Here is a 57671-nt window from a genome sequence, read left to right on the forward strand (position 1 = left end):
CCGGTACTAATAGGCCGAGGGCTTGTCACCACACTCCTACACTGCACACACAAACAAACAACCAAGACAGGTTGTGGTTGAGCGTGTTCGCGTCCACTGATTGAACAACCAGACACACTCCACGTCTGTACAGCGACTGCTGTGCGGGCGTGGACAGATATGGCCTGGTCAACACCACCCCAGGGGCCCCGACAGGGCCCGAACAAGGGGTGGGGTGTTGATCGATAGAGTTACGGCGGCCATAGCGAGAGGGAAACACCCGGTCCCATCCCGAACCCGGAAGTTAAGCCTCTCAGCGCCGATGGTACTGCAACCGCGAGGCTGTGGGAGAGTAGGACGCCGCCGGACATACCCCAAGCAGGACGCCTGCTGAGTAGAAGCACCAACGAGTGCTCCTCAGCAGGCGCCCTGCATTTTTGCGTTCCTTCTTCGCGTCGTTTTCCAGCCGCGTCCAAGGTGAGTCGTCGGCGGCCGTTGGTCAGAGCTGGCGCATGAGGATGCTCGGGTTCGGCTTCGGCTGGAAGGACGTGGACTTCTCCGGGAGCGGGGCGGCTCCCTCGCTCATGGCGAGCACCCGCTCGAGGGTGAGGGGCGCCAGGAGGAAGGCGACGCCGCTCTCGTCCTGGGCCTGCTGGAGGGCGGGGCCTGCCGCGTGGTGGTGCGTGAGGTCGAGGACGTCCTCGACCAGCTGCGGCAGGAGGCGGTGGTGCAGGACCTGGAGGGGGAGCAGCGCCTCCTCACGGTGCTGCGTGGTCTCGGCGCGTCGAGGCGTGGTCACGATGGTGAGCGTGTCGGTGCCGTCGGTGGCGACGATGGTCTCCGGCCCGAGCCGGGCCAGCCAGGTCCCGTCGTGCCGGTGGGTGGGGTAGCCGAGACCGTCGGCCGCGCGTTGCAGGGCGCCCAGGCTGAGTCCGGCGGCGAACCGGTGGATGGGGCCGAGTGCCAGGGGGGTGTCGTCCTGGTCGATGAGCATGGCGAGTCCGGAGGTGGTCCGTGGCTCGGTGTGCCGGGCCTCCTCGAGGTAGGCCGCGTAGCGGTGGTGGCCGTCGGCGAGGAGCGCACGACCGAGGGCGAGCTGTTCCTGGACGGGGCGGGTCAGATCCTGCGGGACGCGCCACAGGCGGTGGGTCTGGCCGGCACGGTCCAGGCCGTCGGTGATCGGTTCGGCCTCTCGCACGTGGGACAGCAGCGCTCTGAGCTCGGGCGTACCACGATGGACCAGGAGGATCGGTGCGGGTTGGACCCCCGTCTCGCGCATGCGTGCCGCCAGCTCACCCACCTGGTCGGGCTCGACCCCCTCGTGGGGGACGACACTGGCGTCGGTGGGGACGTCCGTGAGGTCGTCCAGGGGCAGCACACCGATGAGCCCGCGCACCAGCAGGTCGGGGGTGCCGTACTCGTGGAGCCAGAGGGCGGGCTGGTCGTCGCGGACGAGGTGACCGCGGCGCTGCCACTGGGCGAGGCGCTCGGCCACCCGTCGGTACGGGCGGGCGAAGGCTCGGGCCGCGGCCGGGTCCGCGACGTGGGCCACGGCCATCCGCGTGGCGACGAAGGGGTCGAGGCGCAGGGGACCGGCCACACCGGGCACGCGGTTCCCGCGTCCGTCGCCGCGGACCGCCGGGGTCGGCTCGGCCGTGGTGGCCGTCCCCGAGGGGGTAGTCCGGTCCTGCATCCGTCCATCGTAGGCTCGCGGCGAGCAGTGTCACCGCCTCCGGCCGGCGATCGTTGCGCCGTGCGGCACGTGACGTCGGCGAACGGTCCTGGCCGCGTGAGTCCCGAGACCTGCTGACACCCCCGTCCACCGAAAGGACCCCCATGCTCGCGAGCACCTCGCGTCCCCTCTGCGAGGAGCACGACCTCGCCATGTTCGACCTGGACGGCGTCATCTACGTGGGCGGGCACGCGGTCGAGCACGCCCCCGAGTCGGTGGCCTCGGCGCGGGAGACCGGGATGCGGGTCGCGTTCGTCACGAACAACGCCTCGCGCCCGCCGAGCACGGTGGCCGACCACCTCACCGACATCGGGGTCCCGGCGCGGGTGGACGACGTCGTGACGTCCTCCCAGGCGGCCGCCCGGGTGCTCCGGGACCGTCTGGGCGCAGGGGCTCGGGTCGTGGCGCTCGGGACCACGGGCCTGCTGGAGGCGCTGGACGCCGAGGGTCTGGTGGCAGTCGGGCCGGACGACGAGGCAGAGGCGCTGGTGACGGGCTATGCGCCCGACCTGCCGTGGAAGGACCTGATGCGGGGGTCCGTCCGCGTCCGGGACGGCCTGTTCTGGGTCGCCACGAACACCGACATGACGATCCCGACCCCGTACGGGGTCGCTCCCGGCCACGGCGTCCTGGTGGAGATGATGCGGCGCTTCACCGGCGTCGAGCCGGTCGTCGGCGGGAAGCCGGCGCCGCCGCTGCTGGAGGAGACCATCCGACGCGTGGGCGGCGAACGTCCCCTCATGGTCGGCGACCGCATCGACACCGACATCGAGGGCGGGATCGCCGTGGGCGTGCCGACGCTCCTCGTGCTCACGGGGGTCTCCGGCCTGGAGGAGCTCGTGGGGACCGCGCCCGAGCACCGACCCAGCTACGTCTCGCCGGACCTCCGCGGGCTGCTCGTCGAGCACCCGGAGGTGTCCGTGGACGGTGGCTCCGCGACGTGCGGCGGCTGGACCGCGTCCCTCGACGAGGAGAACGGTCCCCGCGTCCTGGTCGACGGCTCGGGCGACGCCCAGGCCTGGTGGCGCGCGGTGCTGTCGGTGGCGTGGCGGCACCTGGACGCGACGGGCGAGCCCGTGGGCATCGACGGCCTGAACCCTCCCGAGGCGGACTGAGGCCCTGTCGGTCGTGACGGATAGTCTCCCGTCCATGAGCAGCACGCCCCCGGAGCAGGCCCCGGACGCGGTCGACCTCCCGGAGGCCCCGGTCACGGGCGTCGCGTCGGTCGACGCCGTGCTCGTCGACGTCTCCGCACTGGGGCGCCTGGACCCCGAGACCGGTGAGCTGCCCGACGTCGCGGACCACGTGGGGGTCTTCGAGTCGGCGCACAGCCGACTGCGACGCGCCCTCGACGCCGACCCCGACGCGCCGGTGTGGACGGGGCCGCGTCCCGACGTCACCGCGGCGACGGAGGGCTGATCGCGTGCCTCCTCGTCGTCTCCGGCTCGACGCCGAGCTCGTCCGGCGCCGGCTCGCGCGGTCCCGCGAGCACGCCAGCGAGCTGATTGCCGCGGGCCGCGTCACCGTGCAGGGCGTGCGCGCCACCAAGCCGGCCACGGCCATCACCACCGACGTCGCCATCGTCGTCCGCGAGGACGAGGACCGACCCGACTACGTCTCCCGCGGCGGCCACAAGCTGGCCGGTGCGCTCAGGGCCTTCGCCTCGGGCGGACTCACGGCCCAGGGCCGACGCTGCCTGGACGCCGGTGCCTCGACCGGGGGCTTCACCGACGTCCTCCTGCGCGCCGGCGCCGCCGAGGTCGTGGCCGTGGACGTGGGCTACGGGCAGCTGGCCTGGCAGCTCCAGCAGGACGAGCGCGTGCACGTCCACGACCGGACGAACATCCGCGAGCTCACCACCGAGCTGATCGGCGGACCCGTCGACCTCGTCGTGGGGGACCTCTCCTTCATCTCCCTCACGCTCGTGCTCGACGCGCTGGTCTCCGTCACCCGGCCCGAGGGCGACCTCGCGCTCATGGTGAAGCCGCAGTTCGAGGTCGGCAAGGACAGGGTCGGCAAGGGCGGGGTCGTGCGCGACCCCGACCTGCGCGCGGAGGCCGTGCTCACGGTCGCCGCGGCCGCAGCGTCGCGCGGGTGGGGCACCGTCGGCGCGACCACGAGCCCGCTGCCGGGGCCGTCCGGCAACGTCGAGTTCTTCCTCTGGCTGCGCAGGGACGCCGGCGCGGTCGACGAGGACGCCGTCCACAGGCTCGTCCGGGGGGAGGACCCCTGGGCAGCCGAGGATGAGAGGGTGGAGTCGTGACCGAGCACCCCCTGGAGGACCGACGCGTCCTGCTCCTCACGCACACCGGTCGCGAGGCGGCCTGCGAGGTCGCGCGCGAGGTGATGGCCGGCCTCACCGGCCAGGGCCTCCGCGTACGGGTGCCGGCCTCCGAGGCCGCGGACATGGGGCTCGAGCCCGGCTCGGCCGCGCCGCTGGTCGAGGTGGCCGCGGACGCGTCGCGCGCCGGCGAGGGCTGCGAGCTCGCACTCGTCATCGGCGGCGACGGCACGATCCTGCGGGCGGCCGAGATCGCCCTGCCGACGGGCACCCCGATCCTCGGCGTGAACCTCGGGCACGTCGGCTTCCTGGCCGAGGCCGAGCACGACCACGTCGCCGCGACGCTCCAGGCGGTGGTCGACCGCGCGTACGCGGTCGAGGACCGGATGACCCTCGACGTCCGCGTCTACCAGGACGGGACGCTCGTCCGGTCCACGTTCGCCCTCAACGAGGCGTCCGTGGAGAAGGCCGCCCGCGAGCGGATGCTCGAGGTCGTCGCCGAGGTCGACGGGCGCCCCCTGTCCCGCTGGGGCTGCGACGGGGTCGTGTGCGCGACGCCGACCGGTTCCACCGCCTACAACTTCAGCGCGGGCGGCCCCGTCGTGTGGCCCGACGTCGACGCGCTGCTCATGGTCCCGATCAGCGCGCACGCGCTCTTCGCCCGGCCGCTCGTGGTCTCGCCGGAGTCCGTGCTGGCCGTCGAGGTGCTCCCGGGTGCTCAGTCCGCCGGCGTCCTGTGGGCAGACGGGCGTCGGGCGATCGAGCTGCCGCCGGGTGCCCGCATCGAGGTGCGCCGCGGCCCGAGCCCGGTCCGGCTCGCGCGGCTGCACGAGGCGCCGTTCACCGACCGACTCGTGGCCAAGTTCGGCCTGCCCGTGGAGGGCTGGCGGGGCCGCGCGGAACGACTGCAGCGAGGGGAGCGCTAGGTGATCGAGGAGATCCGCATCGCCGACCTGGGCGTCATCGACTCCTCCACCCTCGAGCTGGGCCCCGGTCTCACGGTGCTCACCGGTGAGACGGGTGCGGGCAAGACGATGGTGGTGACCGCGCTCGGGCTGCTGCTCGGTGCCCGCGGCGACTCCGGCGCGGTCCGTTCCGGCGCGTCCCGGGCCCGGGTCGAGGGGCTCGTCCGGGTGGACGGCCTCGGGGCGGGGGCCGCGTCGTTCGCCCGGGGCGTCGAGGACGCGGGCGGCGAGGTCGAGGACGGCCAGGTCGTGCTCGCCCGCAACATCTCCGCCGAGGGCCGTTCGCGGGCGTTCGTCGGCGGCGCGGCTGTCCCGGCGTCCACCCTGGGCGAGCTCACGGAGCCGCTGGTGGCGGTTCACGGGCAGTCCGACCAGCACCGCCTCCTGCGCCCCCGCGCGCAGCGCGAGGCCCTGGACCGCTTCGGCGGGCCCAAGGTCGCCCGCCTGGCGGCGCGGTGGGCAGAGGACTTCGACGCGCTGCGGGCCACCGAGGAGGAGCTCGTCGAGCTGGTCGAGGCCGCGCGCGAGCGCGCCCGCGAGGCCGACCTGCTGCGCTTCGGGCTCGACGAGATCGAGGCCGTGGACCCGCAGCCGGGGGAGGACGAGCAGCTGGCCGCGGACGAGACGCGGCTCGGCTTCGCCGACACGCTGCGCACCGCGGCCGAGTCGGCGCGCGAGGCGCTCTCCAGCGAGGAGGGCCGCCCGGACGCCCTGGGCGCGGTGGCCGCCGCGCGCACGAGCCTGGAGGGCGTGCGGGAGCACGACCCCGAGGCGGCGGCCCTGGCCGACCGGGTCGCGGAGGTGTCCTACCTGCTCGGCGACGTCGCCGCGGACGTCGCCTCCTACGCCTCCGGGGTCGAGACCGACCCCGCGCGGCTGGCCGGGGTCTCCGAGCGTCGCGCCGCCCTGACCGCCCTCACCCGCAAGTACGGGGAGACCGTCGAGGAGGTGCTCGAGTGGTCCCGCCGGAGCGCCCAGCGGCTCCTGGAGCTCGACGGCACCGACGAGCGCATCGAGGCGCTGCGCGCCGAGCGGGCCCGGCGGCGCGAGGCCCTCGCCGAGACCGGGGCGGCGCTCACCGCGGCCCGCGAGTCCGCCGGCACGCGCCTGGGCAAGGCGGTGACCGCCGAGCTCGGCGGGCTCGCCATGCCGCACGCCCGGCTCACCGTCGCCGTCACGCGGCACGAGGCCGCCGCACCGGCCGACCCCGAGGCCGCCGGGGCCCCGCTGCGCGTGGGGGACGCCTGGTTCCGGTTCGCCCGCTCCGGCCTCGACGAGGTCGAGCTGCTGCTGGCCGCCAACACCGGCAGCGAACCGCGGCCGCTGGGCAAGGGCGCCTCCGGGGGCGAGCTCTCCCGCGTCATGCTCGGGCTCGAGGTGGCTCTGGCCGGCACCAACCCCGTCCCGACCTTCGTCTTCGACGAGGTGGACGCCGGCGTCGGCGGTGCGGCTGCCGTCGAGATCGGCAAGCGCCTGGCCGCCCTGGCCCGCGAGGCCCAGGTCCTCGTCGTCACCCACCTGCCGCAGGTCGCCGCGTTCGCGGACCGGCACGTCGTCGTCCGCAAGGCCCACGACGGCTCGGTGACGAGCTCCGGCCTCACGCTGCTGTCCGAGGACGCGCGCGAGGAGGAGCTGTCGCGGATGATGGCGGGGCTCGAGGGCTCCGACACCGCCCTGGCCCACGCCCGCGAGCTGCTGGAGGTCGCGCGCGCCGAGCGCGCGGGCGCCTGACGCTGCCCTGGCGCTGCCCTGGCCCGGCCCGCCGGCGGCGTGCGGTCACGTCCCCGGCGGGTGTCGACCGGCCCACAGGCTCAGGACACGCGCGGCCGCCTCCCGGGCAGCCGTGGGTCCGTTTGCGACAGTGGGGCGGTCATGAGGATCTCGGCACGTCGACGTCAGCAAGCACTGCCGGGCCTGCGCGGTCAGGCCCGGGTGGAGCGTCGCGCCGGCGACCTCCTCGGCAGGCTCCAGCCGGGGGACGTGGTGGTCGTCGACCACACGGACCTCGACCGGGCCACGGCGGAGGGACTGGTGCGCGCGGGTGCGCTCGCCGTCCTCAACGCCGCGCCGATGATGTCCGGCAGGTACCCCAGCCAGGGGCCGCGCATCCTGGTGGACGCCGGGGTCACGGTGATCGACCGGCTGGGCGACGAGCTCCTCGCGGTCGTCCGCGACGGCTCGCCGCTGCGGCTGCTGGACGGCGTCGTCCACGTCGGCGAGGCGCACGAGCTCACCGGGCGCGTCGTCACCTCCGCGATGCTGGACGAGGAGACGCAGGAGGCCCGGTCCGGGCTCGCGGCCCAGCTCGAGACCCTCACCCACAACGCCGCGGAGTTCCTGCGCCGCGAGGAGGACCTGCTGCTGCACGGCCGCGGGCTCCCGCCGCTGGCGGTGCCGGTGCGCAGGCGGACCGTGGCCGTCGTCGTGGACGGGCCGTCCCTGGCCGACGAGCTCGCCCGCGTCCGCGACTACCTGCGCGAGCAGGAGCCGGTCGTCATCGCCGTCGGAGCCGCCGCGGTGGCCCTGCGAGGAGCCGGGATCAAGCCGGCCGTCATCGTGGTCGACCTGCGCGACGGGGAGGACCCTCCGCCCTCCGCCGTCCTCGACGACGCCAAGCAGGTGGTCGTCCTCGTCCGAGGCCCGGGCGAGCCGACCGACTTCGAGCAGCGGATGGGCCGCCGCTCCAGCCGTGTCGAGACCAGCGCCCAGGCCGAGGACGCCGCCCTCCTCCTCGCGGACGCGGGGGAGGCCGCCCTCGTCGTGGGGGTCGGCGTCCACGCCACGCTGGAGGACTTCCTGGACCGTCAGCGCGGCGGTCTCTCCAGCACCTACCTCACGCGCCTCAAGCTCGGACCCCGCCTGGTCGACGCCGAGGCGGTACCGCGCCTGTACTCCGGACGGGTGCGGCCCTGGCACCTGCTCGTCGTCATGGTCGCCGGGCTCCTCGCCCTCGTCGCGGCCGTCTCCACCACGCCCACGGGCGCGGGCTGGAGCGCCGAGTGGCAGTCGTGGGCCGTCACGGCCTGGGACTGGCTGGTCGACGGCTGGGACGCGGTGTCGTCCTGGGTCGCCTCCCTGACCGGCTGACGCCAGCTCGCCCCGGCCGGCGCCCGCCCGCCCCGCCGCAGCACACCCCCACCAGCTCCACCCCGGAAGGCAGCACCCCTGTGATCACCTACCGCCACCACGTGGTCTCCCTCGTGGCCGTGTTCCTCGCCCTCGCCGTGGGGGTCGTGCTCGGCGGCGGTCCGCTCTCGGAGCCGGCCGACGACGCCGGCAGCAGCAGCGCCACGTCGACGGCGGCCAGCGAGCGTGACGAGGCCGCGGCGACGTACGCGGACACGATGGCCGAGGCCTCCGAGGCGAGACTGCTGGGCAACCGCCTCGATGGGAGCACCGTCGCGATCGTCACCACGCCCGGCGTGGACGAGGACACGGTCAGCGCGCTCACGTCCGAGATCTCCGACCGAGGCGGCTCGGTGACGGCCCGCTACGACCTCCTGGACACCCTGGTGGGCGGCAGCTCGACCTCGCTGGTCGACACGCTGGGCACCCAGCTGGTGACCCAGCTCGACGCGGGCACGGTCGACAAGAACGCCTCCAGCTACGTGCGCATCGGTCAGCTCCTCGGACTCGCGATCGCCACCACGTCCGCGCAGGGCACCGCCGCCGACACCGACACCCGCACGATCCGGGCCAGCCTGTCCGGGGCGGACCTCGCGACGTCCAGCAAGGCCTCGGCGGCCCGCGCCGGGCTGGTGCTCGTCGTCCTGGGTGACGACACCGACGCCGACGTCCTCGCCGCGATCGTCTCCGGCGTCTCCGCGATGGCCGGCGGCGTCGTGGTGGCCGGCTCCACCGCCTCGGCCACCGACGGCACCCTCGCCGGGCTGCGCGAGTCCTCGGTGGCGGACGCCGTCCCGACCGTCGACAGCGTGCAGCGCACCGCGGGACAGGTGACCGCGCTGCTGGCGCTCACGACCGCCTCCGGCGGGCAGGGTGGCGACTACGGCCCGGTCGCGGGCACCGCCGTCCCGCTGGACTGACGCCCGACCCCTCCCCGCGGGGCGCGCAACAGGCGTCCCACGACCGTGGCGCACCCGACACGAGAGGGTGAGTGGCGCGGCGGGTTCCGCGAACAGACCCCACGGGGCTTAGGATCGAGGCCCGTGAGGAACTCAGCCCCGACCAAGCACGTGTTCGTCAGCGGGGGCGTCGCCTCCTCGCTCGGCAAGGGGCTCACCGCCTCCAGCCTCGGCCGTCTGCTGCGCTCGCGCGGCCTGCGGGTCACGATGCAGAAGCTCGACCCGTACCTGAACGTCGACCCCGGGACGATGAACCCGTTCCAGCACGGCGAGGTCTTCGTGACCGAGGACGGCGCGGAGACCGACCTGGACATCGGTCACTACGAGCGCTTCCTCGACACCGACCTGTCGGGCAACGCGAACGTGACCACCGGCCAGGTGTACTCCAACGTCATCGCCAAGGAGCGCCGCGGCGACTACCTCGGCGAGACCGTGCAGGTCATCCCGCACATCACCAACGAGATCTCCGAGCGCATCCTCGCGATGCACGGCCCGGACGTCGACGTGGTGATCACCGAGATCGGTGGCACGGTCGGCGACATCGAGTCGCTGCCGTTCCTCGAGGCCGCCCGCCAGGTCCGTCAGACCCTCGGCCGCGACAACGTGTTCTTCATCCACGTCTCGCTGGTGCCCTACATCGGCCCCTCCAAGGAGCTGAAGACCAAGCCGACGCAGCACTCGGTCGCCGCGCTGCGCCAGGTCGGCATCCAGCCCGACGCCATCGTCTGCCGGGCCGACCGCGAGCTCCCCGAGGGCATCAAGGCCAAGATCGCGCTCATGTGCGACGTGGACGTCGAGGCCGTGGTCACCGCCGCCGACGCGCCGTCCATCTACGACATCCCGAAGGTGCTGCACCGCGAGGGCCTCGACGCCTACGTCGTGCGCCGCCTCGACCTGCCGTTCCGCGACGTCGACTGGACGCTGTGGGACGACCTGCTCCGCCGCGTCCACCACCCCAAGGAGGAGGTGACCGTCGCGCTGGTCGGCAAGTACATCGACCTGCCCGACGCCTACCTCTCCGTGGCCGAGGCGCTGCGCGCCGGCGGCTTCGCCCACGAGGCGAAGGTCAACATCGAGTGGATCCCGTCCGACGAGTGCGCCACGCCCGCGGGCGCGGCCAAGCAGCTCGCTGACGTGGACGCCGTGTGCGTGCCCGGCGGCTTCGGCATCCGCGGCCTCGAGGGCAAGCTCGGCGCCCTCACCTACGCCCGCACGCACGGCATCCCGACCCTCGGCCTGTGCCTGGGCCTGCAGTGCATGGTCATCGAGTACTCCCGCAGCATGCTGGGCCTGGAGTCGGCCGGCTCGACCGAGTTCGACCCCGAGACCACCGAGCCCGTCATCGCGACCATGGACGAGCAGAAGGCGTTCGTCGAGGGCGCCGGCGACCTCGGCGGCACCATGCGCCTGGGCCGCTACCCGGCCGCGCTGAAGGAGGGCTCGGTCGTCCGCGCCACCTACGGCGAGAAGCTCGTCGACGAGCGGCACCGTCACCGCTACGAGGTCAACAACGCCTACCGCGACCGCCTCGAGGCCGCGGGCCTGGTCATCTCCGGCACGTCGCCCGACGGCACCCTCGTCGAGTTCGTCGAGCTGCCCAAGGACGTCCACCCCTACTACGTGGCCACGCAGGCGCACCCGGAGCTCAAGTCGCGCCCGACCCGCCCGCACCCCCTGTTCAAGGGCCTCGTCGGCGCGGCCATCGCCCGCCAGCGCGAGACGCGTCTGGAGATGGACGAGTCCACGCTGCGTCGCAAGGACGACGACGCCGTGGTGGTCGAGCAGGACTGACCCGCCGGCGGCGTGAGCCGCCCGACGGCCGACAGCGCCCCGTCACCGCGAGGTGGCGGGGCGCTGGTGCGCATCGAGGGGGTGGATCGGTGCCCGCTCCTGGTCTCAGTCCAGCTCGCCGCGGGCCAGCAGGTAGCGCCGCAGCGTGTCGGCCCCCAGGGCGATGTTGGTCCGCACGGCCGGGACGACGTCCGGGTCCGCGGCGATCGCCGAGGCCCGGTCGAGGAAGGCCTGGTCCCCGATCCTCGGGAAGAAGCTGCGGACGAGCCCGTAGACGTTGAGCATCGCACCGCCGTCCAGCGCGCTCACGACGTCGAGGTAGCGGTCGGCGAAGGGACGCACGAGCGCGTGCTGGTCCGGGCGCCAGAAGGCACCGACCAGCAGCGAGTAGCCCTCGCTGCGGGGCAGGTCCCGCTGGACCGCCATCCGCTCGAACGCGGCCTCCTTGGCCTCCTGCTCGGGAAGCGCCGCCTCGACGCCGAGGGCGGACACCCACGCCTCCGGGTCCGGGTCGCGCTCGGTGAGGGCGAGGACGTCGTCCGCGTCGTGCCGGCCGGCGGCCGCGCGGGTGCGCAGCAGCCGCCACCCCAGCGGGACGTCGTCGACCGCCGCGTCCTCGAGCAGGGTGTCCCACCGCGGGTCGGCGCTGACCGAGGCCAGCGTGCGCAGCGCGGGCGAGCGGTACCCGGGGTGCTCGGCCAGCGACGCGGACACCTCCGCGAGCTCCGCGCAGGCGGCCGCCGTGTCGGCGGCGGGCGTCCAGAGGGTCGCGACGCCGGCGGCGTGGTCGAGCAGCGGCTCCACGAGGCCGGCGGCGGGCCGGGCGGCCAGGACGTCGAGCAGGACGTCGAGGGTGGCACCGGGGTCGAGGTCGCCGGAGTGGAGCAGGTCGAGCGCCGTCGCGGCGGCGACGGCCCGGTCGAGGGTGTCGCCCAGCGCCGCGGCCGAGCCGGTGAGCGCGCCGAGGGAGCGTGCGTCGGGGCGCACGTGGACGAAGGCCAGGTCGTCGGCGTTGAGCAGGTGCAGCCCGTCCTCGCCGACGTCGGGCAGCCCCGGCAGCGGGGTGCGGACACCGGTGGTCTCGACCGTGGTGGTGGCGACCTCGGTCAGGCCGCCGTCGTCCGCGCGGGTGAAGGAGCGGACCGCGATCGTGTGCGGGCGGGGTGCCTCGTCGTCGGGGGAGTCGACGACCAGGGCGGCGGGCTCGCCCAGCTCGAGGGAGACGGTGTCGGTGCCGGCGCGGTCGAGCCAGGCGGAGGTCCACCCCGACAGGTCGCGCCCCGAGGCGTCCTCGAGGGCGCCGATGAGGTCCGCGAGCACGGTGTTGCCCCAGGCGTGGGCGGAGAAGTAGCGCTGGAGCCCGTCCGCGAAGACGTCCTCCCCGAGCAGCGCGAGCAGCTGGCGGAGGACGGCCTGGCCCTTGAGGTAGGTGATCGCGTCGAAGTTCGCCATCGCCTGCCCGACGTCGGGCACCTCGCCGCGGATCGGGTGCGAGGCCGGGCCCGCGTCCTGGCGGTACCCGTGCGGCTCCTCGGCGACCGCGAAGGTGGCCCACGCGTCGGAGTAGGCGGTCGCCGACGACGCGGCCCACGCCGAGGCGAAGGACGCGAACGCCTCGTTCAGCCACAGGTCGTCCCACCAGCGCATGGTCACGAGGTCGCCGAACCACATGTGGGCCATCTCGTGCAGGAGGACGAGGGAGAGGTACTCGCGCTCGGCGGCCGTCGGCTCGCTGCGGGGGATCATCATGTCGCCCCAGGTGACGCAGCCCCAGTTCTCCATCGCGCCGCCCATGTCGGGCACGAACACCTGGTCGTAGCGCTCCTGGCCGAACGGTTGGCCGAAGGTCTCGGCGTAGAAGGCGAGCCCCTGCTCGGTGAGGGTGAGCAGCTCCTCGGCGTCCCGCTCGAGGAACTGCTTGATCGACTGCCGGCAGAACAGGCCGAGGCTGTGCCCGCCGCGCTGCTCGCGGATCTCGTGGAACGGCCCGGCGTTGACGACCACGACGTAGGTGGACAGGGGCGGGGTGTCGGGGAAGACCCAGGTGCGGGCGTCCTCGCCCGAATCGACGACCGACTCGGGGGCGCGGTTGCTGGTGACCGTCCAGGAGGCCGGGGCGAGCACGGTGAAGGCGTGGGGCGCCTTGAGGTCGGGCTGGTCGAAGCAGGCGAAGGCCCGACGGGCGTCGTCGGCCTCGAAGGACGACCAGACGTAGACGAGCCCGTCGGTGGGGTCGACGGTGCGCAGGATGCCGGTGGCGCTGGCGGTGTCGGCCTGCACCAGGTCGACCACGACCTCGTTGACCTCGTCGAGGTCCGCGAGGGTGATGCGCCCCTCGGATACGGCGGTCGCGACGTCCAGCTCGACGCCGTTGAGACGGACGCTGCGCACCTCGCCCACGGCGTCCAGGAAGGTCGTGGCTCCCGGCGTGGCGCAGCGGAAGTGGACGTGGCTGGTGGAGCGCCACTCGACGCCGGTCAGCAGGTCGGTGAGGTCGAGGTCGACGTCGTAGCGCTCGACGGTGACGAGCGCGGCGCGCTCCTCGGCCTCGGTGCGGGTCAGGCTCAGCTCGGTCACCGGTGCTCCTTCGGACGGTGGCGGGGGACGCCCCACTGGGGCGTCCGCCACGCTAGCGCTCCCCGGCGACGCCGGAGCCGACCGTGCCCGAGCGGGTGGGTCCGGGAACCGGGTCCCGGAGCCGGCGGCCGGTGCCACTAGCGTCGGGGGCATGACGACCGACCGCGTCGACGCCCGCGACGTCCTGCCCCCGCTCGAGGACCGGCCCGCGGCCTGGCCCGTGGACTCCTCCACCTACCTGCACCAGGACTCCTGGATCGTGGCGCTGCGCGAGGACCGGGTGCGCAGGCCCGGGCACCCGGAGGAGGAGCCGTTCCGGCGCGTCGCGCTGGAGCACCCGGGGGCGGCGGTCGTGCTGGCCGTGGACGAGCAGGACCGCGTGCTGGTGCTGTGGCAGTACCGGCACGCGGTGGGCCGGGTGCTGGTGGAGATCCCCGCCGGCGTCCTGGACCACGAGGGCGAGAGCCCGCTGGACGTCGCGCGCCGCGAGCTCCTGGAGGAGACCGGGTTCGGGGCCTCGTCCTGGACCCCGCTGGTCGACGTGTGGCCCTCGCCCGGCATCTCGGCCGAGCGGTCCGCGATCTTCCTGGCCCGGGGGCTGCGGGAGGTCGGCCGGCAGGGGTTCGTGCCCGAGCACGAGGAGGCCGAGGCCGTCCTCGGGAAGGTGCCGTTCGAGGACCTGCACACCGCCGTGCTCGACGGCCGGGTACAGGACGCGCCGGTGGTCATCGCGGTGCTCGCCGCGCGGGCCCGGGGGCTGGTGTGAGGCTGCGGCGCCGGTATGAGGCTGCGGGCTGGTGGACCGCGCGGCGAGGCACCCACGCCGTGTCGGCGCCGCGGGCTAGCCTGCGGCGGTGACCCAGAGCGTCGTCGAGCCCGCCTCCGCCGTGCCCCCGGCCGGCGCGGCGACGGCGACCCCGGCGGCCCCGGCGGTCCCGGGTGCCCCCGAGCGCGCGGTGCGGACCTACCTCGACCACCTCTCGGTGGAACGGGGCCTCTCGGCCAACACGCTGTCGTCCTACCGCCGGGACCTGCGGCGCTACCTGGGCTACCTGGACACGGTCGGGGTGACCTCGCTGGAGGACGTGGGGGAGCAGACCGTCACGGGCTTCCTCGCCCACCTGCGCGAGGGCGACGACGCGCACCCGCCCCTGGGGCCGAGCTCCGCGGCGCGGGCGGTCGTGGCCGTGCGCGGCTTCCACCGGTTCGCCCTCGCGGACGGCCTGCTGGCGAGCGACCCGGCGGCCGGCGTCCGCCCGCCCCAGCCGGCCAAGCGCCTGCCCAAGGCGCTGCCGCTCTCGGACGTCGAGGCGATCCTCGAGGCCGCCGGCGCGCCGGGCACGCCCCTGGCGCTGCGGGACCGGGCCCTGCTGGAGGTGCTGTACGGCACCGGGGCGCGCATCTCCGAGGCCGTCGGGCTGGACGTGGACGACCTGGACACCGTCGACGGGACCGTCCTGCTGGCCGGCAAGGGCGGCAAGGAGCGCATCGTGCCCGTGGGCTCTTTCGCCCTCGAGGCCGTCTCGGACTACCTGGTGCGCGCGCGACCCGACCTGGTGGGGGCCGGGACGCCCACCGGTGCCCTGTTCCTCAACTCCCGCGGCGGGCGGCTCTCGCGGCAGTCCGCGTGGGCGGTGCTCACCCGCGCCGCCGAGCGCGCGGGCGTGACCCGGGACGTCTCGCCGCACACGCTGCGCCACAGCTTCGCCACGCACCTGCTGGACGGCGGGGCGGACGTCCGCGTCGTCCAGGAGCTCCTGGGCCACGCGTCGGTGACGACCACCCAGGTCTACACGCTCGTCACCGTGGACAACCTGCGCGAGGTCTTCGCCACCGCGCACCCGCGCGCCCGCGGCTGAGCCCGGGCCCCTGGCCGGCGCGGGGATGAGCGGGCTGTCGGCGCGGACCGCGATACTGGGCCGCGATGCCTGACACGACCAGCGCCGAGACGCCCGCCTTCGACCCCCGTGACTGGCCCCCGGCGGGCTCGGACGCCGACCAGGTGGCCGATGCCGTCACCGCCTACGCGGCCTCGCGCGGCCTCGCGCTCTACCCGCACCAGGAGGAGGCGGTGCTGGAGCTGCTGGCGGGCTCGAACGTGGTGCTGGCGACGCCGACGGGCTCGGGCAAGTCGCTGGTGGCGATCGCCGCCCACGCCGCGGCGCTGGCCGACGACCGGGTGTCGTTCTACACCGCTCCCATCAAGGCGCTGGTGAGCGAGAAGTTCTTCGATCTGTGCCGGGTCTTCGGCGCCGACAACGTCGGCATGCTCACCGGGGACGCCTCGGTGAACGCCGACGCGCCGATCATCGCCTGCACGGCGGAGGTCCTGGCGAACCTGGCGCTGCGCGAGGGCCGCGCGGCCGACGTGGGCCTCGTGGTGATGGACGAGTTCCACTACTACGGCGAGCCCGACCGAGGGTGGGCGTGGCAGGTGCCGCTGCTGGAGCTCGTGGACGCGCAGTTCCTGCTCATGTCGGCGACGCTGGGGGACACGCGCTCGCTGCGCGCGGACCTGAGCGAGCGGACGGGGCGGGAGACGGCGCTGGTCGACCAGGCCGAGCGGCCCGTGCCGCTGACCTTCGAGTGGTCGCTGGAGCCGATGGCCGAGACGCTCGAGGAGCTGGTCACGACCGGTCAGGCGCCGGTCTACGTCGTGCACTTCACCCAGGCCGCGGCCGCCGAGCACGCCACGTCGCTGCTCCAGGCGGCGTGGGTCAAGCCGCCCGCGGAGCAGCGCGACGCGCTGGCCGAGAAGCTGGCCGGCGTCCGGTTCGCCGCCGGCTTCGGCAAGACGCTGTCCAAGCTGCTGCGCCGCGGCATCGGCGTCCACCACGCGGGGATGCTGCCCCGCTACCGGCGGCTCGTGGAGCAGCTGGCGCAGGCGGGGCTGCTGCGGGTCATCTGCGGCACCGACACGCTGGGGGTCGGCATCAACGTGCCGATCCGCACCGTGCTGTTCACCGGCCTGACGAAGTTCGACGGCAACCGGATGCGCACCCTGCGCACGCGGGAGTTCCTGCAGATCGCGGGTCGTGCCGGCCGGGCGGGCTTCGACACGGCCGGCACGGTCGTCGTCCAGGCCCCCGAGCACGTCATCGAGAACGAGAAGGCGAAGGCGAAGGCCGCGGAGCGGGTGGCCGCAAGCAAGAAGAAGTCCAAGGCGCAGCTGAAGAAGCCGCCGGAGGGCACGGTCGTGTGGACGGAGGCGACGTTCGACAAGCTCGTCGCCGGCGAGCCGGAGCCGCTCGTGCCGCGGATGAAGGTCGACAACGGCATGCTCCTCAACGTCCTGGCCCGGGAGGAGGACGCCGTGGCCGTGCTGCGGCGGCTGCTCACCGAGAACCACGAGGACCGGCGACGCCAGCTCAAGCTCGCCCGCCGGGCGCTGCGGCTGGGCCGCTCGCTGGTGGAGTCCGGCGTCGTCGTCCGGCTGGAGGAGCCGGACGAGCACGGCCGCCGCTACGTCCTGGGCGTCGACCTGCCCGACGACTTCGCCCTCAACCAGCCGCTGGCGCACTTCGCGCTCGAGGCGCTCACCGTGCTCGACCCCGAGAGCCCCGAGCACGCGCTCGACGTCATCTCGGTGGTGGAGTCGGTGCTCGAGGCGCCGCGGACGATCCTCCTGGCCCAGCAGTGGGCGGCGCGCGGGCGCGCTGTGGAGGAGATGAAGGCCGACGGCATGGAGTACGAGGAGCGGATGGAGGCGCTGGAGGAGATCACCTGGCCCCAGCCGCTGGCCGAGCTGCTCGAGGCCACCTACGAGATCTACCGCCGCACCCACGCCTGGCTCTCACCGGACCTGCTGGGGCCGAAGTCGGTGGTGCGCGACATGGTCGAGCAGGGCATGGGGTTCACCGACTTCGTCGCCCGCTACCAGCTCGCGCGGGGCGAGGGGCTGGTGCTGCGCTACCTCACCGACGCCTACCGGACGCTGCGCCAGACCGTCCCCGAGACCCACCGGGACGAGGAGCTGCACGGGCTGGTGGAGTGGCTGGGGGAGACGGTGAGGCAGACCGACTCCTCGCTGCTGGACGAGTGGGAGGCCCTCACCGACCCCGCCGGCGCGCTGGCCGAGCGCGGGGCGGAGCTCGCCGACCACGCCCCGCCGCCCCCGCCGCGGCCGCTCTCGGCGCAGGGTCGGGCGTTCGACGTCATGGTGCGCAACGCGATGTGGAGCCGGGTCGCCGGCATCGCTCGCGACGACCTCACCGCCCTCATGGCCATCGAGCGCGCCGCCGCCGACCGGTTCGAGGAGCCGCGCGAGGTCGTCATGGGCCGCTCCGCCTGGGACGAGGCGATCGAGGCCTACTACGCCGAGCACGACGAGGTCCTGACCGACGGCGACGCCCGCGGCCCCCGGCTGCTGGAGACCACCGCCCGCACCGGCGTCGCCCCCGGGGCCCACCCCGACTCCGACCCGGTGCGGCTGCTCGACGTCCGCCAGACCCTGCACGACCCCGAGGGTCACCACGACTGGGTCGTCGAGGCCGTCGCCGACCTCGACGCCACCGATGCCCTCGGTGAGCTCGTGATGCCGACCGTCGCGTTCCGGAGGTTGTGACTGCGGTTCCGGGCTGCGGTGCTGTGCTGGGTGCTGTGCGCTCCGGTGCTCACGTTTGGTCACCAACGTGGGGTTGGGGACGCTCGGGGACAGGGTTGGTGACCAAACGTGGTGGCGGCTGGCGTGGTGGGGCGGTGGTGCCCAGGTGCTGCAGGCGGCCGGGGTCGCGGCGGCTCGGCGGCTGGGTGGGTGACGTTTGGTCACCAACGTGGGGTTGGGGGCGCTCTGAGACCGGGTTGGTGACCAAACGTGAGGGCCGGCGCCGGGGTACGCCCGGCCGCGGCGCGGCCTCGACGGTGGTCGGCGCGACTAGTGTCGGAGTCATGAGCGAGCAGGTGGACGTCGAGCTGGACGAGGCCCGGCAGCGCTTCGTGGTCACGGTGGACGGCGTGCGCGCCGGGTACGCCGGCTACGAGCTGGACGGCGCGGTGGCGACGCTGGCGGTGACGGTGGTCGACCCGGCGTTCGGCGGCCGGGGGCTGGCGACGCGGCTGGCCGACGCGGCGTTCGAGCACGCCCGGACGTCCGGCTGGAGCGTCGTCCCGGCGTGCTCGTTCATGGCCGCCCATGTCGACAAGCACCCCGAGCTGGCGGACCTCGTCGCGCGCTGACGGCTCCACCGACAGCGCCGCTGCCGACACCAGTGACGGCGCCACCCGACCGTCATCCACCCCGCCCGCGTGGCCGCCGAGCACGCCGACACGCCGTCGTTCCTCCACAGAGTTATCCCCATGGTGGATAAGTGGTGTGCACAGGAGCGGGGCTGGGCTCACAGGTCCAGGACCCGAACGGGGGAGAACTTCCATCGTCTGGACGCGGCGCGCGGGGGCTCCCTACGCTCGCCGAGCGGTCGCCTTGTCGACAATGGACGGGTCCGTGCACGAGACGACCAGAGAGAAGCTGACCACGGTGACTGACGCCCTGCCCTTCGACGGCGACGACCCCACGATCATGGGTCCGACGGGTCGGCCGATGCCGATCTTCGCCGAGCCCGCGCCGCTGTCGGGGCACGGCCCGGCGCGCGTGGTGTCGATGACCAACCAGAAGGGCGGCGTCGGCAAGACGACGACCACCATCAACCTGGGCGCCGCGCTGGCCGAGTACGGCCGCCGCGTCCTGCTGGTGGACTTCGACCCGCAGGGCTCGCTCTCCGTCGGGCTGGGGCTCAACCCCCACGAGATGGAGCTGACGGTCTACAACCTGCTGATGGACCCGGAGTGCACCGTCGAGGAGGTCGTGGTCCCCTCGGGCGTCCCCAACATGGACCTCCTGCCGTCGAACATCGACCTGTCGGCCGCCGAGGTGCAGCTCGTGGGCGAGGTGGCCCGCGAGCAGACGCTGGCGCGCGTCCTGGCGCCGGCCATGGCCCGCTACGACGTCATCCTCATCGACTGCCAGCCCTCCCTCGGCCTCCTCACGGTCAACGCCCTCACCGCCTCCGACGGCGTCGTCGTGCCCCTGGAGTGCGAGTACTTCGCGCTGCGCGGCGTGGCCCTGCTCAAGACGACCATCGACAAGGTCAAGCAGCGCCTCAACCCCAAGCTCCACGTGGACGGTGTGCTGGGCACCATGTACGACGGCCGGACGCTGCACAGCCGCGAGGTCATGGAGCGGCTCGTCCAGGCGTGGGGCGACACCGTGTTCCACACCGTCATCCGCCGCACCGTGAAGTTCTCCGACTCCACCGTGGCCGGCGAGCCCATCACCTCCTACGCCTCCTCGTCGTCGGGCGCCGAGTCCTACCGGCAGCTCGCGCGGGAGGTGATCGCCCGGTGGCAGCACGACGTGTGAGCATGCCGGCGGCCGACGACCTGTTCCGGCCCACGGCCGGCGCGGTCGAGACGGCGCCCGACGCGTCCGCCACCGCGGGCCAGCCGAAGGACGACGGCAAGGGCGGGCGCAAGCCCACCGGCCGGGTCCGCCACGACGAGAAGATGACCGTCTACCTCTCGTCGGAGGAGCTCATGCACATCGAGCAGGCGCGGCTCTCGCTGCGCGGGCAGCACGGTCTGGGCGTCGACCGCGGCCGGCTGGTCCGCGAGGCCGTCGCGCTGGTCCTCGCCGAGTTCGAGGAGCGTGGCGAGGACAGCGCGCTGGTGCGCCGCCTGGTGCAGGAGTGACGCAGGCGCCCGTCGTCCCGCCCGCCGGGGCCGAGGAGGACGGGACGCCGGAGCGGGCCCAGGAGCCGGTCCAGGACGCCGGGCAGGACGGCGGCTTCGCCGTCCGCCTGCACAACTTCACCGGACCGTTCGACCTGCTGCTCCAGCTGATCTCCAAGCACAAGCTCGACATCACCGAGGTCGCGCTGTCGCAGGTCACCGACGAGTTCATCGCGCACGTCAAGGCGCTGCGGGAGAAGCCGAGCGCGGCCGCGAGCGCCCGGGGGAGCAGCGGCGAGCTCGAGGAGACGACGTCGTTCCTCCTCGTGGCGGCCACCCTGCTCGACCTCAAGGCCGCACGGCTGCTGCCGCAGGCGGAGGTCGAGGACGAGGAGGACCTGGCGCTGCTCGAGGCGCGGGACCTGCTCTTCGCCCGGCTGCTGCAGTACCGGGCGTACAAGCAGGTGGCCGGGGTGATCGAGTCCCGGCTGGCCGAGGAGTCCAAGCGCTTCCCCCGCGGGGTGGGGCTCGACGAGCGGTTCGCCTCGCTGCTCCCCGAGGTGCTCATCGGCATCGGGCTGGAGGAGTTCGCCCGGCTCGCCGCCGGTGCGCTTGCCCCGAAGCCGGTGCCGGAGGTGACCCTGGCCCACATCCACGCCCCGGCCGTCTCCGTGCGCGAGCAGGCGGCCGTGGTCGTGTCCCGGCTGCGGGTGGCGGGCCAGATGACGTTCCGGGCCCTCACCGCCGACTCCCCGGACACCCTCACCACGGTGGCGCGGTTCCTCTCGCTGCTCGAGCTCTTCCGGGAGGGCGCGGTGGCGTTCGACCAGGTCACGCCGCTGGGCGAGCTCACCGTCCGGTGGACGGGCACGGACGACGTGGACGCCGACGACCTCGTCGTGGACGAGTTCGAGGGCGCCCCGGACGCTGCCGCGTCCGACGAGGGCCGGGACGCGCCGCACGACCCCGACAGCGACCCCGACTCCGACCCCGACACCCACCCCCGGACGCACGCGGAGGACCAGCCGTGACCGACCAGACCCAGGAGACGCTCCCGGGCACGCAGACCACCGAGGACGAGCCGTTCGCGGTCCCGGCCGACCAGCTGCGTCCGTCGTTGGAGGCCGTCCTCATGGTGGCCGACCAGCCCCTCGACGCCGTGAGCCTGGCGACCGCCACCGGGCACCCTGTGGAGACGGTCGTCTCGACGCTCCAGCTGCTCTCCGAGGAGTACACCGAGGCCGGCCGCGGGTTCGACCTGCGTCAGGTCGCGGGCGGATGGCGGTTCTACACGCGCGAGGAGCACGCGGAGGTGGTCGAGCGCTTCGTCCTCGACGGCCAGCAGTCACGGCTGACGCAGGCGGCACTCGAGACGCTCGCCGTGGTGGCCTACAAGCAGCCGGTCTCGCGGGCACGGGTCTCGGCCGTGCGCGGGGTCAACGTGGACGGCGTGATGCGCACCCTGCTCACGCGCGGCCTGGTCGAGGAGGCCGGGACCGACCCGGTCACCGGCGCGCACCTGTACCGCACGTCCAGCTACTTCCTGGAGCGGATCGGGATCACCTCGCTCGACGAGCTGCCCGAGCTCGCGCCCTACCTGCCGGAGATGGACGACCTCGACGAGATCGAGGGCAGCATCGGGCTCCCGCGGACGCCCCGGCGTCCCGCCGGTTCGCGGGACGGGGCGGACGCCGGGGAGACTGGCGCCCAGGGCCCCGCCGAGGGCCCGACGGCGAACCCCGAGGAGAACGCGTGACCGGCCCCGACCTGCCCACCGACGAGGACGGCCTCGTCCGTCTGCAGAAGCTGCTCGCCTCCTCGGGCGTGGCCTCGCGCCGGCGGTGCGAGGAGCTGATGCTCGAGGGCGCCGTCGAGGTGGACGGCGAGGTGGTGACCCGGCTCGGCACCAAGGTCGACCCCCGCACGGCCGTGATCCGCGTCGAGGGCCGCCGGCTGCCGCCGGTCTCCCCGCACGTCTACCTCGTGCTCAACAAGCCGCGCGGCGTCGTCTCGACGATGTCCGACCCCGAGGGTCGGCGCTGCCTGGCCGACCTGGTCGCGGACCGCCCCGAGCGCCTCTTCCACGTCGGCCGGCTCGACACCGACACCTCCGGCCTCCTCGTCCTCACCAACGACGGCGACTTCGCCAACCGGCTGGCCCACCCGTCCTTCGAGGTCGACAAGACCTACGTCGCCGAGGTGGAGGGCGAGGTCTACCCGCGCACGGTCAAGGAGCTGCTCGCGGGGGTGACGCTCGAGGACGGGCCGGTCTCGGTGTCCAAGTGCAAGGTGATCTCCGGCGGACACCGGCGCAACAAGCCGGGGCGCAGCATCGTGGAGCTGGTCATCCACGAGGGTCGCAACCGGATCGTGCGGCGCCTGCTCGACCACGTGGGTCATCCGGTGACGCAGCTGACCCGCACGGCGATCGGCCCGGTGCAGCTGGGCTCGCTGCGCCTCGGCGAGATCCGCGACCTCACGCGCGAGGAGCTCGGCACCCTGCTGGACACGGCCCAGCTCTGAGCCCGGCGCGCAGGTAGGGTCGCGTCGGCACCAGGGGTGCCCACCAGCAACGAGCAGCATGGACAGCAGCAGAGCGGGGGAGACGGTGTGAGCCAGCTCGCGGACGGGGTGACCCTCACCGGGCCCGTCGAGGTCATCGGCACGGGCCTGCTCGGCACCAGCGTCGCGCTGGCGTGCCGACGGGCCGGCCTCGAGGTCCTGCTCTCCGACGTCTCCGACGCGCACGTGACCGAGGCCGTCGCGCTGGGTGCCGGGCGGCCGCGGCGGCCCGAGGACGCCCCGCAGCTGGTGGTCGTCGCGGTGCCGCCGTCGGTGCTGGGCGACGTGATCGCCGCCTCGCTGGTCGAGACCGCTGACTGCGGGTCGGTCGTCACCGACGTGGGCTCGGTCAAGGCGGCGCCGCTGGCCGGCGTCCTGGCCCACGCGCCGACGCACGCCCACCGCTACGTCGGCTCGCACCCCATGGCCGGCTCCGAGCGCTCCGGGCCGAGCGCCGGCAACGCCTCGCTCTTCGAGGGGAGGCCCTGGGCGCTCACCCCGCACGCGGACGCCGACGTGGCGGCCGTGGAGCTGGTGGAGCAGCTGGTGCGCCTGTGCGGCGCCGTGCCGGCGTGGCAGACCCCCGCGGAGCACGACCGCGCCGTGGCGCGCATCAGCCACGTGCCGCACCTGATGTCGGCGCTGGTGGCCGGGCGGCTGGCCGGCGCGCCCGAGAACCACCTGGCGCTGGCCGGGCAGGGCGTGCGGGACGTGACCCGGGTGGCGGCTGGCGACCCGAACCTCTACGGCCAGATCGTCGGCGGCAACGCCGCGGCGGTGGTCGAGCTCCTGGGCGAGCTCCGTGGCGAGCTGGACCGGCTCATCGAGGCCGTCGGCTCGGGCGACCGCGACGTCCTGGGCCAGATCCTCGCCCGCGGCGTCGACGGGACGCGGGCCATCCCGGGCAAGCACGGCGGTCCGGCGGCCCCCACGGCCTCGGTCTGGGTCACGGTCACCGACCGGGCCGGCGAGCTCGCGCGGCTGCTGGCCGACGCGGTCGCCAGCGAGGTCAGCGTGGAGGACATCCGCATCGACCACGACACCTCGCGGGAGGCCGGTCTCGTCGAGCTCGTCGTCGCGCAGGGCCGCGGCGAGCACCTCACCACCTCTCTGGAGTCGAGGGGCTGGACCGTCCAGCGGTAGGCTGCCGCTCCGTGAGCAGCGCCGACGACCCCCAGACGCAGCCGCGGACGACCAGCGAGGGCTCGACGCCCTTCGTCGTCGCGGTCGACGGCACCTCCGGCTCCGGCAAGTCCAGCACCTGCCGCGCGGTGGCCCAGCGCCTCGGCCTGGCCTACCTGGACACCGGCGCCCAGTACCGGGCGATGACCTGGTGGATGCTCGAGCAGGGCGTCGACGTCCACGACCCCGCCGCCGTGGCGGCCCGCAGCGGCGAGCCCGACCTGGTCTCCGGCACCGACCCCTCCGCCCCCACCATCACCGTGGACGGCACCGACGTGTCCGCGCCGATCCGCGGCGACGCCGTCAACGGCGCGGTGAGCCCCGTGGCGACGGTGCCCGAGGTCCGCGCCCGGCTCGTGGACCTGCAGCGCGCGACCATCGCCGCCGCGACGTCCGGCATCGTCGTGGAGGGCCGCGACATCGGCTCCACCGTGGCGCCCGACGCCCCCGTGAAGCTGTACCTCACCGCGGACCCCGCGGCCCGCGCCCGTCGCCGGGCGCTGGAGGAGGGCGGCACGGACGTCGCCGCGACCGAGGCCAGCCTGCGCAGCCGCGACGCGATCGACTCCGGGCGGGCCACCTCCCCGCTCACGATCACCGACGGTGCCGTGCGCATCGACTCCACCGACCTCACCCTCGAGCAGGTCGTCGACCTGGTCACCGGGCTGGTGGAGGAGGCGCGCCTCGGCGCAGGGGCGCGCACGTGACGTTCCTGACCGGCGTCCGCGGGTCGGGCGGCAGCCGACGCCGGGCTCGCACCCGGGCCGAGGTGCACGCGCGGGCCCCGCGCACGGACAGCACCCGCCACCCGGCCCGGTACCTCCTGCACCCGCTGCGGCCGATCTCCCGCTGGATCATCCGCCGACGCTGGGACGTCCGCGTCCACGGCGCCCACCGGATGCCGTCGGGGCCCGTGCTGCTGGCGGCGAACCACGCCGGGGTGGCCGACGGGCCGCTGCTGGCGATCTTCGCGCCGCGCCCGGTGCACGCGCTGACCAAGGCGGAGATGTTCGGCGGCGCCCTCGGGCGCTTCCTCCTCTCCTCGGGCCAGGTGCCGGTGGAGCGCTTCGGCGCGGACGTCGCGGCGGTGCGCACCTGCGTGCGTGTCCTGCGTGACGGCGGCGTCGTCGGGATCTTCCCGGAGGGCCGGCGCGGCGACGGCGAGCTCCAGCGGTGCCACGGCGGCGTCGCCTACCTCGCCCTGGTGACCGGCGCGGACGTCGTCCCCGTGACCTTCTTCGGCACCCGCGAGCCGGGTGGCCGCAGCGGCTCGCTGCCCCCGTGGGGGCGGCGCATCGACATCGTGGTCGGCGAACCGACCAGGCTGGAGCAACAGGACTGGCCCCGCACCCAGGAACACGTGCACGATGCCACGGTGTTGCTCCACCGCCACCTGCGCGAGCAGCTGGCCGCAGCGAAGGCCGAGACCGGCCGTCGCCTCCCCGGGCCGCTCCCGGCCGGGGACCTCGAACCGGACACCGCGACCGTCACCACGGTCCGCGACCTAGGAGAAGCATGACCGAGCACGCCGACGCCACCCCCGAGGCCGGTGGCCCCGCCGGGGCCGACGCCGCCGGCCCGACCCCCGTCCTGGCCGTCGTGGGCCGCCCGAACGTGGGCAAGTCCACCCTGGTCAACCGCATCATCGGGCGCCGCGAGGCGGTCGTGCAGGACATCCCGGGCGTGACCCGGGACCGGATCAGCTACGACGCCGACTGGAACGGCCGCGCCTTCACCGTGGTCGACACCGGCGGCTGGGATCCCGACGCCCGCGGCCTCGCCGAGCGGATCGCCGCGCAGGCCGAGATCGCCGTCGGTCTGGCCGACGCGGTGCTGTTCGTCGTCGACGCCACCGTCGGCATCACCGACGCCGACGAGGCGGTCGTCAAGATCCTGCGCCGCTCCGGCAAGCCCGTCGTGCTCGCCGCCAACAAGGTCGATGACCAGCGCACCGAGGCCGAGGCCTACGGGCTGTGGAACCTCGGGCTCGGCGAGCCCTGGCCGGTCTCCGCGCTGCACGGCCGCGGTTCGGGCGACATGCTGGACGCCGTCCTGGCGGCCCTGCCCGAGCCGCCGCCGGTGGCCGAGGGCAGCGAGGTGGGCGGACCGCGCCGCATCGCGCTCGTCGGCAAGCCCAACGTCGGCAAGTCCTCGCTGCTCAACAAGCTGGCGGGGGAGGAGCGCTCGGTCGTCGACAACGTCGCCGGCACGACCGTCGACCCCGTCGACGAGCTCGTCGAGCTGGCCGGCCGCACCTGGCGCTTCGTGGACACCGCCGGCATCCGCAAGCGGGTCAAGGAGGCTTCGGGGCACGAGTACTACGCCTCGCTGCGCACCTCGGCGGCCATCGACCGCGCCGAGGTCTGCGTGCTGCTGCTCGACGCCGAGCAGTCGATCTCCGAGCAGGACGTCCGCATCCTCCAGACCGTGCGCGAGTCCGGCCGCGCGCTGGTGATCGCGTTCAACAAGTGGGACCTCGTCGACGAGGAGCGCCGCTACTACCTCGAGCGCGAGATCGAGCGGGACCTCGTGCAGGTCCAGTGGGCGCCGCGGATCAACATCACCGCCCGCACCGGCTGGCACGTGGACCGCCTGGTCCCCGCGCTCGACAAGGCCATCGAGGGCTGGGAGACCCGCGTCGGGACCGGCGCGCTCAACACCTTCCTCGGCCGCCTCGTGGCCGAGCACCCGCACCCCGTGCGCGGCGGCAAGCAGCCGAAGATCCTGTTCGGCACCCAGGCCACCACGGCCCCGCCGACCTTCATCCTGTTCACCTCCGGCAAGCTCGACGACTCCTACGAGCGCTACATCGAGCGCCGCCTGCGCGAGGAGTTCGGCTTCGCCGGGACGCCGATCATCCTGCAGCAGCGGGTGCGCGAGAAGAGGAAGCGCTCATGAGCACGCCGACCACCCAGCCGCGCGACCCGCGCGGCACGGCCCCGGCCACCCACTGGGACGGTGTGTACGCCGAGCGCGGGCCCCGCGACGTGTCGTGGTACGAGGAGAACCCCGAGGTCTCGACGCGGCTCGTGCTGCGCGACGGCGTCCCGGCCTCGGTCATCGACGTGGGCGCCGGCGCCTCGACGCTGCCGGACAGCCTGCTGGACGCCGGGGTCGGCCACGTGACGATCCTCGACCTCAGCCTCCGGGCGCTGTCGCTGACCGCCGCCCGGCTGGACGAGCGGTCGACCGCGCTGACGACCATCGCGGCCGACGTCCTGACCTACGGGTTCGAGGACGTCTACGACGTGTGGCACGACCGAGCGGTGTTCCACTTCCTCACCTCCGCCGAGCAGCAGGGCGCCTACGTGGCGGCGGCCGCCGGCGCGGTGCGGTCGGGCGGGACGCTGGTGCTCGGTGCCTTCGCGCCCGACGGCCCGGAGTCGTGCTCCGGGCTGCCGGTGGTGCGTTGGTCGGCCGAGGGGCTGGCCGAGGCGTTCGGCAGCGACTTCACCCTGGAGCACACCGAGCGGGCCGAGCACCACACGCCGTGGGACGCCGTGCAGCCGTTCACCTGGGTGGTGCTGCGGCGCCGCTGACCGGCTGCTGCTGTTCACTGGCTGCTCTTTTCCGGCGGCTCTTCTCCCGGGCGGCTCCCGCGCCTAGCCTGCGGGGATGGCGTGGGTGGCGGGGCGGGTGACAGGGCTGGTGACGGGGCGGGCGTGGCGCGCGTCCTGCGCGCTGGGCCTGGTGGTGCCGGTGCTCGTGCTGCCGATGCTGGTGCTGCCGCTCGCCGCGCCGGTCGATGCAGGACCGGTGGCCGGGTGCCGGGTGTTCCCGGCGTCCAGCTGGTGGCACGCGTCCGTGCGACGCCTGCCGGTGCACGCGCGCTCACGGGCGTGGCTGCGCACCATCGGGACCTCCGGCGAGCTGCACCCGGACTTCGGGCGCAACGCCGGGGGAGTGGACTACGGCATCCCCGTGACCGTCGTGTCGCGCCGGCACCCTCGGGTGCGGGTGCGGTTCACGTACGCCGGTGAGAGCGACCGGGTGCGCTACCCGCTCGGGCGGGACACCATGATCGAGGGCGGGCGCGGCTCGAGGGGGGACCGGCACGCGATCGTCGTCGACCGGTCCGCGTGCCGGCTGTACGAGACGTGGGCGACGCGGAAGGTGCACGGGCGGTGGAGGGCCGGCTCGGGGGCGGTGTGGTCGCTGCGGTCGAACGCCCTGCGGCCGGACGGGTGGACCTCCGCGGACGCCGCGGGGCTGCCGATGCTGCCCGGGCTGCTGCGGTGGCGGGAGGTGCGGGCGAACCGCCTCGACCACGCCCTGCGGTTCACCGCGCCCGTCACTCGGCGGGCGCACCTGTGGCCGGCGCGCCACGACGCGGGCTCGACCCTTTCGCGCTCCGCGCCGCCGATGGGTGCCCGGTTCAGGCTCCGTTCCTCCTACGACGCCTCGGACCTGGGTCTGTACGCCCGCCGCGTGGTGCGGGCGATGAAGACGTACGGGCTGGTCCTCGCTGACAACGGCTCGGCCTGGTACGTCCAGGGCGAGCGGAACCCGCACTGGCCGGCGCGCCTCGTCGCCGACCTGAAGACGATCCCGGCCTCGGCGTTCGTCGGGGTCGACACGTCCTCGCTCTAGGTCGATCCTGACTCCATGGAGACCGCGTCATGAGCTGGGACGACTTCCTGCCCCGTCCGTACGAGCCCGACCCCGGCCCCGGCCCGTACCGGCTCGCGCCGACCGGCCTGCGGCTCTACCTCGACTGCCCGCGGTGCATGGAGGCCGAGGCGCGGCAGCACTTCCACCTGCCGCCGCACGTGGCCCAGCGTGAGTGCCCCCGCGGCGCGCCCGACCACTGTGACTGCGAGACGTGCTGGGGCGTGACGGACTACCGGTGAGCCGGCTGCTGCTCTTGCTGGTTGTGCCGTTGTCCGCGAGGTGGCTGGGCGTCGGGGCCGGTGCTGGCGTTCGGTCCTCGTGGCCACGAGGACCGAACGCGCGGAAGGGGCTCGGCTCAGGCGGGCGAAGGGCTGGGGAGGACCCGTTCGGTCCTCCTGGGTGACGGTGCCGCGTGCAACCGGGCAGATGGGGGTGGCGATTCCGGCCCGCGAGTCGGTCTGTTGTAGTGTTCCCACCGCTGGTCGCCGCGATCCGGGGATCAGCTTCGGGCTGTAGCGCAGCTTGGTAGCGCACTTGACTGGGGGTCAAGGGGTCGCAGGTTCAAATCCTGTCAGCCCGACCGAACCAAACCGCCTCTGACCTGCGGAAACGCAGGCGTCAGAGGCGGTTTTGTTGTCTCCGCCAGCCATCGGCTGCAGTAGCGGCTGCAGTAGCGGCTGCAGTAGAGCGCGTGGTCGGCTGCAACGTGGCTCGACAACGGAGCTGATCAGACATCGATCGATGCCAGGTGGACGACGTTGATTGCCTTTCGACTGCGGATCATCCGCCCAGTCGCAAGCGAAACGTAACCGTAGGCGTCGTGTGCACCGTGCTCGGCCAGCGTCCTGGCGAAGGGAACGGGCTCTAGGAGCCAGGTGACGTTCTCTGCGTCTTGGACTCGGTGCGCTCCTCGCGGACCCTGCAGCTGGGCGGACGCCGGCTGAAACCCGGGGATCTTTCGCCATTCGCCCTCGTGTCGAAAGACCAACCCGTACGAGGTGATGGTCACTGGGAGTCGCCCCACGTTGCTCGCGTCGAGGCCGAGCACCCAGTGACCCTCGCGGTCGGGGTAGATCGGGAGCGAGTTCGAGAGGGTGACCCTGAGGCGAGGCCCAGCCAGGGCGTGGGTCCAGATCTGGGTCACCAAGGCGGCAATCCCTGTCACGGCACCAACGAGTGCAACTGCAACGGACCATATCTCCATGTCGCGAAAGTACGGCCGGGCGCCGACAGTCGCCGCGAGAGCATCAACAACATTGGTTCCTTGGCACCCTCACATGGTGTCGCCGGACGCCCCTAGAGCCTCGCCCAGGCCGTCGATAGCTGTCCGTCGGTCCGCGTGGGTGACATGACCGTAGGTGTTCATGGTCATCTCGAGGCTGGAGTGGCCGAGGATCTCCATGACGGTGCGCGGGGGGACGCCGGCTCCGAGCAGGAGGGATGCGCACCCGTGCCGGAAGTCGTGGAGACGCACGACCCGGACGCCGGCACGTCGGCAGCAGGCCTGGACGATCCTGGTGGTGTTGCGGGGGTCGAACGGCGTCCCGAAACCGGTGGTGAGCACATGTCCGGTCTTCTGCCAGTCGGCGCCGTGCAGCTTCTTGAGCTCGGCCTGGCGCTCGCGCTGCTCCGTGAGTGCCTCGACGACGAGGGCGGGGAGCGGGATGGTGCGCTGGGACCGTGCGGTCTTGGTTGGCAGGGTGACGAGTTCGCCGTCGATGCGGTGCAGGCCGCGCCGGATCTCGAGCGAGCAGCCGGGAAGGTCGACGTCGGCCCACGTAAGGCCGAGGGCTTCGCTGCGTCGTAGTCCGAGCGTGGTGAAGAGGACGAGCATCGGGTAGTACGGGTCTTCCCGGTGGAAGGCCAGGAGCCGCCGGACCTCGTCAAGATCGAGCGGACGGATCTCTTTCTTGGCGGGCTGAGTGACCTTCACGAGCTTGGCCGGATTGCGCTCGATGATCTCTTCCCGGACGGCGTCCTCGAGGGCAGCCCGCAGGGTGGCATGGACATAGGTGATGGTCCGCGCGCCGGTCTCCTTCTTCCGCAGTGCGTCGTAGAAGGAGCGGATCTGGCGTGGGTTCAGCTGCTCGAGTCGGGTCTTCCCGAGTCCTGGAATCAGGTAGGTGGTGACCATGTGCCGGTAGGTGCTGAGCGTGGTGGGTCGGACTCGATGGACGACGATCTGGTCGAGCCACTCGTTGAGGAACCTGGCGACGTTCAGATCGGCCGGGGTCTGGCGCTTGCCCTGACGCTCGGCCTTGATGAGCGCATCCAGCATGCCCTGTGCCTCCCGCTTAGTGCGAGCGCTGACGGTCTTGCGCTTGCGAACGCCGTTGGTGTCGGTGACGTACGTCTGTCCCTGCCACGTGCCGTTGGGCCGCTTGTAGATCGCCCCCTCTCCGTTGGCGGCTTGCCGGGTCACTGGAAAGCGTCCTGGTCCATGGCAGCGACGTAGTCGGCGAGGGCGCGGGCGGAGATGCGGCGGCAGCGGCCGACCTTCATGGAGCGGAGCTCGCCGGAGTTCATGAGGTTGTAGACCATGGGCCGGCCGACGTGGAGGAGCTTGGCGACGTCCTCGGGGGTGAAGAGCATCGGGGGCATGTCGTCGGCGGTGAGAAGCCAGACGTTGGGCTTGATGGTGACGGTGCCGTCGACGTCGTCCACGGCCTGGCGGGCGGTGTCGAGGTTGAAGAGGTAGTCCATGAGGGCTCCCGAGAATGGGTGGCGGAGGGGTGCCCGGTGATGGGGGCGTCCTCCTGACGTGGGGATGGTCTGCGGACCCGGAGATCCGTCAAGGGCACTTCGTGCCACTACGTGGTTCGCTTCGCTCTCCCTTGACCGACCTCCGGGTCCCCAGAGATCGGCGGGTTGTCAGGAGGACGCGGGAGGTCCGGTCGACGGTGCTGTGGTCGCGAGGCCGAGCTGGGCCTTGGCGGACTGGTAGTCGGCCTGCCAGCGGATGCGTTCGGCGATGGAGCGCGTGAGCACGATCCGGTACACCGGAACCGGTGCTTCGTGGGCGTTCCACAGTCGCCACTCGTAGCGGGGCCGGCCGTCGGTGCGTTTGGTGTCGGCGGCGAGTCGGTCGAGCTCGACGGAGTCGATGCCGGCGGCCTCGAGGGTCTGGCGGACGACGTCGGCTCGGTCGGCGCGGTGGTCGGTGAGGGTCTTGCCGGTCCACCGTCGGGAGACCAGGACGCGTCGCCCGCCGCAGCCGAGGTGCTGCTCGTCGTGTGCCTTGCCGGGGCAGGCGCCTGGGAGGGTCTCGGCGGTGGCACCGTCAGGCTGGACGCCGTAGCGCAGCCAGTTCCAGCAACGTGGAGAGCAGGGCAGCCACCGCAGCTCTGCCAGGAGTCGGTCGACATGGGCGCGCTGCCGGCGGGTCAGGTGGGTGCCGGGGGTGGCGGGCTCGGAGAGGCTCTTGCCGAGGTACTTGGTCAGGTAGGCGACGCGGCGGTCGGCGTCGTCCTCGTCGGCGACGATGCCCTGGATGTCAATCTGCTTGCCGAGCCGCAACGTGTGCGCGGGTGAGGCGGCGTCGCCCTGGTGGTCGAGGCTGTCGAGGGCCTGGGCCCAGGTGGGAAGCGGTGCCCCGGTGTCGGGGTCAATAAAGTCGGCGCCGTCCCAGACGGGAAGGGCGTGCTGGGGGTAGCGGACGACGTCGAAGGGCGGCCACCACACGTGCTGGTAGGTGGCCGAGGCGACCTGGCGGAGCAGCTCGCGGGGGATCGCTCCCCGCAGCGCGGTGTGCAGGTGCGGTGCGAGGCGGCGTTGGGCCTCGATAACGGCGAAGTACTGGACCTGGTAGCCGGTGCACCGGCGGAGGTTCTGCCAGACGCGGTCGATGAGCTTGGGAAAGTGCAACGCGTCCAGAGCCGCGCGGCGGTAGTTGTACCTGGCCGGCGCGACCGGGGTGCCATCAGGGCGCACGCGGCCGTAGGAGGGCAGCGTGAAGGTGACGAACATCGAGGGTCGGTAGGTGCGGCCGCTGGGTGCGGTGAAGGTCTGGCCGATGGTGCGGTGGTCCATCGGGACGCGGGGGAGGTCCGGGGCGTCCTGCCGGCGACGGGTGGAGCGGACGCGGCGGTCGCCGGTGTCTGTGGGCTCCGGCTCTGTGGGCTCGGCGGTGTCCGGGGCGTCCACGTCGTCGTCCTCGTCGTCGGCGGATGGAGCCTCGGGCTCGTCCTGGAGGTGCCAGCCCTCGCGACACTGCTGCATGCGCAGGACGCGGTTGCGGCTGGCGCACGGCTCGCACTTGGACGCCAGGGTGGCGCCGCACGGTGTGGAGACCAGGTGCAGCTGGCCGGTGACGGTGTCGGCGACCTCGTGGACGACGGGACGCACGCAGACACCGTGGTGCTGCGCGAGGTCGCGGAGGGTGTCGGTGGTGATGCCGCGGTCGATCATGCGGCACCCCATCCGTGCTCGGGCCCTGCGTCGTGCCGCGGGGCATGGGCGTGGCAGTGGTGGGGGAGCGGGGTGCGGTCGCGGCCGTTCCAGAAGCCGGAGGTGATCTCGAGCTCGAGGGTGGCTTGCTCGCAGTCGTGGCTGACGGGGCAGGTCAGGCAGATGCCGGCCATCTCCAGGCGCTGGTCGAGGCTGCGAGTAGCGGGCTCAGCGATCCATGGCAGGTCGGCGGCGTCGCGGCACCGGGCCTCAGCAAGCCCCGCCGGCTGGGTCTTCAGAGCAGCCGCCTGCGAGCCGGTGGACTCGTGGTGCACGTCAGCTCGCCTCCTGGTTAGTGCTGCTCTCGCGGGAAGGTCGGCGCGGCCGACGTCCCAGGTCGTCCGAGACCAACGGCGGCACGTCGACCAGGACGGGTGTCGCGAATCGTTGGGCGACCTCGCGGATGGCGTCGTCGCTGGCGTAGCCGGCGCGGACTCGCAGTGCGGGGCCGCCGTCCTCGGGGACGACGTAGGCGGTGCCGGGGACGTCGCGGGTGATGCGGTGGCAGGCCGCGCCGGTGGTAGCGGCGGAGTCGCCCAGGACCATGGCGGTCTCGGAGGCGTCCTTGAGGCGTAGCCCGACGGTCTGGGTGAACAGACCGCGTGAGGGGATGACCTCCTTGCGGGGGTCCTGGAGGCAGGCGATGAGCACGAATCCCGTGGCCCGGCCCTGGGAGCAGAGCAGGTTGATCGCTGCCTCGGCTCGGCGCTGGAGGTCGCGCTCGGTGCTGTACGCGGTGAGTGCGGCGAGCTCGTCGATCATCACGACGTGCAGCGGCTCGTCGGTGCTGGGGCGGTGGCTGCGGACCTTGCCGGCGTAGGTCAGGTTGCGTTCCCGCATGAGCGTCACGAGGTGCTCGAGGGAGGCGACGGCGGTGCCGGCGTCGGTGGCGGTGGTGCTGAACAGCTCGCGCCCCATGAGGATCTCCATGCCGCCCTTGAGGTCGATGCCGTGCAGCAGCACACGTCCGTCGTGGACGGCGCCGGCCAGGGCGAAGGCAAGCGACCAGAACACCGACCCCTTGCCCGCACCTGAGGAGCCGGCGACCAGGGTGTGCGGGCCGAGGGAGAGCCGCCAGGTCTCGCCGCGCTCGGTGCGGCCCAGCGGCAGAAACGACAGGTCGAGGACGTCGGCCCGTGCCGTGGCCGGGAACGGGCGTCGCAGCTCGTCGCCGACGGTGAGGTGCAGGACGATGTCGCGGAACCCGCGAGGTTCACAGCGGACCCGGGCGACGCCGAGGGCGGTCTGCAACGCAGGGCCGGCGGCCTCGTAGTCCTCGACCATCTGTCCGCGGACGGGGCGCACGGTGACGCGCAGGTGTGGCCAGAGGCCGGCAATGGAGCGCAGCTCGGGGAGCCCATGAACATCCAGTCCGCGGGCGGCGGCGACGTCGGGCCAGACCTCGCGGACCTGACGCCGCCACCACCACGTGCGGGGGAGTGCCGTGGCGCGGCCGAAGGAGACCGGTCGTGTGAGCGCCCAGCAACGGAGGCCTACCGCCGTTGCGACCACGCCGCAGGCCAGCGCGGCGAGCAGCGGCACCGACGGACGGGCAAGCCACACGGCAGCTACGACCACGACGAGGACGCCGGGCTGCCACCGCGCGACGCCGAGCAGGCTGCGTCCCCACGACCTGATTTCCTTCAGCGCACGCATGACGTCACGCCACGTCCGGGTCGGGGCAACGGCGCAACTCGCCGGCGGCACCCTGGAGGTTCTCGATGGCCTCGTTGATCGCCGAGCGGGCGACGCGGAGCATCTCCTCGGTGTCATCCGACGGGCAGCCGGCGAGGTTGCGCAGCACGTACTGCACCAGGTCACCGGCCTCGTCGATCCGCTTCACGAGCCGGATCAGCTCGGCGGCAGCGTCCTCGCTGTTGCGGATGCCGGTGAACATGAGCCACTCCCGAGGGGCCCCCGCGCGGCTCATCGGTTCATCACCGGCACGGTGACGGTGAGGCGGAAGCCGGCGAGACGGGCAGTCCAGCCGTACCCGCTGTCCGGGGCGTCCTCGAAGACGACGGCGTACTCGCCGTGCCGGACGTCGCTGCCCATGTCGTCGCAGGTGTCGATGTCGGTGACGACGATGCGGACCTCGGGGAGGTCGCCGTTCTCCCAGGGCGGAGTGAGCTCGACCCGGAGGACCTGGCTCGAGGCGGAGACGATGTCGGTGACCTTGCACAGGACGTCGTGGAGGTCGCCCAAGACCCAGGAGCCCCACTCGATGTCGATGCCGAGCGCCTGCATCACGCGCTCGCCTTCTGCTCGCCGGCGGGCACCGGGGCCGGGCGGGACTTGCTGGGCTGGCGCACTTCCATGGCGCGGTAGGACCAGGCGAGACGGGAGAACTCCCCGTTCTGGTCGACGTAGGGCGTCGCGGTGAGCTTGTCGAACTCCACCGGACGGAACGGGACGCCGGGGGCGGCCTCGGGCAGGACCGGCTGGACCTTCGCGCAGATCTTCACCGAGACAGTGCGGTTGGTCTTGCGGACCTCGGGGTCGCCGTCGATCACGTCGACCTGCCACATGAGCAGACCGGTGTCGGCGTCGGCGGCCTGGATGATGTTGTCGCGGGTGGAGCGGTCGTAGTCGCGGACCGGGGTGACCTCACCGACGGCCCAGACGCCGTGCGGGAAGACAAGACCGAAGTCGACCGGGATCTTGCGGGGCATCGCCATGACGTTCTCCTGTGGTGGTTGGCGGTTTCGGTAGCCCCACCACACCGCTATCCACAGGGACGACTTCACCGTCCGACAAGGACGTCTCGGGACGCCTAAAGTAAAGAGCCAGCATCTCCTCATCGGTCCCAGTCGCCTCGGGAGGCACTCATGGGAAACGAACGTCTTCGACTCGCGATCGCCGAGCACCACCTGACCACCGCGACGCTCGCTGAGCAGCTCGAGGTCGACCGCAAGACCGTGGAGCGCTGGGTATCCAGCAGCCGGGTGCCCTACCCGCGCTTCCGAACCCAAGTCAGCAAGATCCTCGGCCTGGAGGAGGCGTACCTCTGGCCGGATCGTGACCTGTCGGAGAGCCAGCTCAACCAGGCCAGCCGGCGCGAGATCGTCGAGGTCTATCCCAATCGCGGCGCTGTCCCTCACGGCTTGTGGCGTCGGCTCATCGACGAGGCCTCCCAGCAGGTCGACGTGCTCGTGTTCGCAGGCCTGTTCCTCGTGGACTCCCACCCGGACCTGCCCGAGCAGCTGGCACTGCGGGCTCGGGACGGCCTGCGAGCTCGCTTGGCCTACGGCGACCCGGCCTCACCGGTCGTGGAGCAACGGGGCATCGACGAGGGCATCGGGATGGATCTCGGTGCGCGTATCCGCATCAGCCTGGCGGCAATGGCGCCAGCCGTCGGCGTCGAGGGCATCGACGTCCGCCTGCACGAGACGGTGCTCTACAACTCGATCTACCGCTTCGACGACGAGATGCTCGTCAACACGCACCTCGTCGGATCGCCGGCGCCTCGCAACCCGGTCATCCATCTGCGTCAGGTCGGGCGCGGGCAGTTGTTCTCCCACTACCTGGAGTCCTTCGAGCACGTGTGGGAGTCAGCTGAGCCACTGGTCGGATCTCCGGCGGCGTGACACGGTGACCGCATGGGACGACGCATCGACTACATCGACGACCCCAACGCGCCGCAGGCGAACAGCGTCGTGCCCTCGGTGGTCGCCATCGTCCAGGACGAGCAAGGTCGCGTCCTCCTGATCCACAAGACCGACAACAACCTCTGGGCCCTGCCCGGCGGTGGGCACGAGATCGGTGAGTCGATCACCGACACCGTCGTGCGCGAGGTCAAGGAGGAGACCGGGTATGACGTCGTCGTCGAGCGGCTCACCGGCACGTACACCAACCCGAACCACGTCATGGCCTACGAGGATGGCGAGGTCAGGCAGCAGTTCTCCATCGCCTTCGCCGCGCGGCTCGTGGGCGGCGAAGCTCGGACGAGTTCAGAGAGCAAGCGTGTCGAGTGGGTTGAGCCAGCCAGCGCCGACGATCTTGAGATGCATCCGTCCATGCGTCTGCGCCTCCGGCACGCGCTCGAGCGAGCGGAAGGTGTACACCTCGGCTGATATTCGGACGCCGAGGCCAGGCCGTCACCTGAAGTACCCTTCTGCGGCAGACGAATAGACGACCGGTGCCCTCGCGAGTCGGGCGAACGTAAACACTGCGACCGCCCAATCACGATGGCTTTCGGGGGGAGTGACGCGGTGGCGCTGCAAGGCGGAGGGCAGCAAGCGGGACGAGCCTGCGCTGCCCATATCTACACCTTCCGAGCCAGGCTGAATCTCAGCGAATTCCAGTCATGCCATGCCCGGTCGTGAGAGCGTACGGGACCATGACCCCGTCAGCCGACCCACTCGCGCAGCAGCCGTCTCCGCAGAGCCACGACTTCGTCATCTCAATCAGGAACTGCAACAGCATCGCAGAAGCAGACATCACCTTGCGCCGAGGTGCCCTCAACATCAAGTACGGCCCTAACGGCATCGGGAAGAGCACCATCGCTCGCGCACTTGTGTTGAACACTCGCGGCAAAGATGCCCTCCAAGAACTGCTCCCCTTCAAGCATCGCCTGGCGAATCGCGGGATCGAACCCACCGTCGTGGGCGCCGAGGATATCGAGACTGTCTTGGTGTTTGACGAAACCTACGTGTCCCAGTTCGTTTTCCAGCCAGACGAAGTGGTTAAAGATAGCTTTGAGATTTTCATAAATACGCCAGAATATCGAGCTGGCGTTGAGGAGCTCGAGGCCATCTTTGACGACCTGAAGCGAATGTTCGTCGAAAATGAAACGCTTGACGAGGTAATTGCAGGATTTACGGAATTACGCAATGCCTTCACCCTTACCAAGGCCGGAGGCATTGCAAAAACGAGCAAGGGGTTTAAGGCCCTCGGAGTTGGTGGAAAGCTTGCGACGATTCCTAAGCCACTTTTGGGCTACGAGGAGTTTCTTCGGGGTGACGACCCGGCGGGCTGGCTATCGTGGCAATCGCGAGGGAAGGGCTACCTCGAGATGTCGGACAACTGTCCCTTCTGCTCAGTTTCTAACGTAGATAAGGAGACGGCTGTCTACGTTTCTCGGGAGTATGAATCTGCGGCGGTGAAGAACATGAACTCGTTGCGACTGGTCATTGACAAGTTGGCAGGATTCTTTGTTCCGGAACGGCTTGAACAGCTTCGGAAGATTACGACCAGTTTGGAAGAATTGTCGCCAGAGCAGGACCAATTCTTGGCAGGCCTGCGGGGCCAAGTCGAGACGCTGTTGGAGAAGTTTACTGCGCTCAAGAGAGTGTCGTTCGCCTCGCTCCGCGATGAGCCGGACGTCGAGAAGGCGATGCGAAACCTGAAGATCGATCTTGAACTTCTCGACGCACTGAACTCCGAAGGTACCAAATCCGTGGTTGGTGACATGAATGACAGACTCGATAATGTCGGTCAACGGATCACGGAAATTAAGAAGCGCGTCGGTGTGCAAAAGACGCAGGTTGCGAAATCGATCGCACGGAATCAGCAGGAGATTAACGAGTATCTGCGGTCTGCCGGGTACAAGTACAGCGTGCGAATTGAATCTAGCGGTGACACGTACCGCATGATTTTGGAGCATCAAGATGCACCAGGTCACCTTGAGGCTGCTAGTAGCCACCTTAGCTACGGCGAACGTAACGCGTTCGCGATGGTCCTGTTCATGCATCAGGTGCGTCGCGAGGCGCCTGACCTCGTTGTCCTCGATGACCCAGTTTCAAGCTTCGACAAGACGAAGAAGTTCGCCATCCTACACAAGCTGTTTCACGGTCAACAAAGCCTCCGCGATTTCACGACGCTCCTGCTTACTCATGACATTGAACCTGCAATCGACATCGTTAGAACAGCAACATCAGGTCAGTTTCTTGCCGCCACTCCAGCGGTTCACTTCCTGCGCAGCCGTGAGGGGACTGTGCAAGAGAAGTTGATCGAGGCAGACGACATCATGACTTTCTCCCAAGTTTGCAACGACAACATCGCCTCTGCGGCGGACCCTGTGATCAAGTGCATCTATCTTCGTCGCCTGTATGAAGTTCATGGCGATTTGGCTGCAGAGTATGACGTGCTATCAAGTCTTCTTCACGTCCGGGATGAGCCCGCCGCCAAAGGAATCAATGGACAACTCTCCCCTCTCTCCGAAGAGACGTGTGAGCGGGCGGTGTCGAACATACGGGCCGTGATTCCAGAGTTTGACTATTCTGGCCTACTTGCTGAGGTCAAAAATCCCGGGGCCCTAAGGGCCAAATTTGCAAGCACGGATGTCGGCTACGAAAAGATTCAGATCTTCCGTATCGCCTCAGCGCTCGACCCGGGCGGGTTGGGAGGTGATCCCGCGTTCAAGAAATTCGTGAACGAGTCGTATCATATCGAGAACGAGTATGTGATGCAGTTGAATCCACGAGACTTTGATGCGGTCCCGGATCACGTTGTACAGGCCTGCCAAGCGCTTCTGGCATAGCAACTCGGCTCTGCTTCCCTGTTCGGGAGCTGCATAAATTACGTTCACCTGCCAGGGGTGCCCTAAACCCTGGTCGGCGCTTATCGCAGGCCAAGTCAGTTCTATCTCGTCGACCTCGTGTCCGAGCACCTCGCTGTGCCCTACGCGAGAAACGCGGGGTAGCCGGGCCACGGTCCCTCGGAACCATGGGATACCCGAGGCCGCTGAGACTGCGACTGTTCCGTGACTGATGGATAGTCCTTGGCGAGGGGGGCGTGGCCCAGCTCCGGGGCCGGGGACAGGCGACCCGGGCCAGGCCACGCGGCGTGCCGGCGCGATGGGGGAGGCCGTGCACGCGAGCAACCCGTGCGGTGACCGGTCTCGGGTCCGTTCACCGCACGGGCTGTACAGCCATCCTAGACGATGGTCCAGCCCCCTACCCGTTGCGCTGGCAATGGGATGGCTGTGAGCGCATGGTGGACGGCGCCGGTCCGTTGCCGAGGATCAACAGGGGGGTCGGCGAGCCGGCCTAGTGACCGCGGCCCGGGATGTGAAGAGTGGGCTTCCCGGGTCGCGGTCCACTGCCAACTGCGTCGTCAGACGACTCTGACGCCAATCGCCCGCGCGCAGGCTGCCCGGAGGGCGCCTTGCGACCGTTCGACTGCTCGAGCCACGGGATGTTGGGGCTCGTACCGATCAAGGATCTCGCGCACTCGGGTGTCGACGTCGACGGATGCGCCCTGGGGTCCGGTTGTCATGTCGGCGCAGGTGAGCTGATCGAGGAGGGCTTGGTCTGGCACGTCGAAGGCGAGCAGCTGCCCGGTCAGTCCACGTTCTTCCGCTTCGACCCAGGCGCCGCTGTGGTGGGCCACGAGGGCAACAACCTCGCGCGGGGCGCCGTGCAGGTCCAGGTAGGAGGCGCCGTCGATGGCGTGCATGCCGGTGGCAGCGTTCGGCACGCCGTAGCCGATGTCGTGCAGCCAGGAGGCGCCGATGACGGTTTCCGAGGCGCCAAGGTCGACGGCTCGCCGTGCCACGCCCTGTACGTGCAGCCAGCGGTCACCGGTGTCGCCGAGCAGCTCCTCGGCGAGGGCTCGGCACTCCGCGACGCTCCAGGTGGACACACTTCGAGGGTAGTCACCGCGCACACGCGCAGGCGGGCGTGTGGTTGCCGAATTGCTCTCTACTAGATCAAGGCGCCGGCTGCGCCGGCGCCCGCGGCGGGCTCCGGGCGTGCGGCCTCCGGCCGGTCCCTGCGCCCGCCGCGCCACCTGCTCACTCAACCCAGACCAGCCGAGCTGGGTAGGACTCTGCACTCGCTGCCACGCCGGTGAACATCCATCGGAAGTACGCCTCCTCCGTCACGACGCGGACGACCTGGCGGCCATCGGCATCCCGGTCGAGCTCGCTCACCGCCCGGACGTCGTAGACGAACCCGTCCGGACGCGACAGGACGACGCGCTTGCCCCGCAAGGTGGGCTCATCGCGTGCAGGACGCGGCGTCCGAGGTGGGGGAGCGCCGAAGTAGGGGAGGTGGTCGGTACTCATGGCACTTCAGCGGGAGCGACGGTCACCGACAGGCGCCGAGGGGCGCACCGCGGTGCGGCTAGGCGCAGGTAGTCGGGATCTCCATTGACGGCGACGGACCCGCAGGAGGCTGCTCCCTCGTCGAGCCCGGACCGGGCCAGCGCAGCCCTGCTCGCGGCAATGAGCGGCGGGTATCCAGCGGACGTCATGGCGTTGATCAGTTGGCCCAAAGCCCGAGACTTCGTGCCGGCGAGGACCGGGAGGGTGCCGGCGTCCGTGCGAAGCATGGCCCACGTGGCGTCGCCGCCCGTCTTGCCTGGTCCCGAGCGGAGGAGTGACAGCTGGTCAGCGTTCCAGACGATCAGTGGTCCGTTGCCGCCGCCGATGGTGCTCCACGGTGCGGCGAGGGGTGTCCGGGTGGTGGCGTCGAGTGCCACGAGGACGTCGGGTGAGCGGTTGAGTGCTTGAGCGAGATTCGTGCGGGCGCCGGTCGGGATCACGGCGACTCGGAGCTGCTGCAGACTCGGCGGTTCAGCATCCACAACAGGGACGGCGGAACCGCGATCCGAGCCGACGTGCTCGAGCAGCCAGTCCGTGGGGTCGACCGGGTCACCGTCGCCGGATCTGACCTCGAAGTGGAGGTGGCAGCCGGTGGAGTTGCCCAGGTCGCCGACGGCGCCGATGACCTGTCCGGCGGAGACCTGCTGACCGTCCTCGACCTCGATGGCCTGCATGTGGGCGTACCAGGTCACGACGGCACCGGAGTCGATCTCGACCAGCCAGGTGCCGGACCAGGCCTCGGTGGTGTCCACGTGCACCACGCCGGACGTGGCCGCCAGCACGGTCCCGCCGCAGGCCGTGGAGAAGTCGGTGCCGGTGTGCGTGGTGGACCAGAAGCTGCTGACGCCGCCGAAGTTCTCCTGGTCCACATAAGAGGTGCCTGGTGCGAGAGGGAAGACGACATCGCCATCAGCGACGGGGACGCCGCAGCTCGTCGGGTCGATGCTCCCGAAGTAGCCGGTGAGCTCGGTGCCGGCAGAGCTCGAGCTGCTGACGAGGGCCTCGGCGAGGAGAACGTCATCGTCGTAGGCGTCGGGGTAGGCGGAGCTCTGCACCTGCTGGCCGGCGTCACCGATCTCCATGTCTTGCCAGCCGGGCACGGCGAGCAGGCGCTGGTAGAAGAGGCGGGCGGACGTGGCGGGGTCCATGAGCTCCTGCATGGAGCCCCACCAGGGCCACTGCTGTTGGAACACGCCGAGCGATCCGTGGTCGCTCCCGACCGCGGTGTGCGGCAGGTCGAGGGACCGTTCGATGCCTGCCTGGTCTGGCTGCAGCTCGCCGGTCCCGTCGTTCGCGTAGACCGTGAAGCGTGACTCCTGTGCGGCGACCGCGAGTGCCACGACCTGCCCGCGAGCACTGACGCCCAGCCGTCGTCCCTCAGCGATGATGGTCGCCGCGATCGAACTTTGGCTGTCGTCGAGACCTTGGGTCGCGGATGAACCCGCGAGCACGACGTCGCCCGACGTGCAGGACGAGTCACTGTCGTTGCTGCCACCCATCACCGACATCACCATGACCGCTGGGAGACCGATCAGCGTGATGCCGCCGATGACCGCGGTGGTGATGACCAGGGCAACGCTGAGACGCGACATGCCAGGTCACCGGTCCTGAAGGGAGTCGGAGTCGGCGTCAGCCGCGTCAAAGGGGCGGTAGATCGTGTAGACCTCTTCGCCGTCGTACTCGTGTGGCTCGACGGGTTCGAGGCGGTCAGCTCCTGTCGGTCGGGGCACGAAGCCCTCGGGCAGGGCGGAGCGCGCACCGGCAGCGGTGGAGACCCGTGGCGCTACCGGCGTTGGATGCTCGACCCGTCGGCCGGCGGGCGGAGCAGGTGCGGGTGGCTCAGGCTTCGGCTGGCCAGTGGAGTGACGTCCCTCGGCGGCGGCCCGAGCTGGCTCGAGCTCAGCGGGGCGGTGGGCTGCGGCCTGGACGGTGGTCGCGCTTGGAACGGGGACCGCCGGGCCGGACGGGCGGGCCTCGGCTCGTTCGGGAGCGAGGTCGTCGGACTCGTCCTGGACCTTCGAGCCGAGGAAGGCGCCAGCGCCGGCCGAGATGCCGCCGGTGGCAAGGCCGAGCCCGGCGAACGCGAGCCTCTTGGCGCCGGCAGTACTCGGCGGGTTGAGGCGTTCGAGCGGGTTCTGGTGGGGGCTCACCATGGCGGTGAGCCGGCGGAACGGCTTGAGGATCACCCACATGAGCAGGCTGAAGACGGGCATCAGGACGATGCCGAGCCACGCCGGCGCTCCTGCTGGGTCGAGCAGGAGCCCGAGCACGGCGATGGTGACGGCGGCGCCGACCCCGAACAGGACGGCGTTGACGACGGCGGCACCCACGAGTCGTCCGAGACCGATGACCAGCCCGCGGGCGGTGGGAAAGGCGCCCAGCGTGGCGAAGGCCGGGAAGAGCATCACGGCCAGGCGGACGAGGAGGAAGCATCCGATCAGCAGGAGTGCAGAGACGAGGAGGAACGGAAGAGCGAGCAGTGTGCCCACTGCCGAAAGAATGGCGTAGCCGACTCGGGCCTCGGAGCGCTGGCCGGTGAGGTACTCGTACGCCTCAGGGTCGCGGTCCTGGATCGCGTCCGCGGCGTCCTTCCAGTCCTCTTGCTTCTGCTCGATGATCTCCTGGCCGCGCTCCGGGTCGTCTTCGAGGATCTGGGCCTCCCCCCAGGTGAGTGCTTGGGCCTGGAACAGCTGGGGTCCGTAGGTGCGGGCGGTGGCGGAGTCGGCTGAGCCGAGGGCGCCGGCGAGCCACGCCCGGTACAGCAGTGCGTCTGTGATGCCGGAGGCAACGGCGGTGCCGGGGTCGAGGTCGTCGTCCTGACCGTCGAGGTGGGTCACGACGGTCCCGAGGGTCTGGGTGACGGTCTCGTCGGCTGCTTCGCCTGCTTCGACGGGCCACCGAAAGAGCGCTGTTGCCAGGAGGATCACGAGCAGCGCCCACCCGACGGCGCCCGCAGTGCTAGCCAACGATGCGCTCCGGGCGCGGACGATGACGAGGCCGCCGATGGCTGCGATGACGAATGGAATCCAGGACACGAAGAGGTTGTCGTGCAGTGCCGTGGAGACATCGGAGATGGCGCCGTCGAAGGCACCGAGGAAGTCGGGTGCGAAGGCTTGCTGGATGACGGAGCCGGTGAGCGCGGTGAGCGCGAGGGGGATCTGGGTGATCCAGTTGCTGATCGCTGTCCCGATGACGGCGTCCGGGGCGCGCATCGCGTCGGGGCCGCAGCCGAGGTCGTAGGTGTGCCAGCGGAACCCGGCCAGACCGTACTGCTGGTAGATCGTGGTGCCCGAGTCGGGTTGGAACGGATCGGCCTCGTCGGGAAGCGGGGAGGGCTCAGTGGAGAAGAAGCCGGCGAGGCCACGACCAGGTACCTCCGGGGTCGGCGGCGTCTTGCAGTCGGGAAAGCCGGGAATGGCCGAGGCCGGCGCCGCGAGGACGAGGCCGAGGAGCCCTGCGATCACGGACAGCAGGAGCAGCCGGGGGAGCAGCGCTCTCATGCCACGTCCTCCGAGCCTCGCTGTGCCGCGGTCGTGTTGAGCGCGGCGAGCAGATCGGGGTTGCCGGTGAGGTCGATGCGCAGCTTGTCGACGTTGCCGTCCACGTCCCGCATGACGAACTCGCGGAACTGGCTGTCGCCGCGGCCGGACGAGAGGGTGGAGAGGACGCGCTCGTAGCCGACCCCGGTCGGGACGCGGAGCATGCGCAGACCGTCGCGCGCGGTCTCGTCGTCCTCGAGCCTGCCGACGAAGGCGGCGGACATGAAGTTCGCGACATCCATCCCGAGGACGTCGGACGGGTTCTGGCTGGCAGCGAGCACGCAGGTGTTCCACTTGCGCGAGTCGCGGCCGAGACGGGTGAAGAGTGCGCGGCCGGCGGACCATTCACCGAGGAAGTGCGTCTCGTCGAGAGCGACCAGCTTGCGCTCGTGCATGGTGCGTCCGTAGACGGCCCGGGTAGCGAACCAGGACGCCAGGTGCAGCAGCGGGACGGCGAGCTGCTCGGAGGTCGACCAGTGGTCGCGGGGGACCGAGCGCGGCGGGAGCACCAGACCGGGCATCGTGAGCACGGTCAGGGTGGCGCTCAGACGCGGCGCGGCGCCCTGGGTGCTGGGGAAGAACAGCCGCGACAGCGGGAGCTCGGCCATGTCGCGCAGGTAGTCGGCCACGACCTTGCCGTGCGGGTTGTTCATGGCGTCGAGGTGGGCGACAACGTCCCACAGGGAGGCGCCGGCATCACCTCGGGTGGAGCGGACCGCCTCGGAGACGACCAGCGCGGTCTGCGGCATGGCATCGACGGATGCCGGAAGCAGCATCTTGATGACGTCCATGGCGAGGAGCTTGCGGTCCTGCGCGGCCAGCACCTCGGCCTCACGGTGTGCGTCCTCGTCCGAGAAGGAGGAGCGGGCGGGTGTGGCCACGACCTCGAAGGGGTTGAGGGTGCCGCTGGCGGCGGTGGTGAGGTCGATGTGCTGGCTGGCCCCTGCCAGGTCGGGCAGCTGCGTGAGGCGGGACAGCGGCCCGGACGGGTCGAGGATGATCGACGGGATGCCTCGGCGTACGGCCGAGTAGGCGATCTGCCCGAGCAGCACGCTCTTGCCCGCGCCCAGGCCACCGACGACGGGCACCAGGCCGGAGGTCTCGCGGACCTCGGTGGCGTAGTGGGTGTCGAACATGACCGCGCGGGCGGAGGCCCCTGCGGTGTACCCGATGTAGGGCCCACGTCGGTCGCCAAGTCGGCTCGAGGCAGCGGGGACGCCGGCTGCGACGTAGAGGGCGGGGAGTCGACGTCGGTAGGCGGCCGTGGACACCGGCTCGCCGGGGATGAACTCGCGGAGCAGCCCGAACTGCCCGCGGGGGTGCTCGATGGTCACGCGCCGGGAGCGGTACGACGTGACGACCTTCCGTGCTCGCTCGAGGCACTCGTCTTCGGTGCGGCCGGCGACGGCGATGCGGAACCAGCCATGGATGCGGGTGGAAGCGACGTCGGCACCACGGGTCATCTGGTCCTCGACCTCGCGGGCGTGGCGGGCCTGACGGTCGAGGGCGAGCGGTTCGTCGAGGTCGTGCTCGGCGTAGTGCTTCTGCATGTCGCGGACGACCAGCAGCTTGCGCTGGATGGTGCGGCGGGCGTCGTTGCCGGCCAGGACGTCGAACTGCGCCGACCACTCCACGGGGAAGGGCAGCCGATCGGTGTGGCTGAGCCACGGCTCGTGCGCGGGGTCGGGTGCCTCCATCTCCTCAAGGCGACCGACTGACAGGACGGCGACGTGGCGTTCGACGGGCGCTCGGTCGCTGCGGCTGGTGAGCTTGACGGTGCGACCAAGGGCCTGAGCCTGGTACTCGACCCTGTCCTCGAAGGTCGACAGGTCGTCCTCGGTCCAGAGCTTCTGCTCGACGGGGGAGAGGTCCTGCGGTGAGGGCAGACCGAGACCGCTCGAGCGGCGGACGAGCCACTCCATCTCGGCGGCGGTGGCGGGACGTCCGTCGAGGCCAGGCAGGGCGACAGCCTCGGCGATCCGCTCGACCTCGGGCAGGAGCCGCGCGTGCTCGATGTCGGTAGGCCGACGCAGCAGCGTGCTCATCAGCCGATGCGACGGAGCGCGAGACCTCACGCGGACGCCCAGGTAGACCTCCTTCTCGGCCATGGTCTGCGTGCGGAGGTGCCGCTGCATGTCGACCAGGTAGTCCGACCACGACGCGCCGCCGGTGGTGAGGAGGGGACTCGTGGTGAGCTCATCGAGCTGCCGCGCCCAGGTGGCAGTGGGGTAGGGCCTCGACGTGACACGGAGGTGGACCCGGTGACCCGCCAACCAGGAGAGCCCGTCCGCGAAACCGAGCATGAGCTGCTCGCGCTGCCCGTCGGAGCGGAAGGCCCAGAGCTGGGTAGGGAGCACGTACCAGGCCCACGCCTCGTCCGCGGTGAAGCAGAGGTTGCCCTCGATCTGGCGTAGCGCCAGCCGGCTCTGCGGGGGAGCGTCGATGGACCTGCTCACAGCAGGCTCCTCTCGCGAACGCGGATCTTGCGGGTGCCGATGGCGACTCGGTGGCCGGACTTCCGGGCTCGCGGTGCTCCGGCTTCTGCTCGGACGAGATGCCAGACGCTCGCCAGCGGCCGGTCGTGGTCGATGACGCCGGTGAGGGCGTACGTGGCGAGGACGGAGAAGACGAGCTCCCAGACCGGCGGGACGCTCACGTTCATCGGGAGCGCGGCCTCGACCAGCAGGATCGACACGAAGAGGACCAGCCAGATGCTGTAGGCCGAGTAGCGCGCGGTCCAGGGAAGCGTCATGCCACGAGGGCCGAGCCAGACGGCATCGACCCGGTAGACGTCGTCGTCGGGGCGGAGCAGCATGGCTCAGCCGCCGAAGACGAACGCGGCAATGTTGTCGGCGAAGCCGTAGAACAAGGCGGCGCCGGCGATCACTATGCAGCCGAGCATGATGTTGGTGACCGTCAGGGCGTTCTGCGACATCTGCCCCTTGCGGGACGAGGCGATGATGCCGATCCCGACGAACAGCAGGATGACCGGGATGATGTTCTTGACTCCCCAGGCCACGATGCCGTCGGAGTTGAAGTCAGGTGCTGCGGTGATGAGTTGCGGAACGAGTTCAAGCATGGTGCGTACCTCCCGAGACGGCTCTCGAAAGGAAGCGGGCCCCCCGACCGCCTCCCCGAGCGAGAGCGGACGATTGATGCTTCTGCTGAGCATCGGACCACACTCAGCGGGCTCCTGCTAGGGGTGCGCCGGCGGCCTGTGGATAACTGCCGACTCGTGGACCACTTAAGGCCACACCGCGGGGACGTCTTCACCTGTGGTTTGGGACTTCTGCTGGACGAGCAACGGGTGTCATCGATTTCGTGCAGCAGACCCGGTGGCCCTTCGACGGGGTCTGTGTGCCGCCGAGGTCGGTGGAGAGCGTCTGTGGGATGACGGAGAGGTCGCGGGCGAAGTCACCACCGTCATGGGTGCCGACGACGCGGCCGAATACGGCGCGCCTGCCGAGGGGCAATGGCCCCGGTTCTCGGCCGGCCTCGGCGTGGCCTGAGACCGAGCTCGACGATCGCCTTGAGGTCAGGACGTCAATTAGCCCCTGGTAGGACGCGGAGCGCAGGACGGGTCGACGAGACGGTCGACGTCGCCGGTCCTTGGCCAGCAGACGTCGTTGCCGTAAGCACCAGACCGAAGAGCAGATCGTTGAGCGTGGACGGGTGCACGTGCAGCGACGCAGCGATGTCTGCTGGCCTGATGCCGCGCTCACGCAACATGCCGAACACCTTCTCGAGCAGCTGGGAGGCCTCGCGTGGTGTTGCAGCGTTGTCCGGCTCGCCGCTGCGGTAGCCCAACTGACTCAACCGTCGACACGTACTGGTGTATGTCCAGTCTGTCGTCACGCCGAGTTCGTGCAGCCGATGGGTTAGGGCCATGGCTGAGACCGACCAGCGGTGCTTGGCGGCAACAACCTTCTCGGCGCCGGCGTTGCGCAGCCCGGCCGCGAGGATGTCGGCCTCGGGCATGAGGAACGCCGCTGCGAAGCGGTTCGCCTCCTGCTCGCGCTCCCGCCCCCGCGGCAGGTCGTAGTCCCCGTGCATCACGAGGTGGCCGAGCTCGTGCATGACGTCGAACCGCAGCCGCTCGTAGCTCTTGCGCGTGTTCAACAGCATGTAGGGCGTTCCCTGCCACCAGAAGCTAAACGCGTCGACGTCCTCGGTGAGGCGCTCTGGGAGCGAGAACACCCGGACGCCGTGGGCCTCGACGAGATGAACAGCGTTCTTGATCCGCGCGTAGCCGAGCTCCCACTCAAGCCGTAGCCGTTGAGCGGCGGTGTCAGGGTCGGCCGCCCCCCGGGCGTAGGTGGGGACGTCGACTACGGGCAGGTGCAAACGTTCCTCGAGCCAGTGGACGAGCTCGATGGCGAAGGCACCGCTGGCCAGGGCAGCGTCGCGCCTGACGGCGCTCATCTTTGACAGGGCCCGGAACGAGACAGCGTCGGCCTGCACCTCCTCAAGCGGTTCTGCCGAGAAGAACGACACCGGGAGGTCCAGCGCCGTGGACAACTGAGCAATGCTGTCGTCCGAGGGCGGGTGGGTCCCGTCCTCCCAGTACGCCAGCGATCGCGGGGCCACGCCCACTTCACGAGCGAGCGCGACCCTGGTGAGCCCAGCCCGGTTGCGCGCGAAGGTGAGCCGCTCCGGTGTGAACGACTCGTTCACTGCTTCCAGGCGACATCGACGTCGACGTCGGGCTCGACGTCGGGCTCGACGTCGGGCGTGGGCGTGGCGTCCGCGTCGACCGGGGTGCCGATCTCATACTCCGGGAGGATGATTCGGTGCAGCAGGTCGCACGGCCGCCCGTCTGCCAAGACGTGGCGCGGGAGAGACAGTTCCGCCCGTGCGACATCCGCCTCGACATTGATGAGGAACACCCAGGTGAGCATCCCGTTGCCGTTGCTGTTCCCGTCGTGAGCGGGACCGAGGTCGAACAGCGTGAGCTGGTCGCGGTTCGCCTCGATCTTGCGTGCGGTGGCGCTGCCCTTGGGGCTGCGAGCGCGAGGCTCGTCGCCACCGAGCAGCCCGGTGTTCTCATCGCCGGTCTGTACGACGATCGACATCTGGCGATCCGCCGAGAAGGTTCGTGGCTGCTGGTCGTCCTCGTCGTGCTCCCACCCGAGCGGCACCAGCACGCGCCTTATCGCGGCGGTCGCTTCGTGGTAGAGGTAGGTGCCGCCGGCGAAGCTCGGGTGGAAGGACGTGGTCAATGCCTTCCCCCCGACGGCAGCGGCGACGACGCGCTGTAGCCCCTCCAGTGGTATGCCCATCGCTTCTAGTTGCGTGGTGGCTTCGGAGGGATTGGCGTAGATGGTCATGCGTGCCTGCTTCCGACTGGCGAATCCGAGCGGTTGCATCAAATGTAACCTCATCTGAGGTGGAGATTTGCGCAACGCAAACGGCGCGGCGTGTCGAGACTTCCAACGTACAGCTTGTGACTGCCAGCAGTAGGGTGCCGAGGGCGACGAACAAGGGGGACCTATGGTCAACGAGACGATCAAGCGGGCCGTGGAGCGGTTGGCGACGCGGAGCACTCAGACAGAGGCCGACATCCAGTCGGACATCCAGACCGTCCTCGCCGGTGGTGAGCTGAACCTGACCAGCGACGACGTCGTCCCGAAGCTTGAGCAGCCGACCGGTGACAGCACCCGCCGACGCATCGACGTGGCGATCTGTCACTGCGTGATCGAGGTTAAGAAGGATTTGCGCAGCCCCGCTGTCCGGGCTGACGGCGAGGAGCAGCTCCGGGGGTACGTGCAGACTCGTCACCAGCAATACGGCCGCCGGTTCGTCGGCATCCTCACCGATGGCGTCGACTGGACTCTTTACGACCTGACCGCAGGCGGCGACCTGGTAGAGGTCTCCAGACTGACCAACACCGGCGACGCCGATCGGCTGCTGGTGTGGATCGAGGCGATCCTGGCCAGCGAGACCGCGGTCCCGCCGGTCCCGGCCGAGATCGAGCAGCGCCTGGGCGCCAACTCTCCGGCCCATCAGCTGGACTTCCGCGAGCTGTCCGCCCTCTACGAGGCGAACCGGAACAACGCGGAGGTCGCACTCAAGCGTGAACTCTGGGCAAAGCTCCTGAAGACGGCTTTCGGCTCGTCGTTCCAGGACAGCTCGGACACCTTCATCAACCACACGCTGCTCGTCCTGACCGCAGAGATCATCGCGCACGCGGTGCTGGACATAGACATCTCCGCGGCCGGTCCCGTCTCGCCGCCGGACCTCGTCACCGGTCGCCAGTTCGACCAGGCGCTCATCCACGGCGTCGTCGAGGCCGACTTCTTCGACTGGGTCGTCGCAGTCCCCGGCGGGGAGGCCTTCGTTCGCACGCTCGCCGACCGGCTCTCTCGATTCAATTGGGCCGGTGTCGAGCACGACGTGCTTAAGCACCTCTACGAGTCGATCATCGTCCAGGAATCGCGCCAGGAATTGGGCGAGTACTACACCCCAGACTGGCTCGCCGACCGCGTGGTCGCCTCCACAGTCACCGCCCCCCTCACCCAGCGCGTCCTGGATCCCTCGTGCGGGTCCGGCACCTTCGTGTTCCATGCAGTCCGCGCTTACCTCAACGCTGCGGATGCCGACGGAGTTGGTGTCGGCGACGCCATCGCAGGGCTCACCCAGCACGTCCTCGGAATGGACATCCACCCCGTCGCCGTCACCCTCGCCCGCGTCACCTACCTGCTGGCGATCGGCACCGACCGCCTCCGGGATACGGAGCGTCCCGAGATGACCGTGCCTATCTACCTTGGCGACTCCCTCCAGTGGGAACAGAACCGCGACCTATTTAGTCGTGACGACGCCGTCTCGATCGCCACGACCAGCGACGAGCTCGTCGGTGAGGGCGGCGGCATCATCGGCGACGACGATCTCGTGTTCCCGGTGTCGGTACTCAAGGACGCCGCGACTTTCGACCGCCTCGTCTCGCGGATGGCCGACCTGGCCCTCGACAACACCGGCAGGAAGCACCGCACCCTCATCACGCCAGTGCTCAACCAGTTCAGGATCGCTGAGGAGGACCGCGACGTCCTGGGCAAGACCTTCGCCACGCTCCGCGACCTCGCTCTCAGTGGCCGCGACCACATCTGGGGCTACTACGTCCGAAACCTGATCCGCCCCATCTGGCTCGCTATCCCCGAAAACCGCGTCGATGTTCTCGTGGGCAACCCGCCTTGGCTGCGCTACTCGAAGATGACCCCGGCGATGAAGGGCCGCTACAAGGCGCTCGCCAAGCCCCGCAACCTACTGAGCGGCGGCCTCGGGGCATCTGGTCGGGACCTGTCGACGCTGTTTGTCTCGCGCGCGGTCGAGATGTATCTCCACCCCGGCGGCACATTCGCCTTCGTAATGCCCCACGGCACGATCACCAGACTTCCTCACACAGGCTTTCGGTCGGGTAAGTGGGCCTCGGCGCAGACCGGTGCGCTGACCGTGGCATTCGGCGAGACCTGGGACCTCACCGACGCGCCCACCGGCTTTCCAATGGTCTCCTGCGTCATCACCGGCACCTCGACCAACCCTGCGGTCGGCATGAAGCCGGAAGTCCAGCGGTGGACCTCTACGCTTAGCACGCCCGATGTCACCTGGGCTGCCGCCGAAAACACCTTCACGATCACGACGCGCAAGGTCGCCCAACTCAACTCCGACGCCGACCTCCCTGTCTCGCCCTACAAGCGCAAGTTCCGGCAGGGGGCCATCCTGGTGCCCAGAGTCCTAGTCACCGTCGAGGACGCACCGGCTACGGCACTCGGCGCCGGCGCTGGGCGCAGGCTAGTCCGGTCCCGTCGGACGACGGCCGAGAAGGACCCGTGGAGGAAGGTCGAGACGCTCACGGGCTCGGTCGAGAGTCAGCACATCCACCCCACGCACTTAGGCGAGACCATCGCACCATATCGCGCGCTCGACCCCATCCTGAGTGTCCTGCCCCTTGGCAGCGACCGCCTCTTGCTGCCTAGCGAGATCGCTGAAGCGCCAGGGCTCTCCGGTTGGTGGGCCAAGGCCGAGCAGGCGTGGGGCGTGGGGAAGGTCGCCAATGACGACTCCGACCTCCTCACCCGCGTCGACTATCACACGCAGCTGTCGTCTCAGCTGCCGATCGCCTCGCACCGCGTTGTGTACACCAAGTCCGGCACGGCCCTCGCCGCCGCGAGGGTCGAGGACGACAGGGCGGTCATCGACCACAAGCTGTATTGGGCGCCGGTGGCCTCGGTGGCGGAGGGTCGCTACCTCACCGGGATACTCAACTCGGAGACCTTGCTCAAGCGCGTCACGCCGCTCCAGAACGTCGGGCTATTCGGTCCCCGGGACTTTGACAAGAATGTCTTCTACGTCGCCTTCGGCCCCTACGACTCCACCAACGCCGATCACCAGGCGCTGATCGACCTGGTCGAGAAGGCCGAGGAGGCCGCAGCTACGGTGCCGATCGCCGCGGCCTTCACCACGACCCGTAACGACATCCGCAAGGCCCTCGCCGCCAAAGGGTTGCTGGCTCAGATCGAAGATGTCGTCACTCGCATCCTGCCAGTCGTCGCCGTCAGCGAAGATGGCGATTCCGCACGATCCGCTGGGGGCACCGGGCAACTGCGACGCACCAGCCTCGAACCGTTCTTTCTCGACGAGGCCGATGTCGAGATCGACCTGGACGTGGAATACGACCGGGACCAGAACGTGTACCTCTGGGGCATGCTCGTCCGTAGGAGGGTCGTCGACCGCGACCCGGCCTACATCAGCATCGGGTCCGCCTCCATCCAGCAGGACTTCGCAGAACTCGCATCCGAAGCTGTCGCCCGGCTCAAGGACATCGTCGCCTCGGCTGAGGAGGCGGGGGAGACCGTGCGCTTGTACCACTACGGCAACGCTGAGAGGCAGCACCTCGAGCGCCTCGGCGGTGACGGTGCCACGCTGGCGTCGATGGCCACGGACGTGCTCGGCCTGATCCGCTCGCGGTTCTCCAGCACACAGGGTCTTGGCCTCAAGCGCATCGGGGCCCTCGCTGGGGCTAGCTGGCGCACGGAGGGCCTCGTGGGCGACACCACCTACGATTGGATCGAGAGGGCGAGAGCAGGCGACGCCGCCGCCTGGGAGCAGCTCGTTAAGTACAACGAGGACGACGTGAACGCCCTCGCGCTGGTACGAGCCGCCCTACGAGACTATCCCGATGGCTTCGGCGGCGGCGCGACGGATGTGACCGCCTAGGCGAATGCAGGTTGGTTCTGAGTCCATTCGAGGGGCACAACGCTCGGGTCTGCTGCACGGTCTGGTGACCCCGTCGTTTCAAGGGGCAGTCGTGTCCCATTCGCGCTAGCGGAGCTGGGAGGCTCGGCTCGGACCGGGTTGTACCACGCATGAGTAGGGCGAACGAAGAGCCGAATCTGAGGTTGATGGATGCGGAGGCTGGGCCAGTCACCCAGCATCTCCACAGGGGAGTGCCCTCGCTGGAGGCCGCGTGAACCAGGTCGCTGACTGGCTCTTCTCCGACGCTGTACCTATCGGACCCGGCACCAGCGCCTCCTCAGTCCGGCGCCAGTGCCGGTGCTCACGGTTCCAACTCCACCTGAAGTAGGTTTGGATGCGGTCATCGGATGTGCCGAAGGCGGCGCGGACGCCGCGGGACTGTCGACGACGCTCGAAAGTGGAGCCGTCCCGGCGGGGTCGTTCTGGCCCTAGATTGGAGCGTCGTCGTCAGCGGGACCTTGGCCACTCGTGAACCTCCATAGGGGGACGCTAGGGCCTCGCAGTCCGCTCGATCGGGAAATTGCCGAGGTGCGCAAGATTGACGCGGCCCCATATTGTTGAGGGGTGGCGGTTACCTCTTGACCAGCGGCTGCAATGACGGCTGCAACGTCGCGAGACGGAGGCAGGTGACGCGAGACTGCGTGGCGGGCATTCAGGCTCAGCGAGACCTGCGCGCCTCTCCAGCGCCCGTGAAGCCGCGCCTGGGGGTCAAGGGGTCGCAGGTTCAAATCCTGTCAGCCCGACCGAACCAAACCGCCTCTGACCTGCGGAAACGCAGACGTCAGAGGCGGTTTCTTCGTTCCGACATGCCCAGCGCTGCATCTCCCGCTGCAACGCCGCTGCTCGAGGCTGCCGTCCCCCCGTAGCTGCCGCATTAGACCGAAGCCGCACCTCCGGGGTACGGCGGGCGACCGGTGGCGCTCCAGGCGGCCTCCCAGGGCTTGCCGGCCACATCGCCGACATCGGGGGCACCCGAGAGCAGTTGCTCGATGAACTCCGTCTGCCAGTCGGCAGGCGAGTAGGCGGTGACCGCGGGGCCCAGGTCGCAGTGGTGGATCTCGAGCTCGTGCCAGCGCATGCCGGCCACGTCGGCGGTGGAGATCCACCGGCCGGAACCGGGGGTGCGTTCGATCCGACCGAGACCCAACGGAGCTCGGTTGGTCTGCGTCTCGACGAGCAGGGGGTCGAGACGTCGGCACCCGTCCGCCAGCCGTTTCAGGATCTCCTCGGGGCTCGCTGCCGACAACCCAGAGATGTCGTCGTCGCGCTGCGCGTCGGAGGCGTACATGGTCCGGGCCTCGTCGCTCAGCAGAGCCTCGACCGCGCCCGCGAGCGCCTCGGCGTTGAGGGCGAGGTGCGCCGCGACGTGCGACACGGACCAGCCGGGAAGCAGGCTGGGCAGCCGCCACTGGCTCTCGTCCAGCGCCTCGAGGCTCGTGACCACGCGCGCGGACGACTCCCGGACGGCCTGCACCATCTGCAGAGGATCGGTCTGGGTCATCACCCAGTTGTAGCGCACGCGGTGTCCCCGTGGGCCGGGGCTCACGCCAGCCGGCCGACCGCGGTCCGCTCTGCCGACAACGCTCAATGAGAATGGCCCAGACGGTGCCCAGCACCGTCCCCTCCCCCCCCGCGCGTTCGCCCCTCGCGTTCCTGGCCTGGACTCCCTTGCGGCGGGCTGAGCAGTCTCAATTCACGTTGAGACCGAAGGTGCGGGTGAGGAGCTTGTTCTTCCAGTAGGACTCGATCTGCTCGATCGTCGTGTCGGGGGTGTTCTCGTCCACCACCTCGAGCACGGAGACCTGGTAGCGGCGGCGGCCGTGCTCGCCGGCCTTCCTGAGCCCAACGTTGCCGCCGTGTCCGTCCGTCGCGTACTGGAGCCACCGCCCGTACAGGCTGTCCGCGCCCTTGGCCGAGCCGACGTACTGCTGGCCCGAGTCCATGTCGACGAGCAGATAGACCCCCTTGACGCTGCGCAGGACCTGCTGCCAGCCCGGCGGCAGTGTGGGGACGTCCTCGACCGGGCGGACGAACTCCCGGAAGCCCGGGAACCGCGGCTCGGACTGGTCGGCGATCTCGAGGATCGGCTTCGGCTGGTTGGCCGCCCGCTGCACCCAGCTGCGGGTCCCGGCGCCCCAGTCGATCACGACCCTGTCCCGGTAGGCGGCCAGGTCGTTCAACAGCACGAGGTCGTACTGCAGATGGCCGGACACGTCGGCTCCGGTGAGGACGTCGAGGCTGCCGGTCTCCGCCGATCCCACACCGTCGACGCGGTAGAGCCCGACGAACACCGTCTTGCGCGCCTCGGTCACGATGAACGACGCCAAGCGGCACCCGACCGGCCAGGTTTCGCGGGCCTGGGTCGCCTGGTACTGCTCGAAGGCACCGGCGTCCTGCCGCCACGCCTCGTGGAGCCTCCCAGGCCGGAGCCGGCCGTCCTGATGGCGCACCAGCCGCACGTCCTCGCTGTCGATGCCGGCCAGGCCGAGGAGGTCGGCGAAGGTCAGGAAGCTGCCGTCAGGGGTGGAGGACGTCACCTGACGGATGCTAACCAGGCGCTGCTGGACAGGTAGGCGGTGCGGAGGCGCCCGCGATGCTGTGTCGGCGGCCGGCGGCCGGCCTTGGGTCCTCGTGCCCACGAGGACCAAACGCCCCCAACGCCACGCCACAGAACGCGTCACCCCAGGTCAGCGCGATGCAGCCAGCCGGCCGGCATGCTTCGGTCCTCGCCACCACGAGGACCGAACGCCACCCCGGCACCCGCAGCCACCAGACAGGTGCCGATGGCAACCATCGGTTCAGCGTGGGCTAACCTCGAGGGAGCGAAGGGGAGTAGCCCTGCAACACCGGTCGTCGACACACTGGAGCCCCGCTCCCGGTGGCCGGGCCCGCGGAGCGGGTGGGCGAGACCTTCGGTCCTGTTGACGACGTCAGTGCGCCGACGGGCCGAAGTGGTCGGGTCCCTCGTCCGCCTCGGTCACGCGGCGCGGGAAAGGCCTGGAAGCCGCGATGCTCCACTTCGTCCTGCTGATCGCGTGCGCGATCGCGATCTACCTCTCGTGCGAGTGGTTCATCAACGCCGTCGAGTGGCTCGGGCAGCGCCTCGACGTCGGGAAGATGGCCGTCGGCACGGTGCTCGCCGCGTTCGGCACCGCCCTGCCGGAGTCGGTGGTCACCCTGGTGGCGGTCACGACCGGCGCCACGCCCGAGGCCCGCGACATCGGCGTGGGCGCCGCCATGGGTGGCCCGCTGGCGCTCGCCACGGTCGCCTACGGCGTCACCGGCGCGATGCTGCTCCTGCGTCGTCGCCGCACCCACGCGGCCACGCCGAGCGACCAGGAGGCGATCGGCACCCCGGACGAGATGCGTCGCCTCGCCAAGGACCAGACCTGGTTCCTCCCCGTCTTCGTCCTCAAGGTCGCCCTGGGCCTCGTCGCCTTCGCCTTCAAGCCGGCCCTGGGCCTGCTGTTCTTCGCCACCTACGCGGTCTACTTCTGGCGCGAGATCAGGGCCGAGGACGACGAGCAGCCCGGCGAGTCCGAGGCGCTCGAGCCGCTCAAGCTCCAGCCGCGCGCCGCGTCCCCGGCCACGTGGGCCGTCGTGGTGCAGACCCTCGGCACGCTCGCGGTCATCTTCGTGGCCTCGCAGCTCTTCGTGAAGCAGCTGGACGCGGTCGGGCCGATGCTCGGCCTGTCCACCACCGTCACCGCGCTGCTGCTCTCGCCCGTCGCCACCGAGCTCCCGGAGATCATGAACGCGGTCATCTGGGTCCGCCAGGGCAAGACCCACCTCGCCCTGGCGAACATCTCGGGCGCCATGATGATCCAGGCGACGGTGCCCTCCGGCCTCGGTCTGCTCTTCACCAGCTGGCACTTCGACGCCGCGCTGACCTGGTCGGGCGCCGTCACCATCGCGGCGATCGTCTACCTGCTCACCCTCATGCGCACCCACCGCCTCACCCC

General features: G+C 70.8%; 50 protein-coding genes, 1 tRNA gene and 1 rRNA gene (1 of these 52 running past the window's edge). 31 read left to right on the forward strand and 21 right to left on the reverse strand.

All coding sequences use genetic code 11. The features are described from left to right. Positions 1 to 231: 231 nt before the first annotated feature. Positions 232 to 348 (forward strand): 5S ribosomal RNA (gene rrf / locus E8D37_RS00005). 130 nt (positions 349 to 478) lie between these two features. On the opposite strand, the gene E8D37_RS00010 is transcribed toward rrf, so the two are convergent. Next, positions 479 to 1672 carry a DUF1015 family protein gene (locus E8D37_RS00010; RefSeq protein ID WP_136567721.1) on the reverse strand — a complete coding sequence of 398 codons (1194 nt, stop codon included), beginning with the start codon at positions 1670 to 1672 and terminating at the stop codon, positions 479 to 481. A gap of 143 nt (positions 1673 to 1815) precedes the next feature. On the opposite strand from E8D37_RS00010, the gene E8D37_RS00015 reads away from it, so the two are divergent. The 8 genes from E8D37_RS00015 (at position 1816) to E8D37_RS00045 (ending at position 10833) form a co-directional block, all read left to right on the forward strand. Next, positions 1816 to 2826 carry an HAD hydrolase-like protein gene (locus tag E8D37_RS00015; protein WP_240770088.1) on the forward strand — a complete coding sequence of 337 codons (1011 nt, stop codon included), beginning with the start codon at positions 1816 to 1818 and terminating at the stop codon, positions 2824 to 2826. Between the two features lie 34 nt (positions 2827 to 2860). Beyond that, positions 2861 to 3130, forward strand: coding sequence for a hypothetical protein (locus E8D37_RS00020; protein ID WP_136567722.1), 270 nt, complete (start codon positions 2861 to 2863; stop codon positions 3128 to 3130). Between the two features lie 4 nt (positions 3131 to 3134). Further along, complete coding sequence (locus E8D37_RS00025; RefSeq protein ID WP_136567723.1) at positions 3135 to 3974, forward strand: TlyA family RNA methyltransferase; 840 nt, start codon at positions 3135 to 3137, stop codon at positions 3972 to 3974. Next, the gene (locus E8D37_RS00030) at positions 3971 to 4918 is read left to right on the forward strand and encodes an NAD kinase (protein ID WP_136567724.1); all 948 of its coding nucleotides are present in this window, start codon (positions 3971 to 3973) and stop codon (positions 4916 to 4918) included. The genes E8D37_RS00025 and E8D37_RS00030 overlap by 4 nt, the downstream gene beginning before the upstream one ends. Continuing rightward, positions 4919 to 6688 carry a DNA repair protein RecN gene (gene recN, locus E8D37_RS00035; protein WP_136567725.1) on the forward strand — a complete coding sequence of 590 codons (1770 nt, stop codon included), beginning with the start codon at positions 4919 to 4921 and terminating at the stop codon, positions 6686 to 6688. A gap of 141 nt (positions 6689 to 6829) precedes the next feature. Beyond that, positions 6830 to 8044 carry a putative cytokinetic ring protein SteA gene (steA, locus tag E8D37_RS19655; protein WP_168929549.1) on the forward strand — a complete coding sequence of 405 codons (1215 nt, stop codon included), beginning with the start codon at positions 6830 to 6832 and terminating at the stop codon, positions 8042 to 8044. Positions 8045 to 8124: 80 nt separating this feature from the next. After that, complete coding sequence (locus E8D37_RS00040; protein WP_168929550.1) at positions 8125 to 9003, forward strand: copper transporter; 879 nt, start codon at positions 8125 to 8127, stop codon at positions 9001 to 9003. Positions 9004 to 9126: 123 nt separating this feature from the next. Then, entirely contained in the window at positions 9127 to 10833 is a 1707-nt protein-coding gene (locus tag E8D37_RS00045; protein ID WP_136567726.1) for a CTP synthase, read from the forward strand. A 105-nt stretch (positions 10834 to 10938) separates the two neighbouring features. Here the strand turns inward: E8D37_RS00045 and pepN are convergent, their stop codons facing one another. Beyond that, positions 10939 to 13410 (reverse strand): aminopeptidase N, encoded by a 2472-nt coding sequence (gene pepN, locus E8D37_RS00050; RefSeq protein ID WP_136567727.1) that lies wholly within the window; start codon positions 13408 to 13410, stop codon positions 10939 to 10941. Positions 13411 to 13561: 151 nt separating this feature from the next. Between pepN and E8D37_RS00055 the strand changes: the two genes are divergently transcribed. The 17 genes from E8D37_RS00055 (at position 13562) to E8D37_RS00135 (ending at position 29008) form a co-directional block, all read left to right on the forward strand. Continuing rightward, positions 13562 to 14176 carry an NUDIX hydrolase gene (locus E8D37_RS00055; protein WP_136567728.1) on the forward strand — a complete coding sequence of 205 codons (615 nt, stop codon included), beginning with the start codon at positions 13562 to 13564 and terminating at the stop codon, positions 14174 to 14176. Between the two features lie 190 nt (positions 14177 to 14366). Beyond that, entirely contained in the window at positions 14367 to 15269 is a 903-nt protein-coding gene (gene xerD / locus E8D37_RS00060) for a site-specific tyrosine recombinase XerD (RefSeq protein WP_206055509.1), read from the forward strand. Between the two features lie 65 nt (positions 15270 to 15334). Beyond that, positions 15335 to 17974, forward strand: a complete 2640-nt coding sequence (locus tag E8D37_RS00065; RefSeq protein ID WP_136567729.1) for a DEAD/DEAH box helicase — start codon at positions 15335 to 15337, stop codon at positions 17972 to 17974. Positions 17975 to 18297: 323 nt separating this feature from the next. Further along, complete coding sequence (locus E8D37_RS00070; protein WP_136567730.1) at positions 18298 to 18585, forward strand: GNAT family N-acetyltransferase; 288 nt, start codon at positions 18298 to 18300, stop codon at positions 18583 to 18585. A gap of 340 nt (positions 18586 to 18925) precedes the next feature. Continuing rightward, positions 18926 to 19765 carry a ParA family protein gene (locus E8D37_RS00075; RefSeq protein WP_240770122.1) on the forward strand — a complete coding sequence of 280 codons (840 nt, stop codon included), beginning with the start codon at positions 18926 to 18928 and terminating at the stop codon, positions 19763 to 19765. A gap of 2 nt (positions 19766 to 19767) precedes the next feature. Continuing rightward, positions 19768 to 20094, forward strand: a complete 327-nt coding sequence (locus tag E8D37_RS00080; RefSeq protein WP_206055510.1) for a hypothetical protein — start codon at positions 19768 to 19770, stop codon at positions 20092 to 20094. Between the two features lie 107 nt (positions 20095 to 20201). Continuing rightward, the gene (locus tag E8D37_RS00085; RefSeq protein WP_240770123.1) at positions 20202 to 21104 is read left to right on the forward strand and encodes a segregation/condensation protein A; all 903 of its coding nucleotides are present in this window, start codon (positions 20202 to 20204) and stop codon (positions 21102 to 21104) included. Beyond that, on the forward strand, positions 21101 to 21829 hold the full coding sequence (gene scpB / locus E8D37_RS00090; RefSeq protein WP_136567734.1) for an SMC-Scp complex subunit ScpB: 729 nt from the start codon (positions 21101 to 21103) through the stop codon (positions 21827 to 21829). The genes E8D37_RS00085 and scpB overlap by 4 nt, the downstream gene beginning before the upstream one ends. Beyond that, positions 21826 to 22596, forward strand: a complete 771-nt coding sequence (locus E8D37_RS00095; protein ID WP_136567735.1) for a pseudouridine synthase — start codon at positions 21826 to 21828, stop codon at positions 22594 to 22596. The genes scpB and E8D37_RS00095 overlap by 4 nt, the downstream gene beginning before the upstream one ends. A gap of 87 nt (positions 22597 to 22683) precedes the next feature. Beyond that, on the forward strand, positions 22684 to 23778 hold the full coding sequence (locus E8D37_RS00100; RefSeq protein WP_240770089.1) for a prephenate dehydrogenase: 1095 nt from the start codon (positions 22684 to 22686) through the stop codon (positions 23776 to 23778). Positions 23779 to 23789: 11 nt separating this feature from the next. Continuing rightward, the gene (cmk, locus tag E8D37_RS00105; RefSeq protein WP_136567736.1) at positions 23790 to 24524 is read left to right on the forward strand and encodes a (d)CMP kinase; all 735 of its coding nucleotides are present in this window, start codon (positions 23790 to 23792) and stop codon (positions 24522 to 24524) included. Continuing rightward, positions 24521 to 25336 carry a lysophospholipid acyltransferase family protein gene (locus E8D37_RS00110; protein WP_240770090.1) on the forward strand — a complete coding sequence of 272 codons (816 nt, stop codon included), beginning with the start codon at positions 24521 to 24523 and terminating at the stop codon, positions 25334 to 25336. Before cmk ends, E8D37_RS00110 begins: the two co-directional genes overlap by 4 nt. Further along, complete coding sequence (gene der / locus E8D37_RS00115) at positions 25333 to 26715, forward strand: ribosome biogenesis GTPase Der (protein WP_136567737.1); 1383 nt, start codon at positions 25333 to 25335, stop codon at positions 26713 to 26715. The genes E8D37_RS00110 and der overlap by 4 nt, the downstream gene beginning before the upstream one ends. Then, complete coding sequence (locus E8D37_RS00120; protein ID WP_136567738.1) at positions 26712 to 27356, forward strand: class I SAM-dependent methyltransferase; 645 nt, start codon at positions 26712 to 26714, stop codon at positions 27354 to 27356. The genes der and E8D37_RS00120 overlap by 4 nt, the downstream gene beginning before the upstream one ends. Positions 27357 to 27432: 76 nt before the next feature. Then, positions 27433 to 28407: a hypothetical protein gene (locus E8D37_RS00125; protein ID WP_206055492.1), complete on the forward strand. Its 975-nt coding sequence runs from the start codon at positions 27433 to 27435 to the stop codon at positions 28405 to 28407. Between the two features lie 29 nt (positions 28408 to 28436). Next, complete coding sequence (locus tag E8D37_RS00130) at positions 28437 to 28667, forward strand: hypothetical protein (protein ID WP_136567739.1); 231 nt, start codon at positions 28437 to 28439, stop codon at positions 28665 to 28667. A 267-nt stretch (positions 28668 to 28934) separates the two neighbouring features. Further along, positions 28935 to 29008 (forward strand) — tRNA-Pro (locus E8D37_RS00135). Between the two features lie 147 nt (positions 29009 to 29155). Here the strand turns inward: E8D37_RS00135 and E8D37_RS00140 are convergent. From E8D37_RS00140 to E8D37_RS00180, 9 genes are all read right to left on the reverse strand, one after another. Beyond that, complete coding sequence (locus tag E8D37_RS00140; protein WP_136567740.1) at positions 29156 to 29632, reverse strand: hypothetical protein; 477 nt, start codon at positions 29630 to 29632, stop codon at positions 29156 to 29158. Positions 29633 to 29701: 69 nt separating this feature from the next. Then, positions 29702 to 30850: a site-specific integrase gene (locus E8D37_RS00145; protein ID WP_136567741.1), complete on the reverse strand. Its 1149-nt coding sequence runs from the start codon at positions 30848 to 30850 to the stop codon at positions 29702 to 29704. Next, a complete protein-coding gene (locus E8D37_RS20185; protein ID WP_240770091.1) occupies positions 30847 to 31131 on the reverse strand; it encodes a helix-turn-helix domain-containing protein in 285 nt (94 codons plus the stop codon). The genes E8D37_RS00145 and E8D37_RS20185 overlap by 4 nt, the downstream gene beginning before the upstream one ends. 168 nt (positions 31132 to 31299) lie before the next feature. Beyond that, the gene (locus tag E8D37_RS00155) at positions 31300 to 32835 is read right to left on the reverse strand and encodes a replication initiator (RefSeq protein ID WP_240770092.1); all 1536 of its coding nucleotides are present in this window, start codon (positions 32833 to 32835) and stop codon (positions 31300 to 31302) included. Then, positions 32832 to 33149 carry a WhiB family transcriptional regulator gene (locus E8D37_RS00160; protein WP_136567743.1) on the reverse strand — a complete coding sequence of 106 codons (318 nt, stop codon included), beginning with the start codon at positions 33147 to 33149 and terminating at the stop codon, positions 32832 to 32834. The genes E8D37_RS00155 and E8D37_RS00160 overlap by 4 nt, the downstream gene beginning before the upstream one ends. A 1-nt stretch (position 33150) precedes the next feature. Beyond that, the gene (locus E8D37_RS00165; protein ID WP_168929551.1) at positions 33151 to 34530 is read right to left on the reverse strand and encodes an FtsK/SpoIIIE domain-containing protein; all 1380 of its coding nucleotides are present in this window, start codon (positions 34528 to 34530) and stop codon (positions 33151 to 33153) included. 4 nt (positions 34531 to 34534) lie between these two features. Beyond that, positions 34535 to 34804, reverse strand: a complete 270-nt coding sequence (locus tag E8D37_RS00170; protein WP_136567745.1) for a hypothetical protein — start codon at positions 34802 to 34804, stop codon at positions 34535 to 34537. Next, positions 34801 to 35124, reverse strand: coding sequence for a hypothetical protein (locus tag E8D37_RS00175; RefSeq protein ID WP_136567746.1), 324 nt, complete (start codon positions 35122 to 35124; stop codon positions 34801 to 34803). The genes E8D37_RS00170 and E8D37_RS00175 overlap by 4 nt, the downstream gene beginning before the upstream one ends. Next, entirely contained in the window at positions 35121 to 35552 is a 432-nt protein-coding gene (locus E8D37_RS00180; RefSeq protein WP_136567747.1) for a plasmid replication, integration and excision activator, read from the reverse strand. The genes E8D37_RS00175 and E8D37_RS00180 overlap by 4 nt, the downstream gene beginning before the upstream one ends. A 150-nt stretch (positions 35553 to 35702) precedes the next feature. Here E8D37_RS00180 and E8D37_RS00185 point away from each other — a divergent pair, with 150 nt between their 5' ends. The 3 genes from E8D37_RS00185 (at position 35703) to E8D37_RS00195 (ending at position 39355) form a co-directional block, all read left to right on the forward strand. After that, a complete protein-coding gene (locus E8D37_RS00185) occupies positions 35703 to 36461 on the forward strand; it encodes a helix-turn-helix transcriptional regulator (protein ID WP_136567748.1) in 759 nt (252 codons plus the stop codon). A gap of 12 nt (positions 36462 to 36473) precedes the next feature. Continuing rightward, a complete protein-coding gene (locus E8D37_RS00190; protein WP_136567749.1) occupies positions 36474 to 36947 on the forward strand; it encodes an NUDIX domain-containing protein in 474 nt (157 codons plus the stop codon). A gap of 266 nt (positions 36948 to 37213) precedes the next feature. Continuing rightward, positions 37214 to 39355, forward strand: a complete 2142-nt coding sequence (locus tag E8D37_RS00195) for an AAA family ATPase (RefSeq protein WP_136567750.1) — start codon at positions 37214 to 37216, stop codon at positions 39353 to 39355. A gap of 575 nt (positions 39356 to 39930) precedes the next feature. On the opposite strand, the gene E8D37_RS00200 is transcribed toward E8D37_RS00195, so the two are convergent. The 8 genes from E8D37_RS00200 to E8D37_RS00235 all read right to left on the reverse strand — a co-directional run bounded on the left by E8D37_RS00200 (position 39931) and on the right by E8D37_RS00235 (position 49787). Continuing rightward, complete coding sequence (locus E8D37_RS00200) at positions 39931 to 40458, reverse strand: HD domain-containing protein (protein WP_136567751.1); 528 nt, start codon at positions 40456 to 40458, stop codon at positions 39931 to 39933. A 420-nt stretch (positions 40459 to 40878) separates the two neighbouring features. Next, complete coding sequence (locus tag E8D37_RS00205; RefSeq protein ID WP_136567752.1) at positions 40879 to 42513, reverse strand: M23 family metallopeptidase; 1635 nt, start codon at positions 42511 to 42513, stop codon at positions 40879 to 40881. A gap of 6 nt (positions 42514 to 42519) precedes the next feature. Beyond that, entirely contained in the window at positions 42520 to 44421 is a 1902-nt protein-coding gene (locus tag E8D37_RS00210; protein ID WP_136567753.1) for a hypothetical protein, read from the reverse strand. After that, on the reverse strand, positions 44418 to 46916 hold the full coding sequence (locus E8D37_RS00215; protein ID WP_136567754.1) for an ATP-binding protein: 2499 nt from the start codon (positions 46914 to 46916) through the stop codon (positions 44418 to 44420). The genes E8D37_RS00210 and E8D37_RS00215 overlap by 4 nt, the downstream gene beginning before the upstream one ends. Continuing rightward, positions 46913 to 47275, reverse strand: a complete 363-nt coding sequence (locus E8D37_RS00220; protein WP_136567755.1) for a hypothetical protein — start codon at positions 47273 to 47275, stop codon at positions 46913 to 46915. The genes E8D37_RS00215 and E8D37_RS00220 overlap by 4 nt, the downstream gene beginning before the upstream one ends. 3 nt (positions 47276 to 47278) lie before the next feature. After that, positions 47279 to 47539, reverse strand: coding sequence for a hypothetical protein (locus E8D37_RS00225; protein WP_136567756.1), 261 nt, complete (start codon positions 47537 to 47539; stop codon positions 47279 to 47281). 464 nt (positions 47540 to 48003) lie between these two features. Next, positions 48004 to 49134: an XRE family transcriptional regulator gene (locus E8D37_RS00230; protein WP_136567757.1), complete on the reverse strand. Its 1131-nt coding sequence runs from the start codon at positions 49132 to 49134 to the stop codon at positions 48004 to 48006. After that, positions 49131 to 49787, reverse strand: coding sequence for a hypothetical protein (locus E8D37_RS00235; protein WP_136567758.1), 657 nt, complete (start codon positions 49785 to 49787; stop codon positions 49131 to 49133). Before E8D37_RS00235 ends, E8D37_RS00230 begins: the two co-directional genes overlap by 4 nt. Positions 49788 to 49950: 163 nt before the next feature. Between E8D37_RS00235 and E8D37_RS00240 the strand changes: the two genes are divergently transcribed. Beyond that, positions 49951 to 53670: an N-6 DNA methylase gene (locus tag E8D37_RS00240; protein ID WP_136567759.1), complete on the forward strand. Its 3720-nt coding sequence runs from the start codon at positions 49951 to 49953 to the stop codon at positions 53668 to 53670. Between the two features lie 913 nt (positions 53671 to 54583). Here the strand turns inward: E8D37_RS00240 and E8D37_RS00245 are convergent. Together E8D37_RS00245 and E8D37_RS00250 are read right to left on the reverse strand one after the other, a co-directional pair. Next, on the reverse strand, positions 54584 to 55210 hold the full coding sequence (locus E8D37_RS00245; protein ID WP_136567760.1) for a maleylpyruvate isomerase family mycothiol-dependent enzyme: 627 nt from the start codon (positions 55208 to 55210) through the stop codon (positions 54584 to 54586). A 187-nt stretch (positions 55211 to 55397) separates the two neighbouring features. Continuing rightward, complete coding sequence (locus E8D37_RS00250; protein WP_136567761.1) at positions 55398 to 56246, reverse strand: GIY-YIG nuclease family protein; 849 nt, start codon at positions 56244 to 56246, stop codon at positions 55398 to 55400. A 472-nt stretch (positions 56247 to 56718) separates the two neighbouring features. Between E8D37_RS00250 and E8D37_RS00255 the strand changes: the two genes are divergently transcribed. Then, a protein-coding gene (locus E8D37_RS00255; protein WP_136567762.1) for a sodium:calcium antiporter crosses the window boundary here: on the forward strand, positions 56719 to 57671 show its 5' portion. The gene runs 70 nt beyond the window's last position; the window shows 953 of its 1023 coding nt (coding positions 1-953); the start codon lies at positions 56719 to 56721; the stop codon falls past the right edge of the window.

Source organism: Nocardioides sp. GY 10127 (genome assembly GCF_004919085.1).
Taxonomy (GTDB): Bacteria; Actinomycetota; Actinomycetes; order Propionibacteriales; family Nocardioidaceae; genus Nocardioides.

Bases quoted from the DNA above. Each gene is read 5' to 3' on its own strand.
- E8D37_RS00240 (WP_136567759.1), top strand. From the start codon at position 49,951: ATGGTCAACGAGACGATCAAGCGGGCCGTGGAGCGGTTGGCGACGCGG.
- E8D37_RS00185 (WP_136567748.1), top strand. From the start codon at position 35,703: ATGGGAAACGAACGTCTTCGACTCGCGATCGCCGAGCACCACCTGACC.
- E8D37_RS00020 (WP_136567722.1), top strand. From the start codon at position 2,861: ATGAGCAGCACGCCCCCGGAGCAGGCCCCGGACGCGGTCGACCTCCCG.
- E8D37_RS00015 (WP_240770088.1), top strand. From the start codon at position 1,816: ATGCTCGCGAGCACCTCGCGTCCCCTCTGCGAGGAGCACGACCTCGCC.
- E8D37_RS00125 (WP_206055492.1), top strand. From the start codon at position 27,433: ATGGCGTGGGTGGCGGGGCGGGTGACAGGGCTGGTGACGGGGCGGGCG.
- E8D37_RS00235 (WP_136567758.1), bottom strand. From the start codon at position 49,787: ATGACCATCTACGCCAATCCCTCCGAAGCCACCACGCAACTAGAAGCG.
- E8D37_RS00140 (WP_136567740.1), bottom strand. From the start codon at position 29,632: ATGGAGATATGGTCCGTTGCAGTTGCACTCGTTGGTGCCGTGACAGGG.
- E8D37_RS00120 (WP_136567738.1), top strand. From the start codon at position 26,712: ATGAGCACGCCGACCACCCAGCCGCGCGACCCGCGCGGCACGGCCCCG.
- E8D37_RS00130 (WP_136567739.1), top strand. From the start codon at position 28,437: ATGAGCTGGGACGACTTCCTGCCCCGTCCGTACGAGCCCGACCCCGGC.
- E8D37_RS00080 (WP_206055510.1), top strand. From the start codon at position 19,768: ATGCCGGCGGCCGACGACCTGTTCCGGCCCACGGCCGGCGCGGTCGAG.
- E8D37_RS00070 (WP_136567730.1), top strand. From the start codon at position 18,298: ATGAGCGAGCAGGTGGACGTCGAGCTGGACGAGGCCCGGCAGCGCTTC.
- E8D37_RS00220 (WP_136567755.1), bottom strand. From the start codon at position 47,275: ATGCTGCTCCGCCCCGACGACGACGTCTACCGGGTCGATGCCGTCTGG.
- E8D37_RS00065 (WP_136567729.1), top strand. From the start codon at position 15,335: ATGCCTGACACGACCAGCGCCGAGACGCCCGCCTTCGACCCCCGTGAC.
- E8D37_RS00055 (WP_136567728.1), top strand. From the start codon at position 13,562: ATGACGACCGACCGCGTCGACGCCCGCGACGTCCTGCCCCCGCTCGAG.
- der (WP_136567737.1), top strand. From the start codon at position 25,333: ATGACCGAGCACGCCGACGCCACCCCCGAGGCCGGTGGCCCCGCCGGG.
- steA (WP_168929549.1), top strand. From the start codon at position 6,830: ATGAGGATCTCGGCACGTCGACGTCAGCAAGCACTGCCGGGCCTGCGC.
- E8D37_RS00155 (WP_240770092.1), bottom strand. From the start codon at position 32,835: ATGATCGACCGCGGCATCACCACCGACACCCTCCGCGACCTCGCGCAG.
- E8D37_RS00195 (WP_136567750.1), top strand. From the start codon at position 37,214: ATGACCCCGTCAGCCGACCCACTCGCGCAGCAGCCGTCTCCGCAGAGC.
- E8D37_RS00180 (WP_136567747.1), bottom strand. From the start codon at position 35,552: ATGGCGATGCCCCGCAAGATCCCGGTCGACTTCGGTCTTGTCTTCCCG.
- E8D37_RS00165 (WP_168929551.1), bottom strand. From the start codon at position 34,530: ATGCGTGCGCTGAAGGAAATCAGGTCGTGGGGACGCAGCCTGCTCGGC.
- E8D37_RS00210 (WP_136567753.1), bottom strand. From the start codon at position 44,421: ATGAGAGCGCTGCTCCCCCGGCTGCTCCTGCTGTCCGTGATCGCAGGG.
- E8D37_RS00205 (WP_136567752.1), bottom strand. From the start codon at position 42,513: ATGTCGCGTCTCAGCGTTGCCCTGGTCATCACCACCGCGGTCATCGGC.
- E8D37_RS00010 (WP_136567721.1), bottom strand. From the start codon at position 1,672: ATGCAGGACCGGACTACCCCCTCGGGGACGGCCACCACGGCCGAGCCG.
- E8D37_RS00075 (WP_240770122.1), top strand. From the start codon at position 18,926: ATGGGTCCGACGGGTCGGCCGATGCCGATCTTCGCCGAGCCCGCGCCG.
- E8D37_RS00225 (WP_136567756.1), bottom strand. From the start codon at position 47,539: ATGCTTGAACTCGTTCCGCAACTCATCACCGCAGCACCTGACTTCAAC.
- E8D37_RS00170 (WP_136567745.1), bottom strand. From the start codon at position 34,804: ATGAGCCGCGCGGGGGCCCCTCGGGAGTGGCTCATGTTCACCGGCATC.
- E8D37_RS20185 (WP_240770091.1), bottom strand. From the start codon at position 31,131: ATGGACTACCTCTTCAACCTCGACACCGCCCGCCAGGCCGTGGACGAC.
- E8D37_RS00190 (WP_136567749.1), top strand. From the start codon at position 36,474: ATGGGACGACGCATCGACTACATCGACGACCCCAACGCGCCGCAGGCG.
- E8D37_RS00245 (WP_136567760.1), bottom strand. From the start codon at position 55,210: ATGACCCAGACCGATCCTCTGCAGATGGTGCAGGCCGTCCGGGAGTCG.